The following is a 57,671-nucleotide window of genomic DNA, read 5'->3' as shown; positions in this document are numbered from 1 at the left end:
GTGCTCCTTTCACGCGCGTGGGACCGATACGACACCGATCAGTTCGCCGACGAGCTCCTGTCCGGGCTCAGGACCGACGACATCTACATCAGCGCCCACTCGCGCGAGCAGTTGCGCGCTCTGGTTCGGCTCGGTCTCCGTCCACGGCTCAATGTCTACGGTGACTACACGGCGGAGGAGCTCCTGAACCATCTGCCGTCGGGGATACGCGACCTCTCCCTTCTGGACAACGAGAAGCTGGGGTCACTGCGCTTTCTCAAACAGCTGGGTGCACTGCGGCGTCTCACTCTCGCCCGTTGCCCGAACGTGGCTGATCTTTCGCCCCTGGCCGAAACGGCGATCCACGACCTGTCGTTGCGGGGCCTGCCCGGGGTCCGAGGTCTGGGCGGCCTCACCGCACTCACATCGCTCATGGTGAACCAGCAGCTTCCGGGAAGCTGCCTCGACGCGCTGCCCCAAGAGGCTCCTCTCACCCTTCTCAACCTCGACAACGGTGCTGTCGCCACCACGGGCCTACGTGGGCTGAGCCGTTGGGTGGGGCTGAAGCATCTGGCCCTCGGTGAGGAGATGGGTCCCCTGGAGGCCGGGGACTGGGCCGAAGTAGCCAGTCTGCCGGAACTGCGCACTCTGTTTCTCCACCGCGATGCGCTTCCTGCCCTGACGGCGGTCGTCCCGTTGCCCGGCGTCGAACACCTCACCGTCTACCCCGTCAACGCCGGCACCGATCTCACCGCGCTACCCCGCCTTCTGCCCTCCGTGCGCGAGGTGCGTCTGAACCTCGACGGGAGCGACGGCTCCAGCGCGGAGCACTACACCCGTGTCTTCCCAGACGTCCAGGTCACCCTCGTCAAGCCACTCACATCGCCGTTCTGAGTCCCGGAACGAGAAAGGGGGCTGCCCCCGAACCCGTCCCAGGATCCGGGGGCAGCCCCAACGCCTCCACGAGGCATCGTGCGCACCGCGCGGAGCGGCTACGCCTCCTTGCTCAGGTTCGGCCCAGCCCCACCGGCCGCCTGCTCGACGGGCGGCATGTCCGGCAGTGCCGTCTTCTCCTCGCCGCGGAACGTGAAGGTCTTGGCGTCGCCCTCACCCTCCGTGTCGACGACCACGATGTGACCGGTACGCAGCTCGCCGAAGAGGATCTTCTCGGAGAGCATGTCCTCGATCTCCCGCTGGATCGTCCGGCGCAGCGGCCGGGCGCCCAGGACCGGGTCGTAGCCCTTCTTGGCGAGCAGCGACTTGGCGTTCGCGCTGAGCTCGATGCCCATGTCGCGGTCCTTGAGCCGCTCGTCCACCTTGCCGATCATGAGGTCGACGATCTGGATGATGTCTTCCTCGGTCAGCTGGTGGAAGACCACCGTGTCGTCGACACGGTTCAGGAACTCCGGGCGGAAGTGCTGCTTCAGCTCGTCGTTGACCTTGGCCTTCATGCGCTCGTAGCCGGTCTTCACATCGCCCTGGGCGGCGAAGCCCAGGTTGAAGCCCTTGGAGATGTCCCGGGTGCCGAGGTTCGTGGTCATGATGATGACCGTGTTCTTGAAGTCGACGACCCGGCCCTGGGAGTCGGTCAGGCGACCGTCCTCCAGGATCTGCAGCAGGGAGTTGAAGATGTCGGCGTGGGCCTTCTCGACCTCGTCGAAGAGGACCACGGAGAACGGCTTGCGGCGCACCTTCTCGGTGAGCTGGCCGCCCTCCTCGTAGCCGACGTATCCGGGCGGGGAGCCGAAGAGCCGGGAGACCGTGTGCTTCTCGCTGAACTCCGACATGTCGAGGGCGATCAGCGCGTCCTCGTCGCCGAAGAGGAACTCGGCGAGCGTCTTGGACAGCTCGGTCTTACCGACACCCGACGGGCCCGCGAAGATGAACGAGCCACCGGGGCGCTTGGGGTCCTTCAGGCCCGCACGCGTACGCCGGATGGCCTGCGAGAGCGCCTTGATGGCGTCCTGCTGGCCGATGACGCGCTTGTGGAGCTCGTCCTCCATGCGCAGCAGGCGGCTGGACTCCTCCTCGGTGAGCTTGAACACCGGGATGCCCGTGGCGGTCGCCAGGACCTCGGCGATCAGCTCGCCGTCGACCTCGGCGACGACGTCCATGTCGCCGGCCTTCCACTCCTTCTCCCGCTTGGCCTTGGCGGCGAGGAGCTGCTTCTCCTTGTCGCGCAGCGAGGCGGCCTTCTCGAAGTCCTGCGAGTCGATCGCGGACTCCTTGTCCCGGCGGACGGCCGCGATCTTCTCGTCGAACTCGCGCAGGTCCGGCGGTGCGGTCATCCGGCGGATCCGCATCCGGGAGCCGGCCTCGTCGATCAGGTCGATCGCCTTGTCCGGCAGGAAGCGGTCCGAGATGTACCGGTCGGCCAGGGTGGCGGCCTGGACCAGGGCCTCGTCCGTGATGGAGACGCGGTGGTGCGCCTCGTAGCGGTCGCGCAGGCCCTTCAGGATCTCGATGGTGTGCGGCAGCGACGGCTCCGCGACCTGGATGGGCTGGAAGCGGCGCTCAAGGGCGGCGTCCTTCTCCAGGTGCTTGCGGTACTCGTCGAGCGTGGTGGCACCGATGGTCTGCAGCTCGCCGCGGGCCAGCATCGGCTTGAGGATGCTCGCCGCGTCGATGGCGCCTTCGGCGGCGCCCGCGCCGACCAGGGTGTGCAGTTCGTCGATGAACAGGATGATGTCGCCGCGGGTGCGGATCTCCTTGAGCACCTTCTTCAGGCGCTCTTCGAAGTCACCGCGGTAACGGGAGCCGGCGACCAGGGCACCCAGGTCGAGGGTGTAGAGGTGCTTGTCCTTGAGGGTCTCGGGCACCTCGCCCTTGACGATCGCCTGGGCCAGGCCCTCGACGACGGCGGTCTTGCCGACGCCGGGCTCGCCGATGAGCACCGGGTTGTTCTTGGTACGGCGGGACAGCACCTGCATGACCCGCTCGATCTCCTTCTCGCGCCCGATGACCGGGTCGAGCTTGGACTCCCGAGCGGCCTGGGTGAGGTTCCGGCCGAACTGGTCGAGGACCAGGGACGTGGACGGAGTGCCCTCCGCGGGACCGCCGGCGGTGGCGGTCTCCTTGCCCTGGTAGCCGGAGAGCAGCTGGATGACCTGCTGCCGCACCCGGTTGAGATCGGCGCCCAGCTTGACCAGGACCTGGGCGGCGACGCCCTCGCCCTCGCGGATCAGGCCGAGCAGGATGTGCTCCGTGCCGATGTAGTTGTGGCCGAGCTGAAGGGCCTCGCGGAGCGACAGCTCCAGGACCTTCTTGGCACGGGGAGTGAAGGGAATGTGGCCGGACGGGGCCTGCTGGCCCTGGCCGATGATCTCCTCCACCTGCTGGCGGACAGCCTCAAGCGAAATCCCGAGGCTCTCCAGGGCCTTAGCGGCGACACCCTCACCCTCGTGGATCAGGCCCAGGAGGATGTGTTCGGTGCCGATGTAGTTGTGGTTGAGCATCCGGGCTTCTTCCTGAGCCAGGACGACAACCCGCCGCGCGCGGTCGGTGAACCTCTCGAACATCGTTAATCGCTCCTCAGAGCGGTCAGGCAGTAAGGGGACGCTCCCCTCCCTGTCCTTCCGCAGCTTAGTCCCGCAAGCGGGGACCGCTCATTCCAACTGCCGACATCTGTCCGGATGACCCCCGCCCAGACGGGGAAACCAGCAGCCGAACCGCCGGCAATTGCTCCAACCCGATGGTGCGAGACGATGTTCCCGCAGGCCAGGCATATAGCCTCGTCTCCAGTACGCCGATGGCGAACGTGAGCCGTGCCCGTCCTGCGTGTCGCCCCTCCCCACTAGGGATGTCTTACCCGCGGCCACGGACAGTCCATGCGGCGCACCCCCGTTCCCTCCGCTACGGGCGAACACCCTTCCTGCGGTCTTGCGCTCCCACGCGCCCCCGTTTATCCACGGACCGCGATCGAACGGGGACGTGGCGTGACTCTCCGTCGCTGCTCGCGCGATCCCTGAGGCTGCTCCGGACGGCTCTGAGGGGCGTTCCGGAGGGGTGGTTCGTGGGGCGGGCTTCCCCGCACGGCCGGGGGGCGGGCTTCTCCCCGTACGACCGGGGAGCGGGCTTCCCCTGCCCGCGGGCGCTCCGGCGCTGCCGCCGCGACAGCGCCGGGCAGACGGCCCCGCTCACGCCTCTGGGGCCATAACGACTCGCAGGGGGCCGCCATATGGGTGCGACCCCCCGGTTCCCGGTGCGAGCTCCTGCCGGCTCCCCCTGCCGGCTCCGCCTTCTCCTGCCGCCGAACGCCTCCGCTCAGCGGTGGGCGTCCTCGTAGGCCTGGCGGATGTTCGCGGGGACGCGCCCCCGGTCGTTGACCTCGTAACCGTTCTCCTTGGCCCACGCGCGGATCTGCGCCGTGTCCTGGCTGCTGCCGGACGCCGCCGCACGCGCCTTGCCACGACCACCCGAGGCACGGCCGCCGGTACGGCGCCCACCCTTCAGGTAGGGCTCCAGCAGGCCGCGGAGCTTGTCCGCGTTGCCGGTGGTGAGGTCGATCTCGTAGCTCTTACCGTCGAGGGCGAACGTGACGGTCTCGTCCGCCTCGCCACCGTCGAGGTCGTCGACAAGAAGGACCTGAACCTTCTGTGCCACCGCAATTTCCTTTCATCGATAACGTACGGGCCGGTGTCCCCGCGGCTCCGGCCGCTGTTTCGCCGTCCCCTTGTTATATGCACTACTGCAGTACCTCGGAAAGCAAACCGCTTTTCCCGGAAAAACACAAACCCCTGACAGCGGCCATGGCCCCCAAGGACCCTGGAAACATGCGCGTTTCGGACATAGGGCACCGGGCCGAGTGACGGCGGGAATACCCTCGGCGATCACAGATGCAGAAGCATGCGGCTGTTGCCCAAGGTGTTCGGTTTCACCCGTTCGAGACCCAGGAACTCCGCAACGCCCTCGTCATAGGAACGCAGCAGCTCGCTGTAGACATCCGTGTCGACGGGGGTCTCGCCGATCTCGGCGAAGCCGTGCTTGACGAAGAAGTCGACTTCGAAGGTGAGGCAGAATACGCGCCGCACACCGAGCCAGCGGGCGGTCTGGAGCAGCTTCTCCAAGAGGTGGTGTCCGACCCCGGTGCCCAAGACCTGGGGATGCACCGCGAGCGTGCGGACTTCCGCCAGGTCTTCCCACATCACATGCAGCGCGCCACAGCCCACGACCTGCGCGTTGTCGTCACGTTCCGCCACCCAGAACTCCTGGATGTCCTCGTAAAGCGTCACCGTCGCTTTGTCGAGCAGGATGCCCTTGCGGACGTAGCGGTCCAGGAGGCGGCGCAGTTGCGGGACATCGCTCGTCCTGGCGCGCCGGACAGTAAGGGCTTTTGCGGTGACTTCGGGCTGTGCTGGCATGCCCGGACGCTATCGCCCGGCCTCCGAGTGGAGGGAGCCGGGGTTCTGCGGCGTTCCGTTCCCGGAAGGCGGAGCGCTCTCACGGCGTTCGCCGTTCGAGGCGCCTTCCTTGGCTTCGCCGTTCTCCGGCTCCGCGACTTCGGCGTTGTCCGCCTCCGCGACTTCGGCGTTCTCCGGCTCCGCGACTTCGGCGTTCTCCGGCTCCGCGACTTCGGTGTTCTCCGCCGCATGACGCATCTCGGCGTCTTCGGCGTTCTCCTCGGGCGCCGGGCTCTGGTGTGCCTGGACGATGCGCATCGCATCACCGAGCGCTTCACGCTGCTGCGGCGACATCATCCCGAAGAACGCGACGAGAGCGGCTGCCGGGTTGTCGCTGTGCGACCACGCTTCGTTCATCAGGGCGGCCGCGTAGGCGGGCCGCGTGGAGACCGCCTCATATCGATAGGCGCGGCCTTCGGCCTCTCGGCGCACCCAGCCCTTCTGATGAAGATTGTCCAGGACGGTCATCACCGTGGTGTAGGCGATGGTGCGTTCCCGTTGCAGGTCTTCAAGGACTTCTCGAACGGTCACGAGGCGGTTCCACTTCCAGACCCGCGTCATCACCGCGTCTTCGAGTTCTCCCAAGGGCCGAGGCACATATGAACAATAGCCCTGAAAGTTGTGAATAGCATAATGAACGTGCCTTGCGGTGAAAATACCGACAAATAGGACCACTCGCGGATGTCTTCGGAGCCCGGCGGTGTCAGCTTGCGGGCAGGCGGGACGGGCGACACCGGAGGGCTTCCGGGCAGCCGGGAAACGGTGCGGCGCAGCCCAGGCTGACGGGCGCGCCCGTGGGCACCCCTGTGGGCCGCCCGTGGTGCCGCCGGAACGTATCGGGTGCTCAGCCCTGGGCGTCGCCCTTGGCGCCTTCCGTGGTGGCTGCGCCCGCGGCGGCGGCCGTGCGCTCGGCCGCCGGGTGCGGCTCCTCGCCACGTGCCGCGAGGGCGGCGTCGACGGCGGCATCTTCCTTGGCCTTGTTCGCCCCGCCCTGGCTCTTCACCATCGTCACGATCACGCCGATGAAGAGCGCGGCCATCACCACCGGGGGCACGAGCGCAGAGACGTATTCCATGACCCCAGGGTAGCTACCCGGCCGCCCGCTGCTCCGGCGGGTTCGAGGGTGGCGCGGGCCGGCGCTTGGGCGGGAAGACCTCGGCGGGGGTGGGGACCGGCCGGCCGGGCCGGCCGGGCTTGCGGGGCTTCCCCTCGCCCTCCCTGTCCGGCTCGGCGGCGGGCTCCGGCTCGGAGGTCGTCCCCGGCTCGTCCTCGGGGCGCTTCTCGGTGTCCGGCTCCTGCGGCTCGGACGGCTCCGAGGGCTCGGCTGCGAGCCCGCCCGGCAGGGCCTGGAGCCTGCGCCGCGAGCCGGGCACGACGGTACGGCGCGCGGAGGCGGCACCCGGGACGGACTCGGCACGGGCGGCCGGGAAGGCGGCGCGGTCGCTGAGCGGGACGTTCATGCTCTCCTCCAGGACGGCCCGGCACCGTTCGAGCAGCGCGGCCGCGGCCGGATTGCCGCGCAGTGCGCGCAGCGCGGCGAAGTCGTCGGGGTCGGGCCGGTACGCGGCGTCCAGCGCCTCGCCCAGGAGCGACAGGTACCCGCTCGCGGTGCCCGGCAGGGCGGCACGGTAGCGAGCCAGATCGTCGAACAGGAACGCACGGAACCGGGCGCCCTCGCGTGCCGCCTCGTCGAGGGACTCTGCGAGGCGGTGGCAGTCCTGGACGTCCTGCACCGTGGCGGAGCTGGGATGGAGGGCGAGGGCGAGGGCACGGCGGAGCACGCGCAGCTCCGCCGGAGCGAACGCCATACCGCCGCGGGATCCGTAGGGCGTGGGCATGTTGTGACGATAGGGGCTAATCCGACAAATTTGTCTTACCACGCATACCCCGGCGTTGCGTTGCGCCCCGTTCGGGGCGCGGATACCCGGCGATCGGTCACCCGAGGCGTTTACGTCCCGCGCTCCTGCGTGCGCAGCCCCGGCATCCGGTGCCCCGGCCATGACGCCGACCCTCCGGGTCGATCCCCGTCCCCGTGGGGTGGCCTCTGATTCATCCGGACCACCTGCCGGAAGGGGTGCTCGCGCAGTTCCCCGCGCCCCTAAAAAGACGGGGCTTCGCCCCGGTCAGGGGCGCGGGGGACTGCGCGGCCGGCCGCAACGTGACCGGCACGTCGCCGGCGGCCCAAAGGGGCAGTCTCTGCCGTGTCCGGGCCACCGGCCGGTGGGAGCTGATCGCTCCCCCACTGCTTGAGGACGTGGGACAGGGCACCGGGGTGCCCCACCCGGGTCGCGCCCCCGACAGGGGACTAAAGCCGGGACACGTTCCGTTCGTACACCAGGCGTAGCCCGATCAGGGTCAGCCACGGCTCGTGCTCGTCGATCACGGATGCCTCGCCGAGCACCATCGGGGCCAGCCCGCCCGTGGCGATCACCGTCACGTCGTCCGCGTCCTCCGACAGCTCCCTGGCCATCCGTCGCACCACGCCGTCGACCTGGCCGGCGAACCCGTAGACGATGCCCGACTGCATGGCCTCGACCGTGTTCTTGCCGATCACGCTCCGCGGCCTGGCCAGCTCGATCTTCCGGAGCTGCGCGCCGCGCATGCCGAGCGCGTCGACGGAGATCTCGATGCCGGGCGCGATCACGCCGCCCGTGTACTCGCCGCGCGCGGAGACCGCGTCGAACGTCGTCGCCGTTCCGAAGTCGACGACGATCGCCGGGCCGCCGTAGAGGTCGACCGCGGCGACGGCGTTGATGATGCGGTCGGCGCCGACCTCCTTGGGGTTGTCCATGAGGATCGGCACCCCGGTCTTGATCCCGGGCTCCACGAGGACGGCCGGCACGTCGCCGTAGTACCGCCGTGTGACCTCGCGCAGCTCGTGCAGGACGGAGGGCACCGTCGAGCAGATGGAGATGCCGTCGATGCCGTCGCCCAGGTCCTCGCCGAGCAGCGGGTGCATGCCCATGAGGCCCTGGAGCAGCACGGCGAGCTCGTCGGCGGTGCGCCGCGGATCGGTGGAGATGCGCCAGTGCTCGACGATGTCCTCCCCGTCGAAGAGGCCGAGCACGGTGTGGGTGTTCCCCACGTCGATCGTCAGCAGCATGACGCCTACTCAGCCCCGTCCCGGGACGTGCCCGTCCCCTCCGTCTCACCGCCAGAAGCCGCGCTCCCGTCCGCCTCCCGCAGATCGAGACCGATGTCCAGGATCCGCGCGGAATGCGTGAGCGCCCCCACCGAAAGATAGTCGACTCCCGTGACGGCGTACGCACGGGCGTCGTCCAGCGTGAGGCGCCCCGAGGACTCCAGGAAGGCGCGCCCGTCGACGAGCGCCACGGCCTCCTCGGTCTCCACGACGGTGAAGTTGTCCAGGAGGATCAGGTCGGCGCCGGCGTCCAGCACCTCGCGGAGCTGGTGGAGGGTGTCGACCTCCACCTCGATGGGGACCTCGGGGAACCTCTCGCGGACGGCGGCGAACGCCTGGGCGACGCCGCCGGCGGCCACCACGTGGTTGTCCTTGACGAGCGCCGCGTCGGACAGGGACATGCGGTGGTTGACGCCGCCGCCGCAGCGCACGGCGAACTTCTCCAGGGCGCGCAGCCCGGGCGTCGTCTTCCGGGTGTCGCGGACCCTCGCCTTGGTGCCGTCCAGGGCGTCCGCCCACGCGCGCGTGGCGGTCGCGATGCCGGAGAGCCTGCACAGGATGTTGAGCGCGCTGCGCTCGGCGGTGAGCAGGTCGCGGGTGCGGGCGGTGACCGTCAGCAGCGGCTGCCCGGCGACGATCCGGTCGCCGTCCTCGGCGTGCCGCTCGACCTCGAACTCCTCCGTGCACACGACGGACAGCACGGCCTCGGCGATGTGCAGGCCCGCCACGACGCCGTTCTCCCGGGCGATGAAGTCGGCGGTGGCGACGGCTTCCTCGGGGATGGTGGCGACGGTGGTGACGTCCACGCCCTCGTCGAGGTCCTCCGCGACGGCCAGGTGGGCGATGTCCTCGACGAGCACGGGGTCGAGCCCCTCGTCGGCCAGGAGCTGCGCGAGCGCGGGGTCGAGACCGCACTCCATGGGGTCGTACTCCTCCTCGGACGCCTCCGCGCCGGCCTCGCCGGAACAGCCGCAGCCGCCCTGTGCGGGGCCGGAGGGAACGCGGGGAACGCTGGGAAGGCTGCTGTGGCTCACGGTCGGTCACTGCTCCTGGGGCTGCGGTGTGGCGGTGTCGGACGGGGGCTGGGCGGTGTGGGGCGAGGGGGCGGCCTCGGCGTCCGCGCGCGCGGGAGGCGCGCCGGCGGCGCCCGGGGGTGCGGCGGCGGAGGCCACCGGGGCGTGCGCGGGGCCGGTGGGCGCGGCATCCCCGACGGGCGGGAGGGCCGGTCCCAGGGTGGTCCGCAGCGCGAGGCTCCGGTCCGGGTTCAGGCCTACCACGACATGCCGCCGCCACCCGTCGTCGTCGCGCTCCGGGTGGTCCAGGCGCCAGTGGCAGCCACGGGTCTCGCGGCGCTCGCGGGCGGCGGCGACGAGGACCCGGGCGACGCACAGCAGGTTGGTGGCCTCCCAGCTGTCGACACCGGGCTCGGCCGTCTTGCCCTGCTCGTCGAGCGCGTTCCGCGCATCGGTGTGGAGCTGCTCCAGCTGGACGGCGGCGCGCTCCAGGGAGGCGGCGGAGCGCAGCACTCCGGCGCCCTCGGACATGATCCGCTGGATGGCGAACCTGGTCTCGGGCGCGAGCAGCGGCTGCCGCGGCGTTTCGGGGGCGGCCGTGGGCGCGGGCACGCGCGCGTGGAATGCGCCCGCACGGTGCCGGTCCGCGATGTCGGCGGCGATCCGCTCGGCGTAGACGAGCCCTTCGAGGAGGGAGTTGGAGGCGAGCCGGTTGGCGCCGTGCACGCCGGTGCAGGCGACCTCTCCACACGCGTAGAGCCCTGGCACGGTGGTGCGGCCGCGGCGATCCGTGCGCACGCCGCCGGAGGCGTAGTGCGCCGCCGGGGCGACCGGGACGGGCTCGGTGACGGGGTCGATGCCGTGCGCCCGGCAGGCGGCGAGGATGGTGGGGAAGCGGCGCTCCCACATGGCGGCGCCGAAGTGCCGGGCGTCCAGGTACATGTGCTCGGCGCCCTGCTCCTGCATCCGCCGCGTGATCGCCTTGGCGACGATGTCCCGGGGCGCCAGCTCGCCCAGCTCGTGCTGCCCGGTCATGAAGCGCACCCCGCCGGCGTCGACCAGGTGCGCCCCCTCGCCGCGCACCGCCTCGGAGACCAGCGGCTGCTGCCCCTCCGCGTCCGCGCCCAGGAAGAGCACGGTCGGGTGGAACTGCACGAACTCCAGGTCGCTGACCTCGGCCCCGGCGCGCAGTGCGAGCGCGACCCCGTCGCCGGTGGACACGGACGGGTTGGTGGTCGCCGAGAACACCTGGCCCATGCCGCCGGTGGCGAGCACCACCGCGGGCGCGTGCACCGCGCCCACGCCGTCGTGCTGGCCCTCCCCCATGACGTGCAGGGTGACCCCGGCGGTGCGGCCCGCGGCGTCCGCCAGCAGGTCCAGGACGAGGGCGTTCTGCACGGTCCGTATGCCACGCGCGCGCACCGCCTCGACGAGGGCGCGGGAGACCTCGGCTCCGGTCGCGTCACCACCCGCATGGGCGATGCGGCGGCGGTGGTGGCCACCCTCCCGGGTGAGGGCGATGCCGCCGGTGGCGGTGGAGGTGTCGAAGTGGGCGCCGGTCGCGATGAGGCGGTGCACCGCGCCGGGCCCCTCCGTGACGAGGAGCCGGACCGCCTCCTCGTCGCAGAGGCCGGCGCCGGCGACCAGGGTGTCGTCGAGGTGCTGCTCGGGGGTGTCGCCGTCGCCCAGGGCGGCCGCGATGCCGCCCTGCGCCCAGCGGGTGGAGCCGTCGTCCAGGCTCGCCTTGGTGACGACGACGGTGTCGAGGCCGGCGGCCGAGCAGCGCAGCGCCGCCGTGAGCCCGGCCACGCCGGAGCCGACGACCACGACGTCCGCGGTCTGCGACCAGCCGGGGGCGGGGGCGTGCAGCCGGATGCCGGCGGCGGGCCGGGACTCCGCGAGGTGCGGCTCCGCGAGGTCCGGTTCAGCGGGGCCTGGCGGGTCCTCGGGCGGGACGGCCCTGCCGCCGGCGCCCTGTGCGGCTTCGCGGGCGTTGCGGGGTGCTCTCGGTACGGGGTGCCGGGTGCCGGTCATGTGGCGGCTCCGTGGGGTCCGAAGGTGAGCGGGATGTTGTCGATGAGCCGGGTGGCGCCCACCTTCGCGGCGACCGCGAGGACGGCGCCGCCCGTGTGGTCGTCCGGGATCTCCGTGAAGTCGGCCGGGTCGACCAGGGCCAGGTAGTCGAGTTCGAGCGGGGGCGTGCGGGTGACGGCCTCGTCCAGGACCAGACGGGCCGCCGCGCGCACGTCCTCCGGTGCGTTGACGGCCGGGGACGCGCTCCCGGGGCCGCCGGATATCGCACTGGCGACGGCGTGCGCGTCCGCGGCGGCGCGGGACTCGCCCAGGGCGGTGAGGGCGTCGGCACGCGCGTGCGTGGTGGGCGCGGTGGCGGCCCGGGCGCGCAGCGCCTCCTGGGCGGCGTGCCGGTCGCGGCCGGCGAAGAGGGCGCGGGAGAGCACCAGAGCGGTGCGGCGCTCCGCGGCCGACAGGTAGCGGTTGCGGCTGGACAGCGCGAGGCCGTCCTCCTCGCGGACCGTGGGCAGCGCGACGATCTCCACCGGGAAGTTCAGGTCCCGCACCATGCGCCGCACGAGGGCGAGCTGCTGGGCGTCCTTCTGCCCGAAGAGGGTGACATCCGCCTCGGTGAGGTGGAGCAGCTTGGCGACGACGGTGAGCATGCCGTCGAAGTGGCCGGGTCGGAAGGCGCCCTCAAGGCGCTCGCCCATCGGGCCCGCGGCGATGGTCACCTGCGGGCGGCCGCCGGGGTAGACCTCGTCGGCGCCGGGCGCGAACACCACGTCGGCGCCCGCCCGTTCGGCGATCTTCAGGTCGGAGTCCAGGGTCCGGGGATAGCGGTCCAGGTCCTCGCCCGCGCCGAACTGGAGAGGGTTGACGAAGACGGTGAGCACCACCTCGCCGCGCCCGCCGGGCCCGGCGTCGGCCCGCTCGCGGGCGGCGCGTATCAGGGCGGCGTGGCCCTCGTGCAGGGCTCCCATGGTCATCACGACGGCGCGCCGGCCGGTACGCGTGCGTGCCCGCAGGTCCGCGGCGGTGTGCACAAGAGCGGTCATCGGATCCCCCCGTCGGTGCCGTGCTCGGCGATCCCAGCTGTCATCGGGCTCCCCCGTCCGTGCCCGGCCCGGCGCCGTGCGCCAGGACGTCCAGCAGGTCCTCGGCGAGCTCGGGCTTGAGCAGGCCGTGGGAGAGCGCGCGGTCGGCCGTGGCGCGCGCCATGGCCAGGTATCCGGCGACGCTGGCGGGGGCGTGCCTGCGCAGTTCGGTGACGTGCGCCGCGACGGTGCCGGCGTCGCCGCGGGCCACCGGGCCGGTGAGCGCGGCGTCGCCGGAGCGCAGGGCGTTGTCCAGGGCGGCGCCGAGCAGCGGCCCGAGCATCCGGTCGGGTGCGGCGACGCCCGCGGTCCGCAGCAGGTCCATGGACTCGGCGACCAGGGTGACCAGGTGGTTGGCACCGATCGCGAGCGCCGCGTGGTACAGCGGGCGCGCCGACTCCTCGATCCACTCGGGCTCGCCGCCCATCTCGATCACCAGCGCCTCGGCGGCCAGCCGCAGCTCCTCGGGCGCGGTGACGCCGAAGGAGCATCCGGCGAGCCGGTGCACGTCGACGCTGCTGCCGGTGAACGTCATCACCGGGTGCAGCGCGAGCGGGAGCGCGCCGGCCCGCAGGGCGGGGGCCAGCACGCCGATGCCGTACCGCCCGGAGGTGTGCACGAGGAGCTGGCCCGGGCGAACCGCACCGGTCTCCACGAGCCCTTCGACGAGCCCCGGCAGGGTGTCGTCGGGCACCGTCAGCAGGACCAGGTCCGCGCGCTGGAGGACGTCGGCGGGCGGCATCACCGGCACGTCCGGCAGCAGCTCCTCGGCGCGCCGCCGGGAGGCGTCGGAGACGGCGGAGACGGCCACGGGGCGGTGCCCGGCGAGGCGCAGGGATGCGGCCAGCGGGGGGCCGACGCGGCCCGCGCCAACGACGCCGACGGTGAGCCTCGCGGGGCGTGTGCTGGGATCCGGTGGGGGTGTGTTCACGCGTACGGCGGCCTTCCGTTCCAGTCCGCTGTGGGGTACCGGACGATTTCTCGTCATGTTAACGCTATCCGCCCCCGGTGCGACTGTGTCATCCACAGGCTGTGACGTCCCGAACACCCGACCGCGGAACCGGATACTCCGTCACGCCGGGTGAACCGGTGCCCCGGGCACGGGACGTACGCCATGCTTCGGAACATGAGCGGGAGCAGCAGCGAGAACCAGCAGCACAAGGACGCGCGACATGAAGTCGCGCAGGACAAGGACGCCATACGCACCCGCCGGATCGCCGCCCAGCGGTCGGTCCGGCGGTGCCTCGGCCACAACGGGATGCACGTCCCCATGAGGGAGCGGCTCGCGGCGCTCCTCGAACACGGGCCGCTCGTCCACGACCTGGACGAGCCCCCGGACCTGTACGGGGACCGCATCGTCCAGGCGCTGGAGGAGCGCGTCGCCGGACTGCTCGGCAAGGAGGCCGCGGTCTTCTTCCCGACCGGCACCATGGCGCAGCAGGTGGCCCTGCGCTGCTGGGCGGGCCGGACGGGGAACGCGACGGTCGCGCTGCACCCGCTCGCCCACCCCGAGGTCCACGAGGAGGGCGCCTTCGGGGCCCTCAGCGGCCTGCGCACCGTGCACCCCACCCGGGAGCCCCGGCAGCCGACCGCCGACGAGGTGCGGGAGTTCGGCGAGCCGTTCGGGGCGCTGATGCTGGAACTGCCGCTCAGGGAGCCCGGTTTCCTGCTGCCCACCTGGGACGAGCTGACCGCGGTGGTGGCGGCCGCGCGGGAGCGCGAGGCCGTGGTGCACTTCGACGGGGCGCGCCTGTGGGAGAGCGTCCCGCACCTCGGGCACTCCCTGGACGAGGTCGCGGACCTCGCGGACAGCGTCTACGTGTCGTTCTACAAGTCGCTGGGCGGCCTCGGCGGCGCCGCGCTCGCCGGACCCCGGACGCTCACCGACGAGGCGCGGTCCTGGCGGCACCGGTACGGCGGGCAGATCGCCCACCAGTTCCCGACCGCCCTGTCGGCGCTGATCGGCCTTGACCGGGAACTGCCGCGGCTGCCGTCGTACGTGGCGCACGCGCGCGTGGTGGCCGCCGCGCTCAAGGAGGGCCTCGCCGCCGCGGGGGTGCCGTGGGCGCGGGTGCACCCCGGGGTGCCGCACACCCACCAGTTCCAGGTGTGGCTGCCCTACGAGGCCGAGGTGCTCCAGGAGGCGTCCCTGCGGCAGGCCGAGGAGACCGGCACCGGGCTCTTCTGGAACTGGACCGCGTCCGGCACGCCCGGCACCGCGTGCACCGAGGTCACCGTGAACGCGCCCGGCCTTGAGTGGACACCGGACGACGTCAAGGAGGCGGTGTCGGAGTTCGCGGGGAGGATTTCCTCGCGGGGCGGCTTTCCGGGTTAGGGGTTTGCGTGGGCCTGGGCTGCCCCGGCCTGCCCTCCGGGCGGGGTGGTTTCGGCCCTCACAGGACCATCCGCCCGTTCGGCTTGCTCGCGCAGTTCCCCGCGCCCCTATCGGGGCGCAGTGCGCGCCGCGGCCGCCCGGGTGAGCCTGGGCCGGGGCTGCCCTCCGGGCGGGGTGGTTCCGGCCCTCGCGGGACCATCCCTCCCATGGGCTTGCTCGCGCAGTTCCCCGCGCCCCTGTCGGGGCGCGGCCCCACGACACCGCCCCGGTCAGAAGCCCGTGCCTCCCCCGGCCCGTACCAGGCCCGTCTCGTAGGCGAGTACCACCACCTGTACGCGGTCGCGCAGGCCGAGCTTGGTGAGGATGCGGCCTACGTGCGTCTTCACGGTGGCCTCGGAGAGCACCAGGCGGGCGGCGATCTCGCCGTTCGACAGGCCCTGGGCGACCAGCACCATGACCTCGCGCTCCCGCTCCGTGAGGCGGTTCAGCTCCTTCTGCTCGGACTCCTGCCCGGAACCGGAGGGCAGCATCGGCGCGAAGCGGTCCAGCAGCCGCCGGGTGGTGGACGGCGCGACGACCGCGTCACCGCTGTGCACGGCGCGGATCGCCGCCAGCAGCTCCGAGGGCGGCACATCCTTCAGCATGAAGCCCGAGGCACCCGCCTTCAGCCCGGAGAAGGCGTACTCGTCCAGGTCGAAGGTGGTCAGGATGAGCACCTTCGGGGGGCTGGCGGCGGCGCATATCCGGCGGGTGGCCTCCACGCCGTCGAGCCGCGGCATGCGGACGTCCATCAGCACCACGTCGACGGAGGTGCTGCGCAGCGCCTCCAGCGCCTCAGCGCCGTCGCCGGCCTCCGCCACCACCTCCATGTCCGGCTGGGCGGTCAGCACCATCCCGAAGCCGGTGCGCAGCAGTACCTGGTCGTCGACGAGCATCACCCGGATCGGCCGCCCGGGCTCGGGGGGCTGGGGCGACGGCGGCGGGGTGGGCTGCATCGGGGGACATCCCTTCGTGGGCCTGGGCGACAGCCTTGAGCGGGCACCGGGAGCGGTCCGGGTGCATCAGCGAGCGGGTTTGAGCGGCAGCAGGGCACTGATACGGAAGCCTCCGCCCGGGCGCGGTCCGGCGTCCAGCGTTCCGCCGACCATGCCGATGCGCTCCCGCATGCCGATCAGGCCGTGGCCCCGGCCGTCGGCGCCGCCGTCCTCGTACAGCTCGTGCGGGGCCCCCTTGCCGTCGTCCTCCACGAGCAGCCCGAGGCCGTCGTCGAAGTAGACCAGGCGCACGCTCGCGCCGACGTCGGGGCCGCCGTGCTTGCGGGTGTTGGTGAGCGCTTCCTGAACGATCCGGTAGGCGGTGAGCTCCACGCCGCTGGGCAGCGGGCGCGGGGTGCCCTCCACCTTGTAGTCGACGGGCAGGCCGGCGGTGCGCACCTGCTCGATGAGCTCGTCGAGCTGGCCGACGTCGGGCTGGGGGACGTAGTCCTCGCTGTCCTCGGGCTCGCCGGTGCGCAGCACCCCCAGCAGCCGCCGCATCTCCGCGAGGGCCTGCCGTCCGGTGCCGGAGATCGTCTCCAGCGCCCTCTTGGCCTGGTCGGGGGCGCTGTCCATGACATAGGCGGCGCCGTCCGCCTGGACGACCATCACGGAGACGTTGTGGGCCACGACGTCGTGCAGCTCGCGCGCGATGCGGGCGCGCTCGGCGGCGACCGCGACCTTGGCCTGCGCCTCGCGCTCGCGCTCCAGGCGGGCCGCGCGCTCCTCCAGGTGGGCGAAGTAGGCACGGCGGGTGCGGACGGAGTCGCCGAGCACCCAGGCGAGCGCGAACGGCACGGCCTGGAAGACCGTCACCAGCACCTGGCCGAGGATGCCGGCGCTGTTGGTCGCCGGCCACACCAGCTGGGACAGCGGCGCCGCGCAGAGGCCGCCGATCAGCGCGAACCGGGACGCCCAGCCGGCGCCGTCGGCCGCCACCGTGTAGATGATGACCAGCATGGCGAAGTCCCCGGGCATGACCGCCACGTCGAACGCCACCTGGGCGAGCCCGCCCACGGCGGCGAGCAGGAGCATGTGCTCCGGCAGCCTGCGGCGCAGGGCGATCACGACCGACATGGCGACGGCGATGGGGAACACCGCGGCGAACGGCTTGTGCGCCGCCCCCTGCGTGGAGAGGTTCAGCTCGCTCGCGACTTCGAGACCCAGGAGGATGACGGCCCAGAAGCCGTCGACCCATGTCGGGTGTCTGCGGAGAAAGTCGTAGAGGCGCTGCACGTAACCCAGCGTAGAGACGCGTGCAGCGTGCAGGAGTCAACCGGAGGGCCGATCCGTATCGCCTGCTCGTACTCCGCAAGGTGGAGGCGGCCCCGCGACCTGCGCCTACTCTTTTGCCCGTGACCGATGAGGCGGATGCCCGTGACGGATGAGGCAGAACGGCTGCCCGGCGCCGGCGGGGACCCCGCGGGTGAGCGCCCCGACGTGCCGCTCGGCTCGCTGCCCGGCTGGCGGGAGGCGGCCGAGGCTGCGCTCTACGGGCCCGGCGGCTTCTATCTGCGCCCCGAGGGACCGGCCGGCCACTTCCGCACGTCCGTGCACGCCTCGCGGCTGTTCGCCGAGGCGGTGGCGCGACTGCTCTGCGGGGTCGACGAGGCGCTGGGCCACCCGGCGGAGCTGGCGTTCGTCGACATGGGCGCGGGCCGCGGCGAGCTGGTGCACGGCGTCCTCGCGGCGCTGCCCGCCGAGGTCGCGGCCCGCGCGCGCGGGTACGCGGTCGAACGGGCGGGGGTGCCGCAGCCGCTCGGTGCGGAGGGCGACCGTGAGGGCGGTCCGGGGACTGGTCCCGGGGAGGGCGCGGGGGATCCGGTGGCCGCAGCGGGAGCCGCAGCGGCAGACGTCGTCTGGTGCGCCACTCCCCCGCAGGGCGTGACCGGCCTCCTCTTCGCCAACGAGTGGCTGGACAACGTCCCCCTGGACGTCGTCGAGGCGGACCCCGACGGCGTGCTCCGCCGCGTCCTCGTCCGGCCCGACGGGACCGAGGTGCTCGGCGGGCCGCTGGACGAGGGCCCCGACGCGCGCTGGCTGCGGCGCTGGTGGCCGGGGGCCGCGCGGCCCGGTCTGCGGGCGGAGGTGGGGCGGCCCAGGGACGGGGCGTGGGCGGCCGCCGTGGGCACACTGAGGGCCGGTTACGCGGTCGCGGCGGACTACGGGCACCTGCGGGCATCCCGTCCCGCCCACGGGACACTCACCGGCTTCCGGGCCGGCCGCGAGGTACCGCCCGTGCCGGACGGCTCCTGCGACATCACCGCGCACGTGGCGCTGGACGCCTGTGCCGCGGCGGGCGCCGAACGGGCCTCGGCCTCGGCCGGAGCAGGCCGAACCGGAGCCGCGCGTACCCCCCTGGGAGCAGGTCCCGCCGGCCCCCGTCTCGTCACCCAGCGCGACGCGCTGCACGCCCTGGGGGTGAACGGCGCACACCCCCCGCTGACGCTCGCCACCACCGACCCCGCCGCCTACGTACGCGCCCTGGCCGCCGCGTCCGAGGCGGCCGAACTGACGGCAACGGACGGACTCGGCGCCTTCGGATGGCTGCTGCAACCGGTGGGCATGCCGCACCCGGCGGCGCTCCCCGAGGGCACCCCGCTCGCCGTACCGCCGGAGGACGGCGCCCGGACGGCCCCGTAGCCGCCGAGCACGCCGCGACCCGCCACCGGCTCACCGCCGCCTTGTCGCCGCCTCGTCGCCTACCCGCCGCCGATGGTCACCGCCACCGCCGGCCTGCCGCCTACTCGTCGATTGCGTGGTCGATTGCGTGGTCGATTACTTGTCGATGTCGCCGACGACGAAGAACAGCGACCCGAGGATCGCCACCATGTCGGCGACCAGGGTGCCGGGCAGCAGTTCCGTGAGGGCCTGGATGTTGTTGTACGACGCGGACCTGAGCTTCAGCCGGTAGGGCGTCTTCTCGCCCTTGGAGACCAGGTAGTAGCCGTTGATCCCGAGCGGGTTCTCGGTCCAGGCGTAGGTGTGCCCCTCCGGGGCCTTGAGGACCTTGGGCAGCCGCTGGTTGACGGGGCCCGGCGGCAGGTCGGCGAGGCGGTCCAGGCAGGCGTCGGCGAGCCGCAGGGAGTTGTGCACCTGCTCCAGCAGGCACTCGAAGCGTGCCAGGCAGTCGCCCTCCTGCCGGGTGACCACCTGGAGGGTGTCCTGCAGCTCGGGGTAGGCGAGGTACGGCTCGTCGCGCCGGAGGTCGAAGTCGACGCCGCTGGCACGGGCGACGGGCCCGCTCACCCCGTACGCGTGCACCGCCTCCGGCGTCAGGACGCCGACGCCCCTGGTGCGGCCGCGGAAGATCTCGTTGCCGAGCACCAGCCGGTCGTAGACGTCCATCCGGGAGCGCAGCGCGGCCACCGCCCCGCGCGCGCGTGCGGTCCATCCCGCGGGAACGTCCTCCTTGAGGCCGCCCACGCGGTTGAACATGTAGTGCATGCGCCCCCCGGAGACCTCCTCCATCACGTTCTGCAACTCCTCGCGCTCGCGGAACGCGTGGAAGACGGGGGTGATGCCGCCGAGTTCCAACGGGTACGAGCCGAGGAACATCAGGTGGTTCAGGGTGCGGTTGAGCTCGGCGAGCAGAGTGCGCAGCCAGACCGCGCGCCGGGGGACCTCCATGCCGAGCATCCGCTCGACGGCGAGCACCACGCCCAGCTCGTTCGAGAACGCGGACAGCCAGTCGTGGCGGTTGGCGAGCACGATGATCTGGCGGTAGTCGCGGGCCTCGAAGAGCTTCTCGGCTCCGCGGTGCATGTAGCCGATGACGGGCTCCGCGTGCAGGATGCGCTCGCCGTCCAGCACCAGCCGCAGCCTGAGCACGCCGTGGGTGGACGGGTGCTGCGGCCCGATGTTGAGCACCATGTCGGTGCTCTCCGCGGCGCCGCCGACGCCGACCGTGGTCTCCGTGGTGGGGCTCATGCCGCCGGTCTCTCTTCTCCGTCGCTCCTTCGAGGGGCCCGACCAGTGTGTCCTACGTACGCTTGCGGCATGGAGACGGGGAGCGGGACGGATACGGCGGCCGGCGGCGGCAGCGCGGGCGGCGGGCCTGACGCGGGCGGCTCCGGGGGTGAGCGCCGCGCGGGCGGCCCCCTGGGCGGGTCCGGCACGGAGAACGGGTACGGCGGCGGGGCCGGCGCGGATGAGGAAGCCGGCGCCCCCGCCTGGGTGGGGCTGCCGCCGGGGCTGCTGCGGATGCGGCGGCTGCTGCTCACGGTGTGGCTGGTCCCGGCGACGGTGGCCGCGGTCGTGCTGCCGGCGCTGTTCGTCGATCCGCTCTGGGCGCTGTGCGCGCTCATACCGGCCGCGGCGCTCGCCGGCGGGTGGCGGATGCTGGGGCGCAACTGGCGCTCCTGGCGGTACGCGGAACGCGCCGACGACCTGCTCATCAGCCGGGGCGTGCTCTGGCGTGAGGAGACGGTGGTGCCCTACGGCCGGATGCAGCTCGTGGAGGTCACCTCGGGCCCCGTGGAGCGGCACTTCGGCCTGGCCGGCGTGCAACTGCACACCGCGGCGGCCGCCACGGACGCCCGTATCCCGGGCCTGCTCCCCGAGGAGGCCGAGCGCCTACGGGACCGCCTCACGGAGCTGGGCGAGGCCCGATCGGCGGGCCTGTGAGGACGCCGGAGGCGGACGGGAGCGGCGCGGAGGCCGTGTCCCGCGGCGACGGGGAGACGGCGGAGACGGCCGGGACCACCGAGTTCACCAAGGCCACTGGGACCTACGGGGCTGGTCAGGCCAACGGGGCTGGTGAGGCCACCTCCGACGCCGACGCGGCCACCAAAGCCACCACCACGGCCACCACGGCCACCACAGCCACCACAGCCACCACAGCCACCGAGGTCATCGAGCACCGCCTGCACCCCGTCACCCCGCTGCGCCGCGCCTGGGCGCCCATAGCCATCATCGTCGGCTGGGCGGTGCACGACCCCGACCAGGCGCAGCACCGGCTCTCCCAGCTGACCGTCACCACCTTCCTCGGCGGCCTGGCGGCGCTCGTCGTCGCCGCCGCCCTCTACGGCTTTCTGACCTGGTGGTTCACCCACTTCGCCGTCACCGACACCGAGCTGCGCATCCGCACCGGGCTGGTGTTCCGGCGCACCGCGCACATCCGCCTGGACCGGTTGCAGGCGGTGGACGTCAACCAGCCGCTGCTGGCCCGCTTCGTGGGCGTCGTGAAGCTGAAGCTCGACGTCGTCGGCACCGACAAGAAGGACGAACTCGCCTACCTGGGCGAGCAGGACGCGCGCGGGCTCCGTGCCGAGCTGCTGGCGCGCGCCGCGGGCTTCGCGCCCGAGCGGGTGCGCGAGGTCGGCGAGGCCCCGTCCCGCCAGGTGCTGCGCGTGCCCCCGCGCACCCTCGCCCTCTCGGTGGCGCTGACCGGCACGGCCTGGGGCCCCGTGGTGCCGGCGCTGGCGGCCCCGGTGGCGCTGTGGATGTTCACCCACAACCTGTGGACGGTGATCGCGGTCGCCGCCCCGCTGCTCGGCGGTGCCTTCGCGCGGACGGTGGGCCGGTTCATCGCCGAGTACGACTGGACGGTGGGCGAGTCGCCGGACGGCCTCCGCATCGACCACGGCCTGCTCGACCGGGCGCACGAGACGGTGCCGCCGGGGCGGGTGCAGACCGTGCGGCTGGTCGAGCCCCTGCTGTGGCGGCGGCGCGGCTGGGTGCGGGTCGAACTGAACGTGGCCGGGTCCGCGAACACGGTCCTGCTGCCGGTCGCGCCGCTATCGGTCGCGCAGGACGTCGTCGCCCGAGTACTGCCCGGGGTCGACGTGCCGGGGGACTTCTCACCGGCGCCGCGCCGGGCCCGGTGGTGCCTGCCCCTGTGGTGGCGCGGGCAGGGGATCGCGGTCACCGACAGCGTCTTCGCGGCCCGCCGCGGACTGCTGCGGCGCACCGTCTCGCTGGTACCGCACGCGAAGGTGCAGAGCGTCCGGCTGGTGCAGGGGCCCTGGGAGCGGCTCGCGGGGCTCGCGGACGTCCGGGTGGACAACGGCGCGGGCCGCACCGTCTCGGCCCGTCTCAGGGACACCGCGGAGGCACGCGCCCTCCTGCACGCCCAGGCCGACCGCTCCCGAACGGGACGGCGCACGGCACGCCCGGACCGGTGGATGGCCTAGGGGCACGCGCGCGTACGCGTAGGGGCACCCGAGCGGAGGCACGCGCGCGGGAACGCACGGGCCGCGCCCCCCGGGACGCCGCCCCCTCGGAGGACACCCTCGGAGGACTCTCTCGGAGGACTTCCTGGGAGAACGCGCTGGCAGGACTCGCTAGGAGACCGCGTCCCGCAGCCCCGTGACGTCGAGTTGCTCCGTCTCGTCGTGCGCGGTGAGGTCGATGACCTGGCCGACACCGCGCTCGGCCTCGGAGGCCGGCTTGAAGGCGGCTTCCGCCTCGTCCTTGTGCAGGGCCGTCTCCGTCTGGCCGACCGCGTCGGCGAGACCGGTGTTGTGGGCGGACTCGGCGGAGGGTGCCGAGTCGCCCGCGACCTTGTTGCCGAAGAAGTCGAAACCGCCGCCCAGGGCGGGCCGCGCCGGCGCCGGGGGCACCACTACGGCGGCCGCGGCCGGTGCCTTCGTGTAGCGGGTCTCGGGTTGCGGGTCGCCGGCCGGGCGCTCGTGGGTGTCGCCACCGTCGCCCGCCGAGGATCCCGGCTGCCCGGACTCGGGCCGCCGCGAGGACCTTCCGGCCTCCGGCTGCCCCGGCGTCCGCTGCCCGGCCGACTGCCGTGCCGCGGCGGCGGACGAGGACGTGCGCGGCTGCCGCTGCGCCTGCGCCGGGACACGGGGGCCGTTCTCGGCGGGGCGGGAGCCGCTGCCCGCGGGGCGCCCGCTCTCGGCGGCCGGGGCGGGCTTCCGCTGGACGGGGGGCTTTCGCGGCCCGGTGCTCTCAGGGGTCCGCGGGGCGGGAGCCCCGGGGCCGCGCCGCTCCGGCTGCGGCGGGGCGCTCTGCCCGGCCCCGCGTGCCAGCAACTCCAGCGCGGCGTTGGCCCGGAGGAAGAGCGAGACGGGGGGCGTGGTGCTGCGCGCACGCGCCGCCTCCGCGCTGCGCCGCAGGGCCGGCAGCCGCTGCTCGGGGGTGAGCTCGCGAGCCGGCTCCGGGGCGGGTTCGGGCCGTGCCTCCGGGCGGGCCGCGGAACCGTGACCCGCGTGCCCCGCCCCCTCGGAGGGGCCCGCGGGGCTCGCCTCGATGGCCAGCAGGCGGCGCCCTTCGAGGGCGCTCGCGCGCTCGGTCTCCGCCGTGGCGTACCGGCGCAGCAGTGCCGCGTGCTCGTTGCGCAGGCCGGCCAGCTCCGTGCGCTTCGCGCGGAGCTTCTGCTCCAGCTTGTGCCGGAGCTCGCGCGACTCGTCGAGGTCCGCCTCCAGCTCGGCGACCCGCTCCTCGTGCGCCCAGCCATCGCTCTCGCGCGCACGGACCAGGTCCGCGACCTGTCTACCCGCCAGCCGGTCCCAGCTGCGCATCACGACCGAGCCCACCACCGCGGCCACCGCGGCACCCACCGCGAGGCCACGCAGCACCACCGGCTCCACGGAGAACCAGGTGCCGGCAGCGCACGCTACGGAGACGCCGGCGATCGCCGAGGAGGGCAGCAGCTTGTGCAGAGGCGGGGAATGGCGGTGACGTCCACGTGGCATGGCCAGAAACTTACCGCGCGAGGGGCTTTCTTGGTGAGCCGCAGAGCAAATTCCCTCTACCAGACGGCGAAGAACGGCGCCAGGTATCAAAAAAGAGACACCTGCCACTAGAACAGCCGGACAAACGCCGCTGAACACCACAGAGTTGCCCGAGCCTGCGCCACGACGACACCGTCACGTCGCCACCCTCCCAAGAGGCTGGTTCTGTCGTTTCCCGACCACCGGCAGGTGGTGGCTGCTCGCGCCGTTGCCCGCGCCCCTATCGGGGCGCAGCCCCGTCCTGAGGGGCGCGGGGAACCGCGCGACAAGCCACGACGACACCGTCGGGTCGTCAACGGCCCGAAGGGGCTGGTTCTGTCGCTTCCCGACCACCGTCCCCCACTGCCTGAAGGGCGTGGGAGGTACCCCCAGGATGGTTGCTCGCGCAGTTCCCCGCGCCCCTGTCGGGGCACCGGGGTCGCCCCGAACAGATGCTCCGCGCCGGGGGGGCCGGGGTCACTCCGAACACACGCCCCGCCCCGGGGGTACCCGTGTCACCCCGCACATTCCGTGCCGGGACGCAATCGGGGCGAGCCGCCCGCCGCCCGGTGTCGGACGGCGGGCCTAGGCTGGAGGCATGCGTACGTTGCGTGGCCGAGGCCGAGTCGCGGGTCTTCCCGAGTGGGACCGCTGCGCGGTGATGGGGGTCGTCAATGTGACACCCGACTCCTTCTCCGACGGCGGCCGCTTCTTCGACACCACGACCGCGGTCAAGCACGGCCTCGACCTGGTCGGCCAGGGCGCGGACCTGGTCGACGTGGGGGGTGAGTCCACCCGTCCGGGTGCCGCCCGGGTGGACGAGGCGGAGGAGCTGCGCCGGGTGATCCCGGTGGTGCGCGGCCTCGTCTCGGAGGGGGTCACCGTCTCCGTGGACACCATGCGCGCCTCCGTCGCCGAGCGGGCCCTGTCCGCGGGCGCCCTGCTGGTCAACGACGTCAGCGGCGGCCTCGCCGACCCCGCGATGATCTCCGTGGTGGCCGAGGCGTCCGTCCCGTTCGTGGTGATGCACTGGCGCGGCTTCCTTGAGGGCCCCAACGTCCGCGGGGTCTACGCCGACGTGGTCTCCGAGGTCGTCACCGAGCTGCGGGCCCGCATCGACGCCATGGTCGACGGCGGCGTGCGTGCCGACCGGATCATCGTCGACCCCGGCCTCGGCTTCTCCAAGGACGCCGAGCACGACCTCGCGCTCCTCGCCCACCTCGACCGGCTGGCGGAGCTGGACCGGCCGGTGCTGGTGGCGGCCTCCCGCAAGCGGTTCCTCGGCCGGGTCCTGGCGGGCCCGGGCGCCGCGCCGCCACCCGCGCGCGAGCGCGACGCCGCCACCGCCGCCGTCTCGGCCATCGCCGCGCACCAGGGCGCCTGGGCGGTCCGCGTCCACGAGGTGCGCGCCACCGCGGACGCCGTCCGGGTCGCCCAGGCCGTGGCGCAGGCCGCGACCGCGCAGGGCCCCGGCGCCGGGGAAGGAACCTCGTGACCGGCCCCGCGCGGACCGACTTCGAGCAGGTGGAAGGCGTGAACACCGCCTTCTACGAGGCGCTGGAGCGCGGCGACTTCGAAGAGCTGGCCGACCTGTGGCTGAGCGACGGCGAGCCCGAGGTCTCCTGCGTGCACCCGGGCTGGCCGGTCCTCACCGGCCGCGGCGAGGTCCTGCGGTCGTACGCGTTGATCATGGCGAACACCGACTACATCCAGTTCTTCCTGACCGACGTCAAGGTCTCCGTCACCGGCGGCACGGCCGTCGTGACGTGCACGGAGAACATCCTCAGCGGAGGCCCCGCCCCCGACGACAGCGACGAGCCGGGACCGCTCGTCGGACAGCTCGTGGTCGCCACGAATGTGTTCCTGCGCACACCCGGTGGCTGGAAGCTCTGGTCGCACCACGGCTCGCCGGTTCTGGCCGAATCCGACGAGGACGAGGGTGACGACACCGCCGCCTGAGTGGGTATGCGCCCCAGTACGGCGCCGGGTCCAGCCTGGTCGTCGGCCTGGAGCAGCCTCGGCCGCGCCGCCCCGGACAGCGCAGGAGCGCGTTCGCCGGGGCGCCGGCGCGGGGGTATCGCAGCGGTGGCCGGGAGCCGTCGCGACCTGATCGGTGTTACGCCCGGTCACGGTCCCGGCCCCCGGCGCCGTCGGTGCCCACAGGTAGATTCCCTCCGGGGCCGGCGTCCGGCCGCACCTGGCACACCCGCCATGACCGACGACGGCAGGAGTGATTCGCGTGGATCGTGTCGCGCTGCACGGCCTCAGAGCCCGCGGACACCACGGGGTCTTCGCCCGGGAGCGGGAGGAGGGCCAGCCCTTCGCCGTGGACCTCGTCCTGGGCCTGGACACCCGCGCCGCCGCGGCCGACGACGACCTCACGAAGACCGTGGACTACGGCGCGGTCGCGGAGGAGGCCGTCGGCATCGTCGCCGGCGAGCCGGTGTCCCTGATCGAGACGCTGGCGGAGCGCATCGCCCAGGCGTGCCTGAAGTACGAGGGGGTGCTGGAGGTCGAGGTACGCGTCCACAAGCCGGACGCGCCGATCACGGTCCCCTTCGACGACGTGACCGTCACCATCACCCGGAGCCGAGCATGAGCGCTTACTTCGCCGACGAGGGCCAGGGCGACCCGACCGTGCAGCCGGTGCCCGCCTCCGTGGTCCGGCAGGTGGACGCGGCCGATACGACCCTGAGCAACCCCAAGCGTGCGGTGATCTCGCTGGGCAGCAACCTCGGCAACCGGCTGGAGACCCTCCAGGGAGCCGTCGACGCCCTGGAGGACACCCCCGGCCTGCGCGTCAAGGCGGTGTCCCCGGTGTACGAGACGGAGCCGTGGGGCGTCGAGCCGGGCAGCCAGCCGACGTACTTCAACGCCGTCCTGCTCGTGAGGACGACGCTGCCGCCGAGCTCGCTCCTGGAGCGCGCGCAGGCCGTGGAGGAGGCGTTCCACCGAGTGCGCGAGGAGCAGTGGGGGCCGCGCACCCTCGACGTGGACATCGTCGCCTACGCCGAGGTGGTCTCCGACGACCCGGCGCTCACCCTCCCCCACCCCCGCGCCCACGAACGGGCCTTCGTGCTGGTGCCCTGGTACGACGTCGAGCCGGACGCGCAGCTGCCCGGCCGGGGGCCGGTCGTCCACCTGCTGGAGGACGTCGGGCGCGACGGCGTGGCGCCGCGCGTCGACCTGGAACTCCGGCTACCGGAGTAGTCGTTATGGTCTACCGGAAAGCTCTGCGGGGCGGGCCCGGCCACGCCTGACGGCCCCCGGCCGGACCGAGGACCCCGCGGACCAACGCAGGGTGCCCGCACCCACCGCACGCTCCGGCCGGAGCGGGTGTGCGGGACCGTCGGCGAAGGGGCGATGTGAAGCAGCTACGCATCAGGGTGCTGGCCGGGGTTTTCGTAGTCGCCGGAGTGCTCTCCTGGGCGGGCGCCCGGCTCTGGGACACGTTCGGCACGCTACCGAGCGTGCCGCTGGCCGCGCCGATCGTGCTGGCGGTCATCGCCGTGATCCTGCTCGCCACCGCCCTGTCGCTGCGGGCCCGGCTGCGGGCCCAGCGTGAGCGGCAGGCCGGTGCGAAGGGGGTCGATCCCATGATGGCGGCCCGTGCGGTGGTGTTCGGGCAGGCCAGCGCGCTGGTGGCGGCTCTGGTCTCCGGTATGTACGGCGGTACGGGCGTCTACCTGCTGGAGTCCCTCGACATTCCCGCCCGGCGGGATCAGGCCATCTATGCCGGGCTCGCGGTCGTGGCCGGTGTCGGGGTGATAGCGGCGGCGTTCTTCCTTGAGCGGGTGTGCAAGCTGCCGGAGGACGACGACGAGGACGAAGCGGGCGCAGCCCGCAAGTAGCCCCACCTTCTGTCCGGGGTGCCCCCGGTGCGCCCCGGTACATGCGGCCTGGGTTAGCCGCCGATCCGGGGTCCCCCCTGGCGCGCCTCCTGTCCCGGTCTATCCCGGTACCCCTAAGGGGCGCGGGGAACTGCGCGATCAGCCATCCTGGGGGTACCTCCCACGCCCTTCAGGCAGTGGGGGACGGTGGTCCGGAAGCGACAGAACCAGCCCCTTCGGGACGGTGACGACCTGACGCTGTCGTCGTGGCTGGTCGCGCAGTTCCCCGCGCCCCTTTAGGGCACCGGGGATACCCCGGACAACAGCGAACCCCCGGCTCACTGGGCCATGATCAGGCTCATCGCCTCATTGCGGGTGGCAGGGTCCCGCAACTGCCCCCGCACCGCGGAAGTGATCGTCTTCGCCCCCGGCTTCCGCACCCCCCGCATCGTCATGCACATGTGCTCGCACTCGACGACCACGATCACCCCGCGCGGCTCCAGAATCTTCATCACGGACTCGGCGATCTGCGTCGTCATCCGCTCCTGCACCTGGGGCCGGCGCGCGTACACGTCGACCAGCCGGGCCAGCTTCGACAGTCCGGTGATCTTGCCATCGGCGGACGGGATGTAGCCGACGTGCGCGGAGCCCACGAACGGCACCAGGTGGTGTTCGCAGGTGCTCACCACCTCGATGTCCTTCACCAGCACCATCTCGTCGTGGCCGAGGTCGAACGTCGTCGTGAGCACGTCCTCGGGCTGCTGCCACAGGCCCGCGAATATCTCCTTGTACGCCCGCGCCACCCGGGCCGGCGTCTCGCGCAGTCCCTCGCGGTCCGGGTCCTCACCGACCGCGATCAGCAGCTCCCGGACGGCGTTCTGCGCCCGCTTCTCGTCGAACTCGCCTATCGAGCCCTCGCTGTCCAGCGTCACGGGGTCGGTCATATGTCCTCGCTTCTCGTGCATACAGCCGCGCACCTCGGAACGCAGCGGTATTCGTGAACTGCCCCGGGGCATCTGATGTGCGCCGCGGCCGCGCGGCCCCTGCCGGCCCGCTCCCAGTCCCTGACGATATGAGGGCATATGGCAACGCCGCGCCCACCAGGCTAGAACCTGGTGGGCGCGGCGTTCATTCCGGGCGCCTGCGGGGGCCGAGCCCCCGCGGGGTCAGCTCTCCGGGCGATCCTCCGGGGTCACCTCGGTCGGCGTGGCCGTGCCCGACTCCGGGCCGGCGCCGGTCGTGATCGCGGTCGCGGTGCCGTTCGCCCCGTTCGTCAGCGAGAGCTCCTTGGGGGAGAGCACCGGCGGACGGGTCGAGGGGGTGCGCCGTGAGGAACCGGTCCACGCAGGGCGGGCCGGACGCTTCACGATCGGGGCGAAGATCTCGGCGATCTGCTCCTTGCCGAGGGTCTCCTTCTCCAGAAGCGCGAGGACCAGGTTGTCCAGGACGTCGCGGTTCTCGACGAGGATCTCCCAGGCTTCGTTGTGCGCGTTCTCGATGAGCTTCTTGACCTCTTCGTCGACCAGCGCGGCGACCTCTTCCGAGTAGTCGCGCTGGTGAGACATCTCACGCCCGAGGAACGGCTCGGCCTGGTCGGTGCCGAACTTGATCGCGCCCAGCCGCTCCGTCATGCCGTACTGCGTGACCATCGAGCGGGCCGTTGCGGTGGCCTTCTCGATGTCGTTCGCCGCACCGGTGGTCGGGTCGTGGAAGACGAGCTCCTCCGCGGCCCGGCCCCCCAGCATGTAGGCGAGCTGGTCGAGCATCTCGTTCCGAGTCGTGGAGTACTTGTCCTCGTCGGGGAGGACCATCGTGTACCCCAGGGCTCTGCCGCGGGACAGGATCGTGATCTTGTGTACCGGGTCGGAGTTGGGTGAGGCCGCCGCGACCAGGGCGTGCCCGCCCTCGTGGTACGCGGTGATCTTCTTCTCCTTGTCGGACATGATCCTGGTCCGCTTCTGCGGGCCCGCCACGACGCGGTCGATCGCCTCGTCCAGCATCTGGTTGTCGATCAGCTTGCGGTTGCTGCGGGCGGTGAGCAGCGCGGCCTCGTTGAGGACGTTGCTCAGGTCGGCGCCGGTGAAGCCGGGGGTGCGGCGGGCGACGGCCGAGAGGTCCACGTCCGGCGCGACCGGCTTGCCCTTCTGGTGGACCTTGAGGATCTCCAGACGGCCCTGCATGTCGGGGCGGTCGACGGCGATCTGACGGTCGAACCGGCCCGGGCGCAGCAGCGCCGGGTCCAGGATGTCCGGCCGGTTGGTTGCCGCGATCAGGATCACGCCGCCCTTGACGTCGAAGCCGTCCATCTCGACGAGGAGTTGGTTCAGCGTCTGCTCGCGCTCGTCGTGGCCGCCGCCGAGGCCCGCGCCGCGGTGCCGGCCGACGGCGTCGATCTCGTCGACGAAGACGATGGCCGGGGCGTTCGCCTTGGCCTGCTCGAAGAGGTCACGCACCCGGGAGGCACCGACACCCACGAACATCTCGACGAAGTCGGAACCCGAGATCGAGTAGAACGGCACGCCGGCCTCGCCCGCGACGGCACGCGCCAGGAGCGTCTTGCCGGTACCGGGCGAGCCGTAGAGCAGCACGCCCTTGGGGATCTTGGCGCCGACGGCCTGGAACTTGGCGGGCTCCTGGAGGAACTCCTTGATCTCCTGGAGCTCCTCGACGGCCTCGTCGCAGCCGGCCACGTCATTGAAGGTCGTCTTCGGGGTGTCCTTGGTGATCAGCTTGGCCTTGGACTTCCCGAAGTTCATCACTCGGGAGCCGCCGCCCTGCATCTGGTTCATCAGGAACAGGAAGACCACGACGATCAGCACGAACGGCAGCAGCGAGAGCAGGATCCCGACGAACGGGTTCTGCTTCGAGGGCGAGACCGTATAGCCGTCCGGAATCTGCTTGCCCTCGAACTTGGCCTGCAGGGACTTGGCCAGGTCGTTGCCCTGGTCGCCGATGTAGCTCGACTGGATCTTGTTGCTGCCCTCTACCTTCTGGCCGTTCTTGAGCTGGGCCTTGATGGTCTGCTCGTCGCCAGTGGTGAGTTTGGCCTGCTGTACCTGGTTCCTGTCGATCGCCTGTACGACCTGACCGGTGTCCACTGTCTTGTAGCCACCGGACGAACCGACGACCTGCATCAACACGACCACGGCAAGGACGGCCAGCACGATCCACATGACCGGCCCACGGAAGTATCGCTTCACGTCCATCCATACGGAGCGGTGCCGCCCCGTCCCTCCTGCCATAGTGAGTTTGATAAAAACTGTTCTTCGGACGGTACCCCAGCATTGTCACCCGTAGCTCCCGGGTATGACCGGCGTTCCCGTCTTCGCATGCTCCAACGGCTCAAACGCCACGAGGGTTCCCGTCCTGTGTCCGGGCTACGTCACAGCCGCCGGGCACCGGCGTCCGCGAGGGCCCTCGGACCGGGTCAGCCGCCGTACACGTGCGGGGCCAGGGTGCCGACGAAGGAGAGGTTCCGGTACTTCTCGGCGTAGTCCAGGCCGTAGCCCACGACGAACTCGTTGGGGATGTCGAAGCCGACCCACTCCACGTCGATCGCGACCTTGGCCGCCTCCGGCTTGCGCAGCAGCGTGCACACCTTGAGGGAGGCCGGCTCGCGCGAGCCGAGGTTGGAGATGAGCCAGGACAGCGTCAGCCCCGAGTCGATGATGTCCTCGACGATGAGGACGTGCCGGCCCTTGATGTCGGTGTCGAGGTCCTTGAGGATCCGCACCACACCGGAGGACTGGGTGCCCGCGCCGTACGACGACACGGCCATCCAGTCCATCGTCACGGGGGTGGACAGCGCGCGGGCCAGGTCCGCCATGACCATCACGGCGCCCTTGAGGACGCCGACGATCAGCAGGTCCTTGCCCGCGTAGGCGTCGTCGATCTTCGCGGCCAGTTCCCCCAGCCTCGCGCGGATCTCTTCTTCGGTGATGAGCACCGACTTGAGGTCGGTGCCCATGTCTTTCGCGTCCACCCGCATCACTTTCGTCGTCCGAGCCGCTGCCGCCGTCCCCCCGGGGTCCCCGCTGTGTGTGCGGTGCGGGCGGGCGCCGCGCGTCAGCCTTGCCGGATAACCAGTCTGCCATCCTGCCGCTGGGCGACGACCCGGCCGGGGAGATTGATGGCCCCCTGCCCGCGCCAGCCGGTGATGAGGCGGTCGATCTCCTCGATGTGCCGGGCGAAGAGGGAGCCGGCGGGGGCGCCGGCCTCGATGGCCGCGCGGCGCAGCACGCGGCGGCGCACGGCCGCGGGCAGGACGCGGAGTTTGGCGCACTCCAGCAGCCCGGCGTCGTCGCGCGCGGCCGCCTCGGCCTGGTCGGCCCAGGCGTCCAGGGCGTCGGCGTCGTCGCGGGAGAGCTGGGCGGTGCGGGCGAGTGCCTCCACGACGCCCTTGCCGAGGGCCTTCTCCAGGGCGGGCAGGCCCTCGTGGCGGAGCCGGGAGCGGGTGAAGGTGGGGTCCGTGTTGTGGGGGTCGTCCCAGACGGGGAGGGACTGGGCGAGGCAGGCGCGGCGGGCCGTCTGCCGGTCGAGGTGGAGGAACGGCCTGCGGTAGCGGCCGGCGTCACCGGAGACCGCGGCCATGCCGGACAGCGAGCGGGTGCCGGAGCCGCGGGCGAGGCCCAGCAGCACCGTCTCGGCCTGGTCGTCGCGGGTGTGGCCGAGCAGGACGGCGGTGGCGCCGTGCCGCTCGGCGGCGGCGTCGAGGGCGGCGTAGCGGGCGTCCCGGGCGGCGGCCTCGGGGCCCGCGCCGGGGCCCACGGTGACGGCGATCGCCTCGACGGGGCCGAGGCCGAGGGCGGCGAGCCGGCCGGCGACCTCGGCGGCACGCGCGTCGGAGCCGGCCTGGAGGCCGTGGTCGATGGTGATGCCGCCGGCCCGGATGCCGAGCTTGGGCGCCTCGAAGGCGAGCGCGGAGGCCAGCGCCATGGAGTCGGCGCCGCCGGAGCAGGCGACCAGCACGAGGGGGCCGCCGGGGGCGAGGGGGCCGAAGGGGTCGGCGGTGGCGAGCGGCCTGGGCCGGCCCGCGGCCTGTGCGGCGACGGCGGACTCGGGCGCGAGGGCGTCGCCCGAGGCTGCCGGGGGCGTGAGGGCGTCACCCCGGACGGTGGAGGGCGCGGGAACGGCGCCACGGGCGGCGGGGGGCGCGAAGGCCGGAGCGGGCGCCGGGGCAGTGCCTACGGGCGCGGGGGTGGTGAGGGAAGCGTGGGTGGGCGCGGAGTCGGTACGGGCGGAGCGGGGCGAGGCGGCTGGTGCGCGGAGTCCGGAGTCCGGGCGGGAGCCCGCGCTGGGGGCTCCGCCGGCCTGGAGGACGGCGGCGTGTTCGGAGAGGACGTCGTGGAGTACGCGGCGGACCGCCAAACGTATCGCCGCGACCGCAGGATGGGGACCCATGTCCGGTTCCCTTCGTGAAGTTCGAGGGTGGGCCTCGGTGTCGGGCACTCGGGTTACTGAGTGGCGGTGGCGGTGCCGGCAGGCTCCTGCTGGTGGTGCCGAGGGCATCGCCGCAGCCGTCCCGCACCGGCCGTGCCGTCACTCAGAGTGTGTCGATGGTGACAGAACCGAGCCGTTCACCGAGCATTGCACGCCTGCCTATGACCCACGGTCCCTCGGACGGGTGATTGTCCGGGCGTTCTTCTGCCCCCGGCCGGGCCCAGCGCATACCGGTCACGAGTCGCCCCTGCGGTGCACCCGCGCGATCCAGTCCGCCGGTTTGGCGATCTCCGCCTTAGTCGGAAGCGTGTTCGGGGACGTCCACGCACGGTTGAAGCCGTCCATGCCGACCTCGTCGACGACCGCCCGGACGAACCGCTCGCCGTCGCGGTACTGGCGGAGCTTGGCGTCGAGGCCGAGGAGCTTGCGCAGTGCCTGGTCGAGACGGGACGCGCCGCGCGCCCTGCGCTGCTGGAACTTCTCCCGGATCTCGGCCACGGAGGGGACGACCGCCGGGCCCACGCCGTCCATGACGTAGTCCGCATGGCCCTCCAGGAGGGACATCACGGCGGTCAGCCGGCTCAGGATCGCCCGCTGGGCGGGGGTCTGGACGATCTCCACCAGGGAGCGGCCGCCGTCGTACCCGTCCGCCTCGCCCTCCGGACGCCCGCCCCCGACGGACTGGGCGGCCTCCCTGATGCGCTCCAGGAACGTCATCGGGTCGACCTCGGTCTCGGCGAGGAACGCCTGGATCTCGCCCTCCAGGTGGTCGCGGAGCCAGGGCACGGCGGTGAACTGCGTGCGGTGCGTCTCCTCGTGCAGGCAGACCCAGAGGCGGAAGTCGTGGGGGGCGACGTCCAGCTCGCGCTCCACGTGCACGATGTTCGGCGCCACCAGCAGGAGCCTGCCGCCGCCGTTCGCCCCGGAGGGCAGCTCGCGGCTGACGGGGGCGAACGTCTCGTACTGGCCGAGGACACGGGAGGAGAGGAACGACAGCAGCATGCCGAGCTCGAAGCCGGTGACCTTGCCGCCGACCGCGCCCATGACGACGCCGCCGGGGCCCGTGCCGCGGCGCTGCTGCATCTTGTCCAGGAGGGGCGCGAGGATCTCGCGGAAGCCGGCGACGTTCGCCCGGACCCAACCCGGGCGGTCGACGACGAGAACCGGGGTGTCGGCGGCGGCGTCGGCGCTCAGCCGCGTGAAGCCGCGGACGTGCTCCTCGCTCGCCCTGGCGTGCCGGCGCAGCTCCGCGACGACCTCCCTGGCCTCGTCGCGGCTCACCTCGGGGCCTGGGCGCACGAGACGGGTCGCGGTCGCCACCGCGAGGTTCCAGTCGACCATCTGCGGACCACCGATGCTCGTCATGCATCAACCGTACGTGCTCGGGTTGCGGAACGGGTGTCCTCGCGGGGCGGGGCCGGGGGTGGGTCTGTTCCGGGTGCCGGGGGTGCGGTCTGTTCCGGGTGCCTGGGTGCTTTGGCGGGTGCGGGTGCGTCTGGGTTTGTTGCGCAGTTCCCCGCGCCCCTTGCGGGCGCCTTCTGGTTCGGCTGCGGGGCGTGCTTGCGCGTGTGCGGGTGCGTCTCGGTTTGTTGCGCAGTTCCCCGCGCCCCTTATGGGGCGCGTTCTGGTTCGTTGTGGGTGCGGGGCCGCGGGGGGATGTACTCCCCCAGTGCCTGAAGGGCCTGGGAGGTGCCCCCACGGTCCGGCGCCCTTCTGTCGTCCGGATGGTTCCCTGGGCCTGGCGCCGGCCGCTGCGCGCGCACATCCCCCCACGTCCCCTCCCCTCTCGTACGCGACTGCGGCCCGGTGGGGCCTGAGGTGGCCACTGGGGGCGGCATCCCGCCTGCCCTCCCCTGCTGTGGGCAGTCGTTCCGCTGGGGCGGAACGGGTGGGCACAGCCCACGGTGTGCGGCAGCCGGGCGGTGCCGGGCAAGCACTGATCCCACCCGGGACGGGGAAAGGCCGCCTCCACCCCCACCCACCAGCCCCCGGGAAACGGCCGCCCAGCCGGGCGAGGGCACCCGTTGCAGGGGGTCGCGCGCCGTCAGGCGCAACCGCAGCCCGCCAGCGCCGTGGCCAGGTGGTCCAGGGTGGTCTGGGTGGCCGCGGGGGACGTCGCGCCTGCGGTCATGAAGGCGAAGGCCAGGACACGGCCGTCGGCGTCGACGACGGTGCCCGCGAGCGTGTTGACCCCGGTCAGCGTGCCGGTCTTGGCGCGGACCAGGCCCGTGCCCGCCGCATCGGCCCCGTCCGTGTAGCGGTGCTCCAGGGTGCCCGTGAAGCCGGCCACCGGGAGCCCGGTGAGGACGGAGCGGAGTTCGGGGCGGTCCGGGGCGCCGGCCTCGGCGAGGAGCGCGGTGAGCAGGCCCGCGCTCAGCCGGTCGCCGCGGTCCAGCCCGCTGCCGTCCCTGAACCGCGCCCCCGCCACCGGCAGCCCCAACCGGTGGAGCCGCGCCCCGATGGCCGCCGCGCCGCCGGCGAAGCTCACGGGCTTGCGGGCGGCCAGCGCGGTCTGCCGGGCCAGCGCCTCGGCGATGTCGTTGTCGCTGTTCGTCAGCATCCGCTCGACCAGCGCCGACAGCGGCGGGGACTGCACGGCGGCCAGCTGCCGTGCCCCGCGCCCGGCCCGGGCCGGCGCCGGGTTCCCCCGTACGGCGATCCCCTCCTGCTTCAGGAAGCCCGCGAACGCGGTGGCCGCGTCGCCCGAGGGGTCCGTGGAGCGCTGTGCCGGGCCGCTGACGGAGTGGTCGAGGCGGCCCTCGTCGGCCGTCAGCGCGGTGACGGGGGCCAGGTTCTCGTTCGGCCCGATGGGGTGCAGGCGCGGGCCGGTGTAGAGCGAGTCGTCGTAGCCGAAGGACACCGTGCCGATGTGCCGGGACCTCAGCGCGCGGGCGGTGGCGGTGGCGAGCGAGCGCAGGCTCGCGGCGCCCTGCGTGCCGTCCTGCGCGGTCAGCGTGGGGTCGCCGCCGCCGACGAGCACCACCCGCGCCGGGGCCTTGCCCTCCCCGCCCGTAAGGACGGCCCGGGTGCTGATGCGGTGGTCGGCTCCGGCCTCGGAGAGCGCGGCGACGGCGGTGGCGAGCTTGGTGGTGGACGCGGGTGTCAGCGCCTGGCCGGCCCCCTTGTCGTAGACCCGCCTGCCGGTGGTCACGTCGACGACCGCCGCCGTGCGGGTGCGGCCGAGGGACGCGTCGGCGAGGAGCGGGTCGAGGAGCGCGCCGAGGGACGGCCCGGTGGGCGGCCGGCCGGCGGCCGCGTGCCCCGATCCGCCCTCCGGCATGCTCAGCGCCGTGAGCACGGGAGGGGCGCTCGGAGCCGTCGCGGACCCCCCTGAGGGACCACCGGGACCGTGATCTGCACCACCCCTGCGACCCTGCCCGCTGGCCCAGTTCCGCTCCGCCGTACGCTGACCGCTGGAGTCCCAGGGACCCGCGGCGAGCACGGCCCCGGCCGCCACGATCAGGCCGAGCCCGAGCGCACCCGCTGTGACCTGCCAGGTCTTCAGGGTCATGGGATTCACGAGATCCGCGAGCCGCGCCGCGGCCGGCAGAACCGGTCGCCTGGCGAGCAGCCGGGCCCACGGTCCGGGCCCCGGTTCCGGCTCTGGCAGCTCCGGCACGACGACCAGCCCCTTTCGCGATCACACACCTGCGTGAGGGACACTTAACCATCAGAAGTATGTGCTGATCATGGAGGAGCCACCGGTGGAGTTCGACGTCACGATCGAGATCCCGAAGGGTTCGCGGAACAAGTACGAGGTGGACCACGAGACCGGGCGCATCCGCTTGGACCGTCGCCTCTTCACGTCCACCAGCTACCCGGCGGACTACGGCTTCGTCGAGAACACCCTCGGCGAGGACGGCGACCCGCTGGACGCGCTGGTCCTCCTGGAGGAGCCGACCTTCCCGGGATGCCTCATCAAGTGCCGCACGATCGGCATGTTCCGGATGACGGACGAGGCCGGTGGCGACGACAAGCTGCTGTGCGTGCCGGCGTCCGACCCGCGGGTCGAGCACCTGCGTGACATCCACCATGTGTCCGAGTTCGACCGCCTTGAGATCCAGCACTTCTTCGAGGTCTACAAGGACCTTGAGCCCGGAAAGTCGGTCGAGGGGGCCAACTGGGTGGGCCGCACCGAGGCCGAGGCCGAGATCGAGCGCTCCTACAAGCGGTACAAGGAAGAGGGCGGTCACTGACCCGAGGCGGTCACTGGCCCAGGGCGGTCACTGACCTCCGGTCAGCCAGCCACCGTCAGACCCGCAGCAGAAGACAACCGCGCGATCCCCACACGGGGGACGCGCGGTTTTTTCGTGCGCGCGTTCGACGAGCAGCCGTACGAGGCCAGAGGCCGCTTTGCGGCTCCCACCCAAACCTGTGCCCGTATCCGACATCCTGTACGACTTTTGATCTCCATATACCCAAATCCACCCATTACCGCAACCATCGGGTGGGTAACCCAAACGGCGCGCGACCACGTACGTGAGGGCCGCGCCGGTTGAGGCGCACAGAAAGGGAAAGTCCGGTGACCGATTCGGGCTCAGCTGGTGGTGCCGGGCCCCCGGGCCGTGCAGAGGACCGCAAACCGCTCTCGGACGAGGCGAGGAGCGCGTTCGCCTCGCCGGGGGGCGTGCCAGCGCCCGCCCGCTCCCCCGAGGACGAGCCGCGTACGACCTCGGAGTTCGCGGTTCCGGAGGGCCTCGTCCCGCCGGGGCCCCGCCGGGACCGGGAGGGCTCGGCGTTCAGCACCCCGAAGTCCTACAGCGCCCGCAAGGCACCCCCCGCGTTCACGCCGCCGTCGGGCCTCCCCCTGATCCGGCTGACCAGGGAGCTGCCGTGGCAGGACCGGATGCGCGCGATGCTGCGGATGCCGGTGGCCGAGCGGCCCGCGCCGGAGAACCCGTACAGGCTCGTGGAGGACGACGTCGGCCCCGCGGTGCCGCGCGTGCTCGACCTGACGCTGCGCATCGGGGAGTTGCTGCTGGCGGGCGGTGAGGGCGCGGAGGACGTGGAGGCGGCGATGTTCGCCGTCTGCCGCAGCTACGGCCTGGACCGCTGCGAGCCGAACGTCACCTTCACCCTGCTGTCCATCACGCACCAGCCGTCCCTGGTGGACGACCCGGTGACCGCGTCCCGCACGGTGCGCCGCCGGTGCACCGACTACAACCGCCTCTCCAAGGTGTTCCGGCTGGTCGACGACCTGACCGACCCGGAGACCCATGTCTCGCTGGAGGAGGCCTATCGGCGCCTCGCGGAGATCCGCCGCAACCGCCATCCGTTCCCGGCCTGGACGCTGACCGCGGCCAACGGCCTGCTCTCGGGCTCCGCGTCGATCATGTTCGGCGGCGACGCGGTGGTGTTCGTGGCGGCGGCGGTGGGCGCCATGCTGGGCGACCGGCTCGCCGGGCTCTGCGCGGGGCGCGGGCTGCCGGAGTTCTACCAGTTCGCGATGGCGGCGATGCCACCGCCGATCCTGGGCGTCACGCTCACGCTGCTGCACGCGGACGTGAACATCTCCGCGGTGATCACCGGTGGGCTCTTCGCGCTGCTGCCGGGGCGGGCGCTGGTCGCGAGCGTGCAGGACGGGCTCACCGGCTACTACATCACCGCCTCGGCACGGCTGCTGGAGGTCATGTACTTCTTCTTCGCCATCGTTGTCGGGGTGCTGCTGGTGCTGTACTTCGGCATCCGGATGGGCGCCCAGCTCAACCCGGACCAGGCGCTGGGCGCGACGGACCGCCCGCTCTGCCAGATCCTCGGCGCCATGGGGGTGGCGCTGGCGTTCGCCGTGCTGCTCCAGCAGGAGCGGTCGACGGTGGTGATGGTGGTGCTGAACGGGGGCGTGGCCGGGCTGGTCTACGGGGCGATGGTGTACACCGGCCATCTGTCACCGGTGGTCTCGACCGCCGTGGCGGCCGGTCTCGTGGGGCTGTTCGGGCAGCTCTTCTCGCGGTACCGGTTCGCGTCCGCGCTGCCGTACACCACGGCCGCGATCGGGCCGCTGCTGCCGGGGTCGCCGACGTACTTCGGGCTGCTCGGCTTCGCCGAGAACGACCCGGAGGGCGGGATCATCTCGCTCACCAACGCCGTCGCGCTCTCGATGGCCATCGCGATCGGCGTCAATCTGGGGTCCGAGGTGTCCCGGATGCTGATCCGGGTGCCGGCCTCGGTGAATCGGAGGGTGGCGGCGAAGCGGACGCGCGGCTTCTGAGCCGCGCGGTTTTCCGGTGCCCCGGTCTCTCCCGTCTGCCCCGGCTGCCCCTCGGCTGCCCCGGCGCCCCCGGCCTGCCTTTTCGGGGCTCAGCCCCGGCCCAGGCAGGGGCGCGGGGTGGGGGTACCTCCCACGCCTTCAAGGCAGTGGGGGAGCGATCAGCCACGACGAGGGCGTCGCGTCGCCACCGGACCGTGGGGGCTGGTTCTGTCGTCTCCGGACCAACGGTGGATCGTGGTTGCTCGCGCAGTTCCCCACGCCCCTTCAGGGCGGGGCTGCGCCCCGATGGCCGCGACGAGAGCGTCGCGTCGCCACCGGCCCGAAGGGGCAGTCCCCGTCGTATCCGGAACACCGGTGGATCGTGGTTGCTCGCGCAGTTCCCCGCGCCCCTTCCGGGGCCGGGATGGCCCGGGGCCGTCGGGTGGCCGTTGGGGCGTTACCGCTTTGCGTGGCGGCGGCGGCCCGTGGACGGCGGGGGGCCGGAGGGCCGGGTGTACGAGGACGCTGTGGCGCCGGAGGGTATGCGGGCCTCGGCCGGGTTCTGGGAGCCGGGGTACCCGGGGCCGGGGTAGGGCGCGCCGGCGGCCGGGGCGGGGGACTCGGCTGCCGCGCGGCGGGCCTTCGCGCGGGCCCGCAGGAACTCGATCGCGATCGGCACGACCGAGACCAGCACGACGAGGACGAGCATCGCCTCGATGTTGTCCCGGACGATCGCGTGCTTGCCGAGCCAGGCGCCCAGCAGCGTGACCCCGGCGCCCCACAGCACGCCGCCGATGATGTTGAAGCCGAGGAAGGGGCGGTAACGCATGCCGCTCACGCCCGCGATGATGGGCGTGAAGGTACGGACGACGGGCACGAAGCGGGCCAGGACCAGGGACTTCGGGCCGTGCTTGGCGAAGAACTCGTTGGCCTTGGCGACGTTCTCCTGCTTGAAGAGGCGGGAGTCCGGGCGGTTGAAGAGCGCGGGGCCGACCTTCTTGCCGAAGAGGTATCCCGCCTGGTCGCCGAGGACGGCGGCCACCGCGACCAGGGCGCAGGCCGCCCAGAGCGGGAAGTGGAGCTGGTCGGTGGTGATCAGCAGGCCGGTCGTGAACAGCAGCGAGTCACCGGGCAGGAAGAAGCCGATGAGCAGGCCGGACTCGGCGAAGACGACGAGCAGCAGGCCGTAGATCCCGAACTGGTTGATCAGGTGGTTGGGATCCATCCAGCTCGGTCCCAGCGCAAGCGTCATCACGGTTCCGGGCTCCTGTGGGTGGTGGGGCGGGCGGTGCGTCGCTGCGTGCGCCGACAAAGTTATCAACGCCCCTCGGACCCGGCGGGTTCCACCACCCTTATAGGGGGCGAGTGCGCGTACGCCGGGTGCGCGGTGTGTTCGCGCCGTGCGTCCTCCTCGACGGCGCGCGCGCCGGGGTGGGCTCGGCGCGATCGCCCTGTCGTGCGGAGGATCCGCCTCCGGTGCGGGGTGCGCGGTGCGCTCGGGGACCGTGCCCAGCCCCTTGCGGCCGACTCCCGGCTCTCCCACCGTCGTGGGTGTTCGCGCAGTTCCCCGCGCCCCAGCTGATCCGACGCGAATTGTCAGACAGGTCCTAGTTCGTTGCCTCGCCCGTGAAGCCCTCCCGGGCGAGGGTGAAGGCGTGGCGCAGGCGGTCCGCGTAGTTCGCGTCGTGGTTGCCGAGGGCCGCCTGGCCGGCCACGCGCAGGGCGGCGAGGAACGTCGCGGCGATGACGCGGGCGCGCAGGGGATCCGTCGCGTCGGCGGGCAGGCGCCGGCCGACCGCCTCGGCCAGGTCCGCCTCCGCGGCGGCGTAGGTGGCGACGATCTCGGCGAGGAGCGCGGGGTGGCGGCGCAGCTCCCAGTACCGCTCCTCCTTGGCGGGGTCCGCGGTGTACCCGGCGGTGACGTGCTCCGCGGCGCGCAGCAGGGCGGTCACCGGCGGTTCGTGCGCGGGGCGGGCGCGGACGGCGTCGACCAGCCTGGAGACGCTGGCCCGGTCCCGGTGCAGCAGCGCCTGCTCCTTGCTGGCGAAGTAGTTGGAGAAGGTGCGCCGCGAGACGGTGGCGGCGTCCGCGATCGCCTCTACGGTGAGGTTCTCGACGCCGCGCTCGCCGGCGAGGCGTACCGCCGCGTCGTGCAACGCCAGCCGGGTCGCCGCCTTCTTCCGTTCGCGCAGGCCAGAACTCATCAGGCCGGAGCATACGGGAGCCGTGTAGAAATTCCCAGTGGGAAAACTTGCGCAACGGGAACGTTTTCTGTGAGGCTGGCGGCCGCTGGACGACCCGGCAGCACCCGCACGGACGACCCGCAGACCTGCACAGCCCGATGTCCGACAGGACATCCCGTGTCCGACAAGCCGACTTGCCCCCGACGGAGGCCGACCGTGTCCGATGCCCTTCCCAGAGTTCCCGACGAGGGGGCGTCCCCGGCACCGCGGGCGAGCGCCGTCGTGCCGGTCCTGGCCTTCGGCGGGATCGTCGTCGCGACGATGCAGACGCTGGTCATACCCATCGTCCCGGCGCTGCCCCACCTCCTGAACGCCCCCGCGTCGGACACCGCCTGGGCCGTCACGGCCACCCTGCTGGCCGCCGCCGTCGCCACCCCGATGATGGGGCGCCTCGGCGACATGTTCGGCAAGCGGCTGATGCTGCTGATCAGCCTGGTGGTGCTGGTGGGCGGCTCGGTCATCGCCGGGCTCAGCGACACGCTGGGCCCGATGATCGTCGGGCGGGCCCTGCAGGGCCTGGCGGCCGGTGTGATCCCGCTCGGCATCAGCATCATGCGCGACGAGCTCCCCGCCGAGCGCCTCGGCTCCGCCACCGCCGTGATGAGCGCCTCCCTCGGCGTCGGCGGCGCGCTCGGCCTGCCCGCCGCCGCGCTCATCGCCGAGCACTTCGACTGGCACGTGCTGTTCTGGGCGTCCGGCGGCCTGGGCGCCGTCGCGACCGTGCTGGTCGTGGCCCTCGTACCCGAGTCCAAGGTGCGCACCGGCGGGCGCTTCGACCTGCTCGGCGCGATCGGGATGGCGGCGGGTCTGGTCTGCCTGCTGCTGGGGATCTCCAAGGGCGCCGACTGGGGCTGGGGCAGCGCGACCACCCTCGGCCTGTTCGGGGCGGCCGTCATCGTGCTGCTGGTGTGGGGCGTCTTCGAGCTGCGCACCAGGGATCCGCTGGTCGACCTGCGCACCACCGCCCGCCGCCAGGTGCTGTTCACCAACCTGGCCTCGATCGCTCTGGGCTTCGCGATGTTCGCGATGTCGCTGGTCCTTCCGCAGCTCCTCCAGATGCCGAAGGCCACCGGCTACGGCCTGGGCCAGTCCCTGCTCTCCGCGGGCCTGGTCATGGCGCCGTCCGGCCTGGTGATGCTGGCCCTGGCGCCGGTCTCCGCCGCCCTGTCGAAGGCGAAGGGCCCGAAGGTCACCCTGATCGTCGGCGCGCTGATCGTGGCCGCCGGCTACGGCCTGAACATCGTCCTGATGGACGAGGTCTGGCAGATGGTGCTGGTCTCCTGCGTCATCGGCGGCGGCATCGGCTTCACCTACGGCGCCATGCCCTCGCTGATCATGGGTGCCGTGCCGGCGTCCGAGACGGGCGCCGCGAACAGCCTCAACACCCTGATGCGGTCCATCGGAACGTCGAGCGCCAGCGCCATCGCGGGCGTCATCCTGGCCCAGATGACCACCGCTTTCGGCGGCATCGCGCTGCCGTCGCAGGACGGCTTCCGCACGGTCCTGGCCATCGGTGCCGGTGCCGCGGTGCTGGCCGCCGCGCTGGCCTCGTTCATCCCGCGCCACCGCCGGGCCGCCGCACCGGCCCAGGCCCCCGCGCCCGCGTCGGCGGTCCCGTCCGCCGTCCCGGACGGCGCCGCGGTACCCGCCGCCTCCGTGGCCTCGGAGCTTGCCCCGCTGCCCGCGGAGCCGCTCGCCGCCGCCATGAACGGCGTCGCCGGTGCCGGTGCCGGTGCCGCCGGGATCCGGGTCGGCGGGCGCGTCCGCAGCGCGGAGAGCACGCCCGTGCGCGGGGCGGCCGTGACGCTGATCTCGCTCACCGGGCGCCAGCTCGGCCGGGCGGTGACGCACGCCGGCGGCTCCTACGGCCTGGACGCCCCCGGGCCCGGTTCGTACGTGCTGATCGCCTCCGCCGACGGCTACCAGCCGCAGGCCACCACGGTCGTCGTCGCCGACGCGCCGGTCACCCTCGACGTCCTGATGAGCGGCACGAGCGGCCTGGCGGGCGAGGTGCGGTCCGCGGAGAGCGGGTCCCCGGTCGGCGGGGCCGTGGTCATCGTGGCCGACGCGCGCGGTGACGTGCTGGCCACCGGCGAGACCGACGTGCTGGGCGAGTTCGGCATCGCCGGCCTGGCGCCGGGGACGGTGACCCTCGCGGTCAACTCCGACAAGCACCGCCCGCTGGCCCGGCCCGTCGAGATCAGCGGCACCGGCACCACCCGGATCGAGGTCGAGCTCCAGCCCGGGGCGTACCTGCGCGGCACGGTGCACGGCGCGGGCGCCCCGCTGGGCGGCGCCCGGGTGACGCTGGCGGACGCCGCCGGCAACGTGGTCGGTACGACGATCACCGGGACGGACGGCGCGTACGCCTTCTCCGACCTGGACAGCGGGGCGTACACCCTGACGGCGGCCGGATACCCGCCGGCCAGCAGCGCGCTGACGGTCACCGGGCGCACCGTCGACGACCACGACATCGAACTCGGCTACGGCGCCTGGTAGTCCGGGCCACCCCGGCCAGGCGCGTCGCTCCCCCGGCGGAGGGAGCGCGCTCGGGCCGGCGCAGGGGCCCGCGGCGGCGGGAGCGGCAAGGGACGGCCCCTCCCGCCGCCGCGGGCCTCGGAACGGGGCGCACCCTGGCCTTCACCGGGCCGGGGGTGCGCCCCGTCCTGGCTGGGCCGGCGTCCTGGTGGGCCGGCCCGGCTGTGCGGTCCCGGCCGTGCGGGGCTAGCCGTGCGGGGCTAGCCTTGCCCGCTTAGCCGTGCCGTGCGGCGTTCGCCACGATCGCCGCCCGCATGTACGCGGCCAGGCCCGGCTTCCTCTTGTCGATGTTGTCGGTGAAGCGCCGGTCCTCGACGTACATCTCGCCGAGGCAGGCGTGGAACCGGTGGTCGCACGCGTAGTGGTTCCGGCTGATGGCCTGCCGGTGGTCCTCCGCGATGTCCATCGCCGTATCGGACTCCGGCGCGATGCCGGACTCCATGGCCGCGACGAAGCGGTCGCCGATCGCGTCCGCTTCGGCGGTGATCCGTTTCCAGTCCTCCTTGGTGTACGAGGCGGCCTTGCGCTGGGACTCGCGGTACGCCTCCGTACCGCCCCAGCGCTCGTGCACCTCGTCCGCGTGCTCGTCGGGGTCGAAGTCGCCGAAGACCTCGAACTTCTCCTCGGGGGTGAGGTTGATGCCCATCTTCCGTGCCTCCATGGCCTGTGCGATGGCGGCGGCCATCTCCGTCAGCCGCTCGATCCGGCCGGTGAGCAGCCGGTGCTGGCGTCGCAGGTGGTCGTACGGGTCCGCGTCGGGGTCGTCGAGCAGCGCCGCGACCTCGTCGAGCGGGAAGCCGAGCTGCCGGTAGAAGAGGATCTGCTGCAACCTGTCGAGATCGGCGTCGCCGTACCGGCGGTGGCCGGCGGTACTGCGGCCACCGGGCACCAGCAGCCCGATCTCGTCGTAGTGGTGCAGCGTCCGCACCGTGACCCCGGCGAAGGACGCGACCTGGCCGACGGAGTACCCGCCGGTCCCGTGCCCTCCCGTTGCGTTCATGACCTCCGCCTTCCTTCGGTACGCGCTCCAGGCTGCCGCCTCACGCCGCGTGAGGTGCAAGCCGGCGAGCGGTCCGGCTTTCCCGCGGCCCCCTCCGCGGTGCTCCGGGCCGCGCGCCGTCGCCCGTCGCCCCTCGCCCGTCGCCCCTCGCCCCTCGCCCGTCACCCGTCACCCGTCACCCGTCGCGGGACCCTCCCCCGTGCCCCGGCCAGGTGCGTGCTCGGCGGGCGGAGGGCCGGAATCGTCCGTATTCTCACGTCGAGAGGACCGACAGGCCCCGCGCCGGGCGAGGAGGCCCCCGATGCCGCTGCACCGCGCACCCCAGCACGCCGAGGCGCACCGCCCCGTGCTGGTCAACCCGTTCCACGGGGAGGCCAACCCGGTCGGCGGGATGACGGAGGCACCGCCCAAGCATCGCCTCCCGGACGCCCCGCTGCCTCCCATCACCGCGTACCGCCTCGTCCACGACGAGCTGATGCTCGACGGCAACTCCCGCCTCAACCTGGCCACCTTCGTCACCACCTGGATGGAGCCGCAGGCCAGCCTGCTGATGCAGGAGTGCCAGGACAAGAACATGATCGACAAGGACGAGTACCCCCGGACGGCGGAGCTGGAGCAGCGCTGCGTCGCCATGCTCGCCCGGCTCTGGCACGCGCCGGACCCGGCGGCCGCGGTGGGCTGCTCGACGACGGGGTCGAGCGAGGCCTGCATGCTCGCCGGGCTCGCGTTCAAACGGAGGTGGACGCACCGCCGTGACCGGGCGGGGACGGCGGCCGGCGGCCGGCCGAACCTGGTGATGGGCGTCAACGCGCAGGTCTGCTGGGAGAAGTTCTGCAACTTCTGGGAGGTGGAGGCGCGGCAGGTGCCCATGGAGGGCGACCGCTTCCACCTCGACCCGGTGGCCGCCGCCGAGCTGTGCGACGAGAACACCATCGGGGTGGTCGCCATCCTGGGGTCGACCTTCGACGGCTCCTACGAACCGGTGGAGGAGCTGTGCGCCGTCCTGGACGACCTCCAGGAGCGCACGGGACTGGACATCCCGGTGCACGTCGACGGCGCCTCGGGCGCCATGATCGCGCCCTTCCTCGACGAGGACCTGGTCTGGGACTTCCGGCTGCCCAGGGTGGCGTCGATCAACACCTCCGGGCACAAGTACGGCCTCGTCTACCCGGGCCTGGGGTGGGCGCTGTGGCGGTCGGCGGAGGACCTGCCCGAGGACCTGGTCTTCCGGGTCAACTACCTGGGCGGCGAGATGCCCACGTTCGCGCTGAACTTCTCCCGGCCGGGCGCGCAGGTGGTGGGGCAGTACTACACGTTCCTGCGGCTGGGCTGGGAGGGCTACCGGCTGGTCCAGCAGACCGCGCGGAGCGTGGCCGTCTCGCTCGCCGACCGGATCGAGGCGCTGGGCGACTTCCGGATGCTGACCCGCGGCGACGAGCTGCCGGTCTTCGCGTTCACGACCCTGCCCGAGGTGACGGCGTACGACGTCTTCGACGTGTCGCGGCGGCTGCGGGAGCATGGCTGGCTGGTGCCGGCGTATGTGTTCCCGCCGCACCGCGAGGACCTGGCGGTCCTGCGCATCGTGTGCCGCAACGGGTTCTCCACCGAGCTGGCGGATCTCTTCGTGGATCATCTGGGGACGCTGCTGCCGCAGTTGCGGACGCAGCCGCATCCGCTGACGCATGACCGGGCGAAGGCGACGTCGTTCCACCACTGAGGGGGGCGGTGGTCGGCCCCCGCGCCTGCCTTTTCTTGCGCCGTTCCCCGCGCCCCTATCGCGCCCAGCCCCTTGCGGTGGTCGGTTGGCTGCCGGTCCGCCGTGGTTGTTCGCGCAGTTCCCCGCGCCCCTATCGGGGCCAGCCCCTTGCGGTCGTCGGTTCGCTGCCGGTCCGCCGTGGTTGTTCGCGCAGTTCCCCGCGCCCCTATCGGGGCCAGCCCCTTGCGGTGGTCGGTTGGCTGCCGGTCCGCCGTGGTTGTTCGCGCAGTTCCCCGCGCCCCTATCGGGGCCAGCCCCTTGCGGTCGTCGGTCGCTGCCGGTCCATCGTGGTTCTCGCGCAGTTCCCCGCGCCCCTTATCTCGCCCCTTGCGGTCGTCGGTCGACTCTCGGTCCGCCGTGGTTGTCTGCGCCCACGCGGCGGAGCCGGAAATCAACACAGACCCGCGCCCCTTGGGCCCCGGCGGAGCCGCGGATCATCAGGGACGTCCTCACGTCCCCGTCGCGTACGGGTTCTTCTGGCCCTCCGCCAGGACGCCGACGAACGGCTCGCCCTCTTCCGCGAACGTGTAGGCGCCGGCCTCGATGCGGGAGATCAGGCCCCGGGTCCACGCGGCGCCGGTGTCCGCCGAGTGGACCCAGAAGTCCATCAGCTCGCCCAGGTGGCCCAGCTTCTGCGGGCCGTCCTCGGGGACGTAGTGCTCCAGGACCGCGGTGCGCCACTCCTCCATGCGCCGGACGCGTTCCGTGAGCAGGTCCAGTACCTCCCGGCGCGGCAGGTCGACCATGCAGCCCAGGGCGGAGGAGAGGGCGTCCGGACGCTGGTCGTACGCGACCAGGGACTCGCGCAGCAGCTCCAGATACGTCTCGGTGCCGCGCTCCGTCATCTCGTACTCGGTGCGCCGCGGGCCGCCCGCGGTGGACGGGGCGTCCTCGTGCGCGTGCAGCAGTCCCTGCTTCGCCATCTGCTTGAGCGCGTGGTAGATCGATCCCGGCTTGGCGGTCGACCACTCGTGGGCGCCCCAGAACTCCAGGTCGTTGTAGACCTGGTAGCCGTGCGCCCTGCCGTGCTGGCGGACCGCGGCGAGGACGAGCAGGCGGATCGCTGACATGGACCAAGACTAGGGCGCGGCCCCGCCCGGTCCCCGGTGGGCCGCTTTGACACCGGCCCGTCACGCACCCTGGCGGGAACGCGCTCAGAACGGGAACGCGCTCCGCCCGTGCTGCACGGAGATCCACTTCTGCGTGGTGAACGCCTCCACCATCTGCTCGCCGTTGAGCCGCCCGAGGCCCGAGTGCTGCTCGCCGCCGAAGGCCACCGCCGGCTCGTCCTGGATGGTGCCGTCGTTGACGTGGACCATGCCCGTGTCGATCCGCCGGGCGAAGTTCACCCCGCGCTCGACGTCGGAGGTGTGCACGGCACCGCTCAGGCCGTACGGGTTGCCGTTCACCAGCCGCACCGCCTCCTCCTCGTCCTCGAACGGGACGAGCAGCGCCACGGGGCCGAAGATCTCCCGCTTCATGACCGGGGAGTCGGCGGGCAGGCCGCTGAGCACGATGGGCTCGACCAGGTTGCCGCTGATCCTGCCGTTCACCAGCACGGTGGCGCCCTCGGCGGTGGCCTGGGCGACGACGGCGGCGACCGCGTCCGCCTGGGCGGAGTTGATGACCGGGCCGATCGCGGTGTCCGGCTCGGCGGGGTCGCCGGCCTTGAGCGCCCTGACCTTGGCGACGAACTTCGCCGTGAACTCCTCCTCCAGCGTGCGGTGCACCAGGATGCGGTTCGCGGCCATGCAGACCTGGCCCTGGTGAACGTACCGGCTGTAGACGGCGGCGTCCACGGCGTAGTCGACGTCGGCGTCGTCGAGGACGGTGAGGGCGCTGTTGCCACCGAGTTCGAGGATGGCGTGCTTGAAGTGGGCGGCGCAGACGGTGGCGACGTGCCGGCCGACGGTCTCGGTGCCGCTGAAGGAGATCACCTTGGGCACGGGGTGCTCGATCATGGCGTCGCCGATCTCGGCGACATCGGTGATCACGACGTTCAGCAGGCCGCCGGGGAGCCCGGCGTCCTCGAAGACCTTGGCCACCAGTGCCCCGCCGGTGACCGGCGCCTCCTCGTGCGGCTTGAGCACCACGGCGTTGCCCAGCGAGAGCGCGGGCGCGACGGACTTGACGGCGAGCAGGAAGGGGAAGTTGAAGGGGGTGATCACACCGACCACGCCGACCGGGGCGCGGTAGACGCGGTTCTCCTTGCCGTCCACGGGCGAGCTGATCAGCCGGCCCTCGGCGCGCAGCGGCAGGTGGATCGCCTCGCGGAGGAACTCCATGGCGAGGTGCACCTCGTAGGAGGCGCCCAGCCGCGTGCTGCCCAGCTCGGTGACGATGGCGGCGGTGATCTCGTCCTCGTGGTCCTCGATGGTGCGCAGCGCCCGCTCGAAGACCAGCCTGCGGCTGTACGGATTGGTGGCGGCCCACTCCTTCTGGGCCCGCTGCGCCGCGCGGTAGGCGAGGTCGAGTTCGCCCGTGGTGGCTATCGTGATCGACGCGAGTTTCTCACCGTTGTACGGGTTGACGTCGATGTTGTCCCAGGAGCCGCTGCCGTCCCGCCACTCCCCGTCGATGTACTGGCGGGCCAGGTCGGTGAAGAAGGACATGCGATCCCCTTACTTGCAGTGCATCTCTCCAGAGTGCAGGCTGCCGATGTCCGGTCATGGTACGTGCGGTGCACGGAAGTTGGCTGCGAGTCATCGGAGGTCACGACACTTTGTATACAAAGTGTCGGCCTCGCCGGGGCCGGTGTCCAGCCCATTGCCGGGCGCCGATCGCGGGCGTGGGTCTCCGGGTCCGCCGAGTTCGCGGCGGTTTCGGGCCCGCGGCCCCGGCCCGCGCTCACGCCGGCCGGGAGGGTCGCGCGCACGCGGAGGCGAGGCGGATGGTCTCGGGTCGGCGGCTGGACGTCGGGGGTCTGGGGGGCGGGGGTCTGGGAGTCGGGGGTCTGGGGGGTCGCGCGCGGGCGGGGTCACGCACCGGGCGGGGTCACGCTGAGCTGCGGAGTCACTCTGAGCCAGGGAGTCTCAGGTTCGCGCACGGGCGTCGGGGAATCGGATTCGCGCGGCGATGCCGGGGGCCTCGGGGGCCGCACGTCGGCGTCGGGGGTCTGGGGCGCGGCCGTATGCGGCGCGCGGGGTGCGGGGCACGGGATGCGGCGCACGGGGCGCTGGGGCGCCGGTCGGCGGCGGGTCGTTCGGGTCCGCCTCGTGGCCTCGGTGGCAGCCTCGTGGCCTCACGGCCTCGGCGGCCTCACGGCCTCGTGGTTCCGGACGGGGCGGGTCTCTCAGATCCGTCTGAGGAGGTCTCTGAGCAGGTCCCGGGTCTCGGCCGGGTTCGGGGACGTGTGCTGGAGCTCGCTCATGGCCCGTTCGTACTGCTCGACGTCCTCCTTCTTGTCGAGGTAGAGCGCGCTGGTGAGCTGCTCCAGGTAGACGACGTCGGAGAGGTCGGACTCGGGGAAGCTGAGCATGGCGAACGAGCCGGACTCCCCGGCGTGCCCGCCGGCACTGAAGGGCATCACCTGGAGGGTGACGTTGGGCCGCTCGGAGACCTCTATGAGGTGCTGGAGCTGGCCGCGCATCACCTCGGGGCCGCCGTACGGGCGCCTGAGGGCCGCCTCGTCGAGGACGACGTGGAAGTCCGGGGCGTTCTCGGAGACCAGTACCTTCTGCCGCTCCAGGCGGAGCGCGACGCGGCGCTCGATCTCCGCCGGCTGCACCTCCGCGTTGCCGCGGGACACGACGGCGTGCACGTACGCCTCCGTCTGGAAGAGTCCGTGCACGAACTGCACCTCGTACAGCCTGATGAGTGACGCGGCGCCCTCCAGCCCGACATAGGTCTGGAACCACCCGGGCAGCACGTCCGAATAGCTGTGCCACCACCCCGCGACGTTGGCCTCCTTGACCAGCGAGAGCAGCGCCTCTCGCTCGGTCTCGTCGGCGACGCCGTAGAGCGTCAGCAGGTCCTCTACATCCCTCACCTTGAAGCTCACCCGACCCAACTCCATGCGGCTGATCTTCGATTCGGAGGCACGGATCGAGTAGCCGGCGGCCTCACGGGTGATGCCACCGGTCTCCCGCAGCCGTCTCAGGTGTGAGCCCAGCAGGATGCGCCGGACCACGGAGCCCCCGCCGGCGCCCGACGCCTGGGGGTAGCCCCAAGACTCTCCTGCGGTCACTTCGTCAGCCCTCCCACAACGTCTTCAGGAAGCGAAGTCTGCCACTAAAACGCTCCACCCCGTACTCATCCGGTTACGGAAACAGAGAATCCACGAAACCGCAGCACAAGTACAGCCAAGAAGCCATCGAGAAGAAATGCGGGCGAACCATCTCGGGGGCCTATATACCAGGCGCGTGCACGTGCATCTGCCCTTGCATCTGGTGGGGGCATTGGGAACCATGGTCCGCGCACCGCTTCACAACGCGCACCACCGCAGCACCGCAGTAGCGCTACGGCCGCTCATCACGGGAGTGCCTCGCATGGGGACGAAGAGATCGACCATGCTCGTCGATCCGTTAAAGCAGGGGCTTCCTCCTGTCGACCCCGCGTCCGCCTCCAGCGCCGCCTCCTGCGCCCTGCCCCCACGGTACGAAGCGGTGCGCGAGGCCCGGCACTTCACCGACAGGACGCTCGGCCACTGGAAGCTGGGCGACCGCTGCGAGGACGTCTGCCTGGTCGTCTCCGAGCTTGTCACCAACGCCCTGCGGCACGCGCTGCCTTCGGACACCCCGCGCGAGGACGAACCTCCCGTGCGCCTTCATTTGATGCACTGGACCGCCCGGCTCGTGTGCGCGGTGCGCGACCCCAGCGCGGAGAGTCCCCTTGCGACCCCGCCGGACGCCGGGGATCTGGCGGCGGAGTCGGGCCGCGGATTGTTTCTCGTCGAATCGTTCAGCGACGGCTGGGGATGGCATCCGCTTGCGGGCGCACTGCACGGGAAGGTGGTCTGGGCACAGTTTCATCTGTGAGCGTGCGGTCACCGAAACGGATCAGGGGCCCGCTATGAGGTGGTCGAACTCACCGTCCTTGATGCCGAGGAGCATGGCTTCTATCTCGGCGCGCGTATAGACCAGCGCGGGCCCCTCGGGATCACGGGAATTGCGTACGGCCACTTCTCCGCCGGGCAACCTGGCGAACTCGACGCAGGACCCCTGGGAGTTGCTGTACCTGCTCTTCTGCCAGGCCACCCCGCACAGCTCCGTGGCCGCCATGCCGTTGTACACGTGGTGCACAGGTCGCTCCCAGGTGGTGCAGTGGCCAGGTGGCCATAATGGCGATTGATGCAGCGGTCAACTGCTTCGGATCATAGCCGCGTCCCCAGGCCAACGCATGGGCATATGCTGCCTGCAGATGCATGCGCAGATGCACGTGCACACGCGGTGTTCCGCTGATTACAGTCGACCGTTACCCGAACTAACGGTGCTCTCGTGCCCGTTCCCCCAGTCGGGGAGCGCAGTCCTGCTTTGCGGAAACCGCGGCTCCAAGGGTCCCTTCGGCGGCTCCCCTTGGCGGAAACACATGCACTGCTGGAAAGACGAATACGGGGCAGTTCTTGTTCCGCCGTCTTCCCCACCGCGGTCATCTGGCTCAATCCCGCCCATGGAACTGCCCACTCCGTCCCCTTTCGTGAGCGGTTGACGAATCGTGGGGAATCCGGATCGATCCGGAGAGAAGTGAAGAGAACAGAAGAGAAGCGCCAAGAAGTGAAGAGTGGGAACGAACGGCGGGGCCCGGGGCGGAGCCCGGGAGGCGGTGCGCCGGCGGAGACAAGCGGAACGGGACGGGTGCCATGCGGAACGGTTACGTCGACCACGCGGCCGGGTCGGCGGCGCGGCACCGACCCGCCGTTCCGCGCCGGCCGCCCCGCGGTGCGTACTCGATGCCTCTCCCGGAACGTCGGGGGCGGGGGCTCCACCCTGGCTGGTCCGCACGGGTCGGCCGCGCAGCCGGCCCGCACCACGAGATCGGGCGGAAACTGACGGCCGGTCGGGAGGCCCGTGGGAGAAGCGGAATCCGGTGAGGCGCGCGGGGCGCAGGGATGCGGACGCTGCAGGTCGTGCGGCCGCGCGGGCGTGCCCGTTCGGAAAGTGTCGGCCGGGGGGGGTTGAACAGGCGTCCTATCCTGTCGGGCGTGAGCTGGATACGGGCGCTTAAGGAGACCGGACGCTCAGGTCTGGCGATCGAACGCAAGCGGCTCGAACCGCTGGTCGCGGCCCGCGGCGCCCTGGGGCTGGCGATCGTGATCGCCTTCAGCCAGTGGGCGTTCGGCCCGGCGGTCGCGGCCGGCTCGGCGTTCGGCGCGTTCCAGGCCGCCATCGCGACCTTCCAGGGGAGCTGGCGCCCCCGCCCCGAGCTGGCGTTCGCGTCCGGTACCAGCCTCGGCATCTCCACCTTCCTCGGCTACCTGACCGTCACCCACCGCCCGGCGTTCCTCGCGCTGCTGGTGGTGTGGACGTTCCTCGCCGGGCTGAGCTGGGCCGCGGGGCCCACGGTGGGCTTCATCGCGTCGACCAACGTGGCGATCATGCTGGTGACCGTCACCCTGCCGACCTCCGTGGCGCAGGCCGCCGCGCACGGCGGCGTGATGGTCCTGGGCGGGCTGGTGCAGGCGGCGCTCGTGGTGCTCCTCCCGCTGGGCCGGTGGGGCGCGCACCGGGACGCCCTCGCGGGGGCGCTGGCGTCCGAGGCGGAGTACGCGCGCGAGTTGCGCGACGACCCGCAGGCTCCGTTCGACCCGAAGCCGCTGATGCAGGCCCGCGACGCCGCCGCCCTCACCCCCCGTCAGGCCCGCACCCGCCCGGCCGAACTGCACGGCGCACGCGGCCTCGCGGAACGCATCCGCCCCGTGCTGGCCGCGCTGGCCGACCCCGCCGTGGGCGCGGCCGAGTCGGGTCGGCAGCGGGAGCGGGTGCACGAGCTGCTGACAGCCGCCGGCGCGATCCTGGACGCCGTGGCGGACGCGATCCGGCACGGCCGGCGTGCCGAGCTGCCCCCGAACGCGGTGGCCGCGTTCGCCACCCCCGACACCGGCACCATCCTGACCGGCCCGGCCCGCCGCGCGGCCGTCCGCCTGAGCACCCTGCTGCACGACCTGGCGGAGGCCGCGGGCGGCGTCCGCGGGCACAACGGGCTGCCGGTCCGGGGCCGGTCCGCGGCCGAGCACGGGGCCGGCGGGCGGGCCGGGGTGGAGGCCGGGACCGGCGATCACGCTTCCCGGCGGCGGGGGCGGCAGGAGGCCGGGGACAGGCTGCTGCGGCGGCCGGGGCTGGTCGGTCTCGTGCCGGAGGCGGTGCGCGCGATGCGGCGCGAGGCACGGCACGGCTCGCAGATCAGGCGGCACGCGCTGCGGGCGGCGGCGGTGGTGGCCGCGGGCTACCTGCTCGGCAGCGCCCTGCCGCTCGGACACGGGTACTGGGCGCCCATGGCGGCCGTCATGGTGATGCGCCCCGACTTCTCGGGGACCTACTCGCGGGCGGTCGCACGGTTCGCCGGCACCCTGGTGGGCGTCGTGCTCGCCACGGCCGTGGTGCGCCTCGCGGCGCCCGGCACGCCGCTCGCGGGCACGCTCGCCGTGGTCTCGGCGGGCCTGATGTACCTGCTGATGCGCACCGGCCAGCTCGCGTCGCAGGCCTGCATCGGCGCGTACGTCGTCTTCCTGCTGGGCATGGGCGGCGAGGAGTGGACGCAGACCGTTCCGCAGCGGGTGCTGCTCACCCTGCTCGGCGGGGTGCTGGCGATGCTCGCCTACGCGGTCTACCCGGACTGGGAGACGCCCCGGCTGCGCGGCAGGCTGGCGGACTGGCTGGGCACGAACCTCCGGTACTCCGCCGAGGTCGTCGGCCGCTACGGGAACCCTGCCGGCCACGGCTCCGCGGAGGTCCGTACGGCGTTGCTGACCGCTCGCGACGCCCGTATCGAATGGCGCGAGGCGGCGGAACGTGCCGGCACCGAACCGGTGCGGGCGCGCGGTCTGTCCCGCACCGCGGCCGACGCCGCCGCCCGTGCAGTGGGGCAACTGGGCCGGGTCACCCTGCTGATGGAGGCCCACGCTCCGGCCCGCGACGCCGACCCGTGGCCCGCGGCGGAGCGCCTGGCGGACGCCCTGGGCAAGGCTGCGGAAAAGGGCGCCAAGGCGGTGCGCGAAGGGCACGTACCGCACTGGGACGGGGTGCGCGCGGCCCTGGAGACGGCGGGTGAGGACGGGGACGGCGGGCACCCGGGGGCCGGGGACGCGAGCGGCGGGGACGCTGGTGCCGGGGACGCGAGCGGCGCGGACACAGGTGCCGGGAGCACGGAGGAAGCGGGCGCGGGCGAGCGCCCGCTGGACGGCATCGTGCTGAGCAGCGGCCGGCTGCTGCTCGACGCGCTGGACGAGCTGTCGGACGCGCTGCGCGCCGGCAGCGACGCGCGACTCCCCATGAAGGGCGCGAGACTTCCCTGAAGGGTCAGCCCGCGGCCCGTACGGAGCCCGTACGGCGTCGGCGAGTCGGCGAACCCGGGCCGGTTCGAGGACGCCAGGGATCGACGTCGGACGTCAGGGGTCGACGTCAGGGGTCAGTGCGCGATTCAGTTGGTCGGCAGGCCCTGGGGGAGCTGGCCGTCCTTGGACCTGGTGTACGTCTCCTCGCCGAGGCCCTCCCACTTGATCTTGAGGGTGGTGCCGTCGACGGAGTCGACGACGCCGTGGCTGCGCCCGTCGCCGCCCTTCGCGCACTTCAGCGAGATCACCTGCGTGCCGCTGTCGGTGGCGGTGGCGCCGCTGCACGTGTTGCCGCCGGAGTCGAAGAGCCCGGCCTCCTTGCCGTTGACCACCAGGGCCACGGCCTTGCCCTGGCTGGTGGCGAGCCAGCTTCCCGCCAGGCCGCCGCTCGTGGGCTTCCCGGAGTCGCCGGCGCTGGTGCCTGAGGTGCTGCCCGACGCCGAGGCGGACGGCGAGGGGGGCGCCGAGGTGCCGGCGGCGTCGGCACCGCCGCTGCCGCCCTTGGAGCCGTCGTCGCCGCTGTCGTCGCCGCTGCCGCACCCGGTCAGCACGAGCGCGGCGGCGAGCCCGCCTATGACGGCCCCGATCCTGACCCGTGTGGAGAGAGAAGACGACGTCACTGGTGTCCCCTTGCTGGCGCTGGTGGTGGTGTCCTTGCTGCGGGACCACCGTGATCCCGCGGTCCGCAGCAAGCTACCAGGGGCGGTGTGAACAAGACGGGGCCGATCGTGAAGGTGCGGTGACGCCGGCGGCGGCGCGCGGGCGGCGGACCGGCGGCGGTCCAGGTCGTGGCGGGAGCGGGGGCGGGACCGTGGCGCGGGAGATGCGCGGGCCACCCGCCGGGCCGGCGGTGGTCCCTGGACTTACAGCCCGGCGGTGGATCCGGGGGGAATGGCCGTGGATCCGGGGAAACGGCGGTGGATCCGGGGGAATGTCAGTGGGGGCTGCCAGAATCGATCGCATGACCGAACGGTGGGCGGTGGCGCCCCTTGAGGGCGGCGGGGCCGAGCTCGTCGCGCTCGGCCCCGGCGGGCTGCCCGCGGGCCCGGTGCGCGAGGAGCCGGACCTCGCCGAGGCCGTCCGTTCGCGCGGCGAGGTGGCCCGCTGGGTGTGGCGGTCCACGGCCGACGTGTACCCGAGGCTGCTCGCCACGGGCGTGCGCGTGCCGCGCTGCTACGACGTCGAGGCCGCCGAGACCCTGCTGCTCGGGCACGAGGGCCGCCACGGGGAGGCGCGCTCCGCGGCGGCGGCCTGGGCGCGGCTGCGCGGCGGCCCCGTGCCCCCGGATCCTCCCCCGCGTTCCGCGGCGCCCGGCGCGCAGTCGTCGCTCTTCGAGCCGGAGCCCGTTCCCGTCCCGCTGGCGGCGCTGCTGGAGGTGTACCAGGAGCAGCAGCGCCGCCACGCGCGCGCGGAGCACCCCGAGCGGATGCACCTGCTGACGGCGGCGGAGTCGGCGGGGATGCTGGTGGCGGCGGAGATGCACGCGGCGGGGATGCCGTGGCGCGCGGACGTGCACCGCGCCGTGCTGCACGAGCTGCTGGGCGAGCGCTACGCGGGCGGCGGTGAGCCGCGCCGGCTCGCCGACCTCGTGGTGCGGGTGTCGGAGGCGTTCGGGCACCGGGTGCGCCCGGATCTGCCCGCGGAGGTGGTGAAGGCGTTCGCGCGGGCCGGCATCAAGGTCCGCTCCACGCGCCGCTGGGAGCTGGAGTCGGTGGACCACCCCGCGGTCGGGCCGCTGCTGGAGTACAAGAAGCTGTACCGCATCTGGGTGGCGCACGGCTGGACGTGGCTCCAGGACTGGGTGCGCGAGGGCCGCTTCCGCCCCGAGTACCTGCCCGGGGGCACGGTCTCCGGCCGCTGGGTCACCAACGGCGGGGGTGCCCTCCAGATCCCGAAGGTGATACGCCGGGCGGTGATCGCCGACCCGGGCTGGCGGCTGGTGGTGGCGGACGCCGACCAGCTGGAGCCGCGCGTGCTTGCGGCGATCTCACGGGACCAGGGCCTGATGGAGGTCGCCAGCCGCCCCGCGGACCTGTACCAGTCGGTGTCGGACCGCGCGTTCGCCGGTGACCGCGGCAAGGCGAAGCTGGCGGTGCTGGGCGCCATATACGGCCAGACGTCCGGTGACGGCCTGAAGAACCTCGCGGCCCTGCGCCGCCGCTTCCCCACCGCCGTCGCCTATGTCGACGAGGCGGCACGCGCGGGCGAGGAGGGCCGCCTGGTGCGCACGTGGCTCGGCCGCACCTGCCCGCCCGTGACACCGCCCGGCGCGGACGGCGAGCCCGCGGGGCTCGACGAGGCCGGTATCCCCCAGGAGGACGGTGGGCCGGATCCCGCCGCCGGCTGGCCGGGGGCCGGGGCTCCCGGCCCGGCGGGGCTCTCCGGTGTGGAGGGGCTCCGCGGTGGGGCGTACGGGTCCGGTGCGGGGGTGTCGCAGGGGGCGGACGGCGACGGGGAGGCGGGCGGCGGGCGGCCGGGCCGCGGATCCGGCGGCCCGGCCGCGGCGGCGCG

Annotated in this window: 45 protein-coding genes and 1 pseudogene (2 of these 46 only partly in view); 17 read left to right on the top strand and 29 right to left on the bottom strand. The window is 72.7% G+C overall.

The features are described 5' to 3' along the window. On the top strand, positions 1-873 hold the end of the coding sequence (locus Sm713_RS01515) for an NACHT domain-containing NTPase (protein ID WP_212907898.1). 2,277 nt of this gene lie to the left of the window's left edge; only the last 873 of its 3,150 coding nucleotides appear in the window; its start codon lies beyond the left edge, outside the window; it ends in the stop codon at positions 871-873. Positions 874-971: 98 nt separating this feature from the next. Here Sm713_RS01515 and Sm713_RS01510 read toward each other — a convergent pair whose 3' ends face one another. The 11 genes and pseudogenes from Sm713_RS01510 to Sm713_RS01460 form a co-directional block, all read right to left on the bottom strand. Further along, positions 972-3,497, bottom strand: a complete 2,526-nt coding sequence (locus Sm713_RS01510) for an ATP-dependent Clp protease ATP-binding subunit (RefSeq protein WP_212907897.1) — start codon at positions 3,495-3,497, stop codon at positions 972-974. 745 nt (positions 3,498-4,242) lie between these two features. Further along, the gene (locus tag Sm713_RS01505) at positions 4,243-4,581 is read right to left on the bottom strand and encodes an Lsr2 family protein (protein ID WP_212907896.1); all 339 of its coding nucleotides are present in this window, start codon (positions 4,579-4,581) and stop codon (positions 4,243-4,245) included. A gap of 227 nt (positions 4,582-4,808) precedes the next feature. Further along, a complete protein-coding gene (locus Sm713_RS01500; protein WP_212907895.1) occupies positions 4,809-5,339 on the bottom strand; it encodes an amino-acid N-acetyltransferase in 531 nt (176 codons plus the stop codon). Positions 5,340-5,348: 9 nt separating this feature from the next. Beyond that, complete coding sequence (locus Sm713_RS40035) at positions 5,349-5,939, bottom strand: BlaI/MecI/CopY family transcriptional regulator (protein WP_249416487.1); 591 nt, start codon at positions 5,937-5,939, stop codon at positions 5,349-5,351. A gap of 283 nt (positions 5,940-6,222) precedes the next feature. Further along, a complete protein-coding gene (locus tag Sm713_RS01490; RefSeq protein WP_212907894.1) occupies positions 6,223-6,453 on the bottom strand; it encodes a hypothetical protein in 231 nt (76 codons plus the stop codon). A 13-nt stretch (positions 6,454-6,466) separates the two neighbouring features. Further along, a complete protein-coding gene (locus Sm713_RS01485; RefSeq protein ID WP_249416032.1) occupies positions 6,467-7,216 on the bottom strand; it encodes a hypothetical protein in 750 nt (249 codons plus the stop codon). A 467-nt stretch (positions 7,217-7,683) separates the two neighbouring features. Beyond that, positions 7,684-8,481, bottom strand: a complete 798-nt coding sequence (locus Sm713_RS01480) for a type III pantothenate kinase (protein ID WP_212907893.1) — start codon at positions 8,479-8,481, stop codon at positions 7,684-7,686. Between the two features lie 68 nt (positions 8,482-8,549). Further along, positions 8,550-9,554: pseudogene (gene nadC, locus Sm713_RS01475) on the bottom strand (carboxylating nicotinate-nucleotide diphosphorylase); the annotation flags it as partial. A 6-nt stretch (positions 9,555-9,560) separates the two neighbouring features. After that, positions 9,561-11,567 (bottom strand): L-aspartate oxidase, encoded by a 2,007-nt coding sequence (locus Sm713_RS01470; protein ID WP_212907892.1) that lies wholly within the window; start codon positions 11,565-11,567, stop codon positions 9,561-9,563. Continuing rightward, positions 11,564-12,604, bottom strand: coding sequence for a pantoate--beta-alanine ligase (gene panC / locus Sm713_RS01465; protein ID WP_212907891.1), 1,041 nt, complete (start codon positions 12,602-12,604; stop codon positions 11,564-11,566). Before panC ends, Sm713_RS01470 begins: the two co-directional genes overlap by 4 nt. A 40-nt stretch (positions 12,605-12,644) precedes the next feature. Then, complete coding sequence (locus Sm713_RS01460) at positions 12,645-13,598, bottom strand: Rossmann-like and DUF2520 domain-containing protein (RefSeq protein ID WP_374196023.1); 954 nt, start codon at positions 13,596-13,598, stop codon at positions 12,645-12,647. A gap of 171 nt (positions 13,599-13,769) precedes the next feature. On the opposite strand from Sm713_RS01460, the gene Sm713_RS01455 reads away from it, so the two are divergent. Continuing rightward, on the top strand, positions 13,770-14,978 hold the full coding sequence (locus Sm713_RS01455) for a low specificity L-threonine aldolase (protein WP_212907889.1): 1,209 nt from the start codon (positions 13,770-13,772) through the stop codon (positions 14,976-14,978). Positions 14,979-15,247: 269 nt separating this feature from the next. On the opposite strand, the gene Sm713_RS01450 is transcribed toward Sm713_RS01455, so the two are convergent. After that, positions 15,248-15,973: a response regulator transcription factor gene (locus Sm713_RS01450; RefSeq protein WP_212907888.1), complete on the bottom strand. Its 726-nt coding sequence runs from the start codon at positions 15,971-15,973 to the stop codon at positions 15,248-15,250. Positions 15,974-16,039: 66 nt separating this feature from the next. Then, positions 16,040-17,248 carry a sensor histidine kinase gene (locus tag Sm713_RS01445; RefSeq protein WP_212907887.1) on the bottom strand — a complete coding sequence of 403 codons (1,209 nt, stop codon included), beginning with the start codon at positions 17,246-17,248 and terminating at the stop codon, positions 16,040-16,042. Between the two features lie 135 nt (positions 17,249-17,383). On the opposite strand from Sm713_RS01445, the gene Sm713_RS01440 reads away from it, so the two are divergent. Further along, positions 17,384-18,655: an SAM-dependent methyltransferase gene (locus tag Sm713_RS01440; RefSeq protein WP_212907886.1), complete on the top strand. Its 1,272-nt coding sequence runs from the start codon at positions 17,384-17,386 to the stop codon at positions 18,653-18,655. Between the two features lie 135 nt (positions 18,656-18,790). On the opposite strand, the gene Sm713_RS01435 is transcribed toward Sm713_RS01440, so the two are convergent. Continuing rightward, the gene (locus tag Sm713_RS01435) at positions 18,791-19,942 is read right to left on the bottom strand and encodes an NADH-quinone oxidoreductase subunit D (protein WP_212907885.1); all 1,152 of its coding nucleotides are present in this window, start codon (positions 19,940-19,942) and stop codon (positions 18,791-18,793) included. Between the two features lie 69 nt (positions 19,943-20,011). Between Sm713_RS01435 and Sm713_RS01430 the strand changes: the two genes are divergently transcribed. Together Sm713_RS01430 and Sm713_RS01425 are read left to right on the top strand one after the other, a co-directional pair. Further along, positions 20,012-20,638, top strand: coding sequence for a PH domain-containing protein (locus Sm713_RS01430; RefSeq protein ID WP_212907884.1), 627 nt, complete (start codon positions 20,012-20,014; stop codon positions 20,636-20,638). 227 nt (positions 20,639-20,865) lie between these two features. Next, positions 20,866-22,146, top strand: coding sequence for a PH domain-containing protein (locus Sm713_RS01425; protein WP_249416485.1), 1,281 nt, complete (start codon positions 20,866-20,868; stop codon positions 22,144-22,146). A 150-nt stretch (positions 22,147-22,296) separates the two neighbouring features. On the opposite strand, the gene Sm713_RS01420 is transcribed toward Sm713_RS01425, so the two are convergent. Then, a complete protein-coding gene (locus tag Sm713_RS01420) occupies positions 22,297-23,661 on the bottom strand; it encodes a hypothetical protein (RefSeq protein ID WP_212907883.1) in 1,365 nt (454 codons plus the stop codon). A gap of 616 nt (positions 23,662-24,277) precedes the next feature. Here Sm713_RS01420 and folP point away from each other — a divergent pair. From folP to Sm713_RS01395, 5 genes are all read left to right on the top strand, one after another. Further along, entirely contained in the window at positions 24,278-25,174 is an 897-nt protein-coding gene (gene folP, locus Sm713_RS01415; RefSeq protein ID WP_212907882.1) for a dihydropteroate synthase, read from the top strand. After that, on the top strand, positions 25,171-25,638 hold the full coding sequence (locus Sm713_RS01410; RefSeq protein ID WP_212907881.1) for a nuclear transport factor 2 family protein: 468 nt from the start codon (positions 25,171-25,173) through the stop codon (positions 25,636-25,638). The genes folP and Sm713_RS01410 overlap by 4 nt, the downstream gene beginning before the upstream one ends. A gap of 280 nt (positions 25,639-25,918) precedes the next feature. Next, the gene (gene folB, locus Sm713_RS01405) at positions 25,919-26,278 is read left to right on the top strand and encodes a dihydroneopterin aldolase (protein ID WP_374195947.1); all 360 of its coding nucleotides are present in this window, start codon (positions 25,919-25,921) and stop codon (positions 26,276-26,278) included. Next, positions 26,275-26,889, top strand: a complete 615-nt coding sequence (gene folK, locus Sm713_RS01400; RefSeq protein WP_212907879.1) for a 2-amino-4-hydroxy-6-hydroxymethyldihydropteridine diphosphokinase — start codon at positions 26,275-26,277, stop codon at positions 26,887-26,889. The genes folB and folK overlap by 4 nt, the downstream gene beginning before the upstream one ends. Positions 26,890-27,044: 155 nt before the next feature. Further along, a complete protein-coding gene (locus Sm713_RS01395; RefSeq protein WP_212907878.1) occupies positions 27,045-27,530 on the top strand; it encodes a DUF3180 domain-containing protein in 486 nt (161 codons plus the stop codon). Between the two features lie 317 nt (positions 27,531-27,847). Here the strand turns inward: Sm713_RS01395 and folE are convergent, their stop codons facing one another. The 6 genes from folE to dacB all read right to left on the bottom strand — a co-directional run bounded on the left by folE (position 27,848) and on the right by dacB (position 36,459). Beyond that, entirely contained in the window at positions 27,848-28,453 is a 606-nt protein-coding gene (gene folE / locus Sm713_RS01390; protein ID WP_212907877.1) for a GTP cyclohydrolase I FolE, read from the bottom strand. Between the two features lie 222 nt (positions 28,454-28,675). After that, positions 28,676-30,715 carry an ATP-dependent zinc metalloprotease FtsH gene (ftsH, locus tag Sm713_RS01385; RefSeq protein ID WP_212907876.1) on the bottom strand — a complete coding sequence of 680 codons (2,040 nt, stop codon included), beginning with the start codon at positions 30,713-30,715 and terminating at the stop codon, positions 28,676-28,678. Positions 30,716-30,936: 221 nt separating this feature from the next. Further along, positions 30,937-31,497, bottom strand: coding sequence for a hypoxanthine phosphoribosyltransferase (hpt, locus tag Sm713_RS01380; RefSeq protein ID WP_212907875.1), 561 nt, complete (start codon positions 31,495-31,497; stop codon positions 30,937-30,939). A gap of 77 nt (positions 31,498-31,574) precedes the next feature. Next, positions 31,575-32,909 carry a tRNA lysidine(34) synthetase TilS gene (gene tilS / locus Sm713_RS01375; RefSeq protein WP_212907874.1) on the bottom strand — a complete coding sequence of 445 codons (1,335 nt, stop codon included), beginning with the start codon at positions 32,907-32,909 and terminating at the stop codon, positions 31,575-31,577. A gap of 273 nt (positions 32,910-33,182) precedes the next feature. Next, positions 33,183-34,313 carry a zinc-dependent metalloprotease gene (locus tag Sm713_RS01370; RefSeq protein ID WP_212907873.1) on the bottom strand — a complete coding sequence of 377 codons (1,131 nt, stop codon included), beginning with the start codon at positions 34,311-34,313 and terminating at the stop codon, positions 33,183-33,185. Positions 34,314-34,992: 679 nt separating this feature from the next. Next, positions 34,993-36,459 carry a D-alanyl-D-alanine carboxypeptidase/D-alanyl-D-alanine-endopeptidase gene (gene dacB, locus Sm713_RS01365; RefSeq protein WP_212907872.1) on the bottom strand — a complete coding sequence of 489 codons (1,467 nt, stop codon included), beginning with the start codon at positions 36,457-36,459 and terminating at the stop codon, positions 34,993-34,995. Between the two features lie 193 nt (positions 36,460-36,652). Between dacB and Sm713_RS01360 the strand changes: the two genes are divergently transcribed. After that, entirely contained in the window at positions 36,653-37,144 is a 492-nt protein-coding gene (locus tag Sm713_RS01360; protein ID WP_212911703.1) for an inorganic diphosphatase, read from the top strand. 326 nt (positions 37,145-37,470) lie between these two features. Beyond that, the gene (locus Sm713_RS01355) at positions 37,471-39,156 is read left to right on the top strand and encodes a threonine/serine exporter ThrE family protein (RefSeq protein ID WP_212907871.1); all 1,686 of its coding nucleotides are present in this window, start codon (positions 37,471-37,473) and stop codon (positions 39,154-39,156) included. A gap of 436 nt (positions 39,157-39,592) precedes the next feature. On the opposite strand, the gene Sm713_RS01350 is transcribed toward Sm713_RS01355, so the two are convergent. Next, entirely contained in the window at positions 39,593-40,390 is a 798-nt protein-coding gene (locus Sm713_RS01350; RefSeq protein WP_249416030.1) for a VTT domain-containing protein, read from the bottom strand. Positions 40,391-40,742: 352 nt separating this feature from the next. Then, complete coding sequence (locus Sm713_RS01345; protein ID WP_212907870.1) at positions 40,743-41,339, bottom strand: TetR/AcrR family transcriptional regulator; 597 nt, start codon at positions 41,337-41,339, stop codon at positions 40,743-40,745. Positions 41,340-41,534: 195 nt separating this feature from the next. Between Sm713_RS01345 and Sm713_RS01340 the strand changes: the two genes are divergently transcribed. After that, positions 41,535-43,877 (top strand): MFS transporter, encoded by a 2,343-nt coding sequence (locus Sm713_RS01340; RefSeq protein WP_212907869.1) that lies wholly within the window; start codon positions 41,535-41,537, stop codon positions 43,875-43,877. A gap of 253 nt (positions 43,878-44,130) precedes the next feature. On the opposite strand, the gene Sm713_RS01335 is transcribed toward Sm713_RS01340, so the two are convergent. Next, on the bottom strand, positions 44,131-44,916 hold the full coding sequence (locus tag Sm713_RS01335) for a MerR family transcriptional regulator (RefSeq protein ID WP_212907868.1): 786 nt from the start codon (positions 44,914-44,916) through the stop codon (positions 44,131-44,133). A 301-nt stretch (positions 44,917-45,217) separates the two neighbouring features. Between Sm713_RS01335 and Sm713_RS01330 the strand changes: the two genes are divergently transcribed. After that, positions 45,218-46,633 carry a glutamate decarboxylase gene (locus tag Sm713_RS01330; protein ID WP_212907867.1) on the top strand — a complete coding sequence of 472 codons (1,416 nt, stop codon included), beginning with the start codon at positions 45,218-45,220 and terminating at the stop codon, positions 46,631-46,633. Positions 46,634-47,121: 488 nt separating this feature from the next. Here Sm713_RS01330 and Sm713_RS01325 read toward each other — a convergent pair whose 3' ends face one another. From Sm713_RS01325 to Sm713_RS01315, 3 genes are all read right to left on the bottom strand, one after another. Then, positions 47,122-47,742 (bottom strand): PadR family transcriptional regulator, encoded by a 621-nt coding sequence (locus Sm713_RS01325; RefSeq protein ID WP_212907866.1) that lies wholly within the window; start codon positions 47,740-47,742, stop codon positions 47,122-47,124. An 84-nt stretch (positions 47,743-47,826) separates the two neighbouring features. After that, on the bottom strand, positions 47,827-49,284 hold the full coding sequence (locus Sm713_RS01320; protein ID WP_212907865.1) for an aldehyde dehydrogenase family protein: 1,458 nt from the start codon (positions 49,282-49,284) through the stop codon (positions 47,827-47,829). A gap of 680 nt (positions 49,285-49,964) precedes the next feature. Continuing rightward, on the bottom strand, positions 49,965-50,858 hold the full coding sequence (locus tag Sm713_RS01315) for a helix-turn-helix transcriptional regulator (RefSeq protein WP_212907864.1): 894 nt from the start codon (positions 50,856-50,858) through the stop codon (positions 49,965-49,967). 301 nt (positions 50,859-51,159) lie between these two features. On the opposite strand from Sm713_RS01315, the gene Sm713_RS01310 reads away from it, so the two are divergent. After that, positions 51,160-51,648, top strand: coding sequence for an ATP-binding protein (locus tag Sm713_RS01310; protein WP_212907863.1), 489 nt, complete (start codon positions 51,160-51,162; stop codon positions 51,646-51,648). Positions 51,649-51,669: 21 nt separating this feature from the next. Here the strand turns inward: Sm713_RS01310 and Sm713_RS01305 are convergent, their stop codons facing one another. After that, positions 51,670-51,912, bottom strand: coding sequence for a DUF397 domain-containing protein (locus tag Sm713_RS01305; protein ID WP_212907862.1), 243 nt, complete (start codon positions 51,910-51,912; stop codon positions 51,670-51,672). 899 nt (positions 51,913-52,811) lie between these two features. Between Sm713_RS01305 and Sm713_RS01300 the strand changes: the two genes are divergently transcribed. After that, positions 52,812-55,121: an FUSC family protein gene (locus Sm713_RS01300; RefSeq protein ID WP_212907861.1), complete on the top strand. Its 2,310-nt coding sequence runs from the start codon at positions 52,812-52,814 to the stop codon at positions 55,119-55,121. Between the two features lie 125 nt (positions 55,122-55,246). Here Sm713_RS01300 and Sm713_RS01295 read toward each other — a convergent pair whose 3' ends face one another. Further along, a complete protein-coding gene (locus Sm713_RS01295) occupies positions 55,247-55,780 on the bottom strand; it encodes a hypothetical protein (RefSeq protein ID WP_212907860.1) in 534 nt (177 codons plus the stop codon). Between the two features lie 341 nt (positions 55,781-56,121). Between Sm713_RS01295 and Sm713_RS01290 the strand changes: the two genes are divergently transcribed. Next, a protein-coding gene (locus tag Sm713_RS01290) for a bifunctional 3'-5' exonuclease/DNA polymerase (RefSeq protein ID WP_212907859.1) crosses the window boundary here: on the top strand, positions 56,122-57,671 show its 5' portion. It continues 286 nt past the right edge of the window; the window shows 1,550 of its 1,836 coding nt (coding positions 1-1,550); its start codon is at positions 56,122-56,124; its stop codon lies beyond the right edge, outside the window.

It is taken from the genome of Streptomyces sp. TS71-3 (genome assembly GCF_018327685.1).
GTDB lineage: Bacteria > Actinomycetota > Actinomycetes > Streptomycetales > Streptomycetaceae > Streptomyces.
This window is presented reverse-complemented; position numbering and strand designations above follow the sequence as displayed.

Bases quoted from the DNA above. Each gene is read 5' to 3' on its own strand.
- Sm713_RS01510 (WP_212907897.1), bottom strand. From the start codon at position 3,497: ATGTTCGAGAGGTTCACCGACCGCGCGCGGCGGGTTGTCGTCCTGGCT.
- Sm713_RS01330 (WP_212907867.1), top strand. From the start codon at position 45,218: ATGCCGCTGCACCGCGCACCCCAGCACGCCGAGGCGCACCGCCCCGTG.
- Sm713_RS01480 (WP_212907893.1), bottom strand. From the start codon at position 8,481: ATGCTGCTGACGATCGACGTGGGGAACACCCACACCGTGCTCGGCCTC.
- Sm713_RS01320 (WP_212907865.1), bottom strand. From the start codon at position 49,284: ATGTCCTTCTTCACCGACCTGGCCCGCCAGTACATCGACGGGGAGTGG.
- Sm713_RS01310 (WP_212907863.1), top strand. From the start codon at position 51,160: ATGGGGACGAAGAGATCGACCATGCTCGTCGATCCGTTAAAGCAGGGG.
- folK (WP_212907879.1), top strand. From the start codon at position 26,275: ATGAGCGCTTACTTCGCCGACGAGGGCCAGGGCGACCCGACCGTGCAG.
- Sm713_RS01450 (WP_212907888.1), bottom strand. From the start codon at position 15,973: ATGCAGCCCACCCCGCCGCCGTCGCCCCAGCCCCCCGAGCCCGGGCGG.
- Sm713_RS01335 (WP_212907868.1), bottom strand. From the start codon at position 44,916: ATGAACGCAACGGGAGGGCACGGGACCGGCGGGTACTCCGTCGGCCAG.
- Sm713_RS01370 (WP_212907873.1), bottom strand. From the start codon at position 34,313: ATGACGAGCATCGGTGGTCCGCAGATGGTCGACTGGAACCTCGCGGTG.
- Sm713_RS01325 (WP_212907866.1), bottom strand. From the start codon at position 47,742: ATGTCAGCGATCCGCCTGCTCGTCCTCGCCGCGGTCCGCCAGCACGGC.
- tilS (WP_212907874.1), bottom strand. From the start codon at position 32,909: ATGGGTCCCCATCCTGCGGTCGCGGCGATACGTTTGGCGGTCCGCCGC.
- panC (WP_212907891.1), bottom strand. From the start codon at position 12,604: ATGACCGCTCTTGTGCACACCGCCGCGGACCTGCGGGCACGCACGCGT.
- Sm713_RS01345 (WP_212907870.1), bottom strand. From the start codon at position 41,339: ATGAGTTCTGGCCTGCGCGAACGGAAGAAGGCGGCGACCCGGCTGGCG.
- Sm713_RS40035 (WP_249416487.1), bottom strand. From the start codon at position 5,939: ATGACGCGGGTCTGGAAGTGGAACCGCCTCGTGACCGTTCGAGAAGTC.
- Sm713_RS01440 (WP_212907886.1), top strand. From the start codon at position 17,384: ATGCCCGTGACGGATGAGGCAGAACGGCTGCCCGGCGCCGGCGGGGAC.
- hpt (WP_212907875.1), bottom strand. From the start codon at position 31,497: ATGCGGGTGGACGCGAAAGACATGGGCACCGACCTCAAGTCGGTGCTC.
- Sm713_RS01420 (WP_212907883.1), bottom strand. From the start codon at position 23,661: ATGCCACGTGGACGTCACCGCCATTCCCCGCCTCTGCACAAGCTGCTG.
- Sm713_RS01490 (WP_212907894.1), bottom strand. From the start codon at position 6,453: ATGGAATACGTCTCTGCGCTCGTGCCCCCGGTGGTGATGGCCGCGCTC.
- Sm713_RS01430 (WP_212907884.1), top strand. From the start codon at position 20,012: ATGGAGACGGGGAGCGGGACGGATACGGCGGCCGGCGGCGGCAGCGCG.
- Sm713_RS01435 (WP_212907885.1), bottom strand. From the start codon at position 19,942: ATGAGCCCCACCACGGAGACCACGGTCGGCGTCGGCGGCGCCGCGGAG.
- ftsH (WP_212907876.1), bottom strand. From the start codon at position 30,715: ATGGACGTGAAGCGATACTTCCGTGGGCCGGTCATGTGGATCGTGCTG.
- Sm713_RS01500 (WP_212907895.1), bottom strand. From the start codon at position 5,339: ATGCCAGCACAGCCCGAAGTCACCGCAAAAGCCCTTACTGTCCGGCGC.
- Sm713_RS01470 (WP_212907892.1), bottom strand. From the start codon at position 11,567: ATGACCGGCACCCGGCACCCCGTACCGAGAGCACCCCGCAACGCCCGC.
- folP (WP_212907882.1), top strand. From the start codon at position 24,278: ATGCGTACGTTGCGTGGCCGAGGCCGAGTCGCGGGTCTTCCCGAGTGG.
- folE (WP_212907877.1), bottom strand. From the start codon at position 28,453: ATGACCGACCCCGTGACGCTGGACAGCGAGGGCTCGATAGGCGAGTTC.
- Sm713_RS01455 (WP_212907889.1), top strand. From the start codon at position 13,770: ATGAGCGGGAGCAGCAGCGAGAACCAGCAGCACAAGGACGCGCGACAT.
- dacB (WP_212907872.1), bottom strand. From the start codon at position 36,459: ATGACCCTGAAGACCTGGCAGGTCACAGCGGGTGCGCTCGGGCTCGGC.
- Sm713_RS01485 (WP_249416032.1), bottom strand. From the start codon at position 7,216: ATGCCCACGCCCTACGGATCCCGCGGCGGTATGGCGTTCGCTCCGGCG.